The sequence below is a fragment of the Streptomyces capitiformicae genome, from assembly GCF_002214185.1.
Classification (GTDB): Bacteria; Actinomycetota; Actinomycetes; order Streptomycetales; family Streptomycetaceae; genus Streptomyces; species Streptomyces capitiformicae.
This window is the reverse complement of record NZ_CP022161.1, coordinates 9,792,569-9,845,995: the sequence shown is the minus strand read 5'-3', so window position 1 is coordinate 9,845,995 and position 53,427 is coordinate 9,792,569. Positions and strand designations below refer to the sequence as shown.

Below are 53,427 nucleotides of genomic sequence, written 5' to 3'. Positions count from 1 at the left end.
TGCGGGGCGGACTTGTCGGTGCTCCGGAAGTAGGCGTCGGGGGCGTCCGAGGGGGTCGCCGCGCGCAGGGGCTCCTCGTCTATCAGGGGGAGGAGCTTGCTGTGGGCGCCGGAGAAGGCCAGCGTCGGCTCGTCGAACTGGCGCAGTAGTTCGAGGTCGGACTCCCGTGCGCTGCGCACCGGTCCCACGGTGTCCGGGAACTTCGTCGCGTAGACCGCCATCAGCCGGCTCAGCCCGCCCTCGACCTGCTCCGCGTAGACGATGTCCGCGGCGTCGAGGCCGGTCGGGGGGCGGGCGGCGCGCACGTTGTCGATCTTCACGGCGAGTACGGAACCGGCGGGGCTGGTCGTGACCTGGTCGTCGCGGGGTTTCGGGCTCGTACCACGGCCGTCGTCGTTCGAGCCGTTGGCGGTGCAGCCCGCCAGCAGGGTGCCCGCCGTCAGGGCGGCGAGCAGCGCCCCCGTCACCCCGCCGCGCCGCCTCCGTCGCGCGCTGAGACCTATGCCCACTGTGGCCATCCTGTTCCGCGTTTGTCTTTTATTGTGCGCTTAATCATTCATAGATAGCCATACTTGCTTGTTTATGGCTTCGGTCTGGGGGTGGGGCGGTTCGGGGATGGGGCCGCGGGTACTCGTGCCGGATCTGCTGGGCCGAGGCGAGGGACGGGAGTGTGTCGCGATGAAGGCAGTGACATGGCAGGGCAGGCGGGACGTACGCGTGGAGACCGTGCCCGACCCGGTGATCCAGGAGCCGACGGACGCGGTCATCCGTATCACCTCGACCGGGCTGTGCGGCTCCGACCTGCACCTCTATGAAGTACTCACTCCGTTCATGACGCCCGGCGACATCCTCGGCCACGAACCCATGGGGATCGTCGAGGAGGTCGGCGCCGGTGTGCCGGACCTGGCGGCGGGGGACCGGGTTGTGGTGCCGTTCCAGATCGCCTGCGGCACCTGCTGGATGTGCCTCACCGGGCTGCCGACTCAGTGCGAGACCACCCAGTGCACGGGCGAGGGCATGGGAGCGGCCCTGTTCGGCTACACCCGGCTGTACGGCGCGGTGCCGGGTGGGCAGGCCGAGTACCTCCGCGTCCCGCAGGCGCAGTTCGGGCCGATCAAGGTGCCGGAAGGGCCGCCGGACGACCGGTTCGTGTACCTCTCCGACGTGCTGCCCACCGCATGGCAGGCGGTCGAGTACGCGCACGTCCCGCCCGGCGGCAGCGTCGCCGTGCTCGGCCTCGGGCCCATCGGCGACATGGCCTGCCGGGTCGCCCAAGTGCGGGGCGCCGAGCAGGTGTTCGGGGTCGACCTGGTGTCCGAGCGACTGAGCCGGGCGAGCGAACGGGGCGTCGAGGTCTACGACCTCAGGGACTTCGACAGCCAGAAGGAACTCGTCACCGCACTCCAGGACCGCACCGCCGGGCGCGGCCCCGACGCGGTGATCGACGCCGTCGGCACCGAGGCCCACGGCAGCGCGGCCGCCCGGCTCGCCCAGACCGCCACCGGACTGCTGCCCCGGGCCATCGGCGCGCGGTTCGCGGAGCATCTGAGCGTGGACCGGCTGGCCGCCCTCCACACGGCCATCGACCTCGTACGGCGCGGCGGCACCATCTCCATCTCCGGGGTGTACGGCGGCACGGCCGACCCATTGCCGCTGCTCACCATGTTCGACAAGCAGGTCTGCCTGCGCATGGGCCAGGCCAACGTCCGCACCTGGAGCGACGACATCCTGCCCCTGCTCACGGACGAGGACCCGCTCGGCGTCGACTCCTTCGCCACCCACCGCCTGCCACTCTCCGAGGCACCGCACGCCTACGCGATGTTCCAGCGGAAGCAGGACGGTGCGGTGAAGGTGCTCATGGAGCCCTGACCGAGGGAACCCTGAGAGAGGGAGCCCTGGGAGCGGGAGTTCTACTCCTCTGGCACGATGCGCTCGACCGCTGCCGTCACCAGCAGTTCGCGCTCCGCCTCCGTGAAGACGTCCGGCAGGGTGAGCTGCTCGACGATCAGCCAGTTCAGCGTCAGGATGAGCAGCTTGACGGCCATGGCGTCACCGGGGAGGCCGGACGCCTCGTGGTAGGCGACGTTGGCGTCGACGTCTGCGCGGACCCGCGCGGTGAGGACCTTGCGCAGTTCCGGGCGGCGAGTGGCCTCGAGCCGGAGTTCGAGCAGCGCGAGGTAGCCCGTGCGGAATGAGGCGACCCGGCCGACGAGTTCACGCATCAACTCCACATAGGTCTCCCGGTCGCGGCCGGCCGCCTGCTGGCGGGCGATCGTGGCCTCGTCGGGCTGGAGCCGCTCATAGACCCGGGCCCCGGCCTGGGTGAGCAGGTCGTCGCGGTTGGCGAAGTAGTTGGACGCGGTGCCCGCCGGTACGGCCGCCTCGGTGTCCACCGCCCGGAACGTCAGGCCCCGGGCACCTTCCCTGGCCAGCACCTCGATCGCGGCGTCCACGAGCGCGGCGCGCCGCTGGTCGTTCCTTCTCACCATGGACCCATTCCTCCTTCACCGTTGACACCACTCCAACTGTAGTACTACGTTCTAACCACTTCAGTCAGAGTACTACGTGTGGAGTTACCAGAATGCGAAAGCTCGTGTACTACGTGGCCGTCTCCCTCGACGGCCGTATCGCCGGCCCCGGCGGTGAGTACGACTTCTTCCCGGGCGGCGACGAACAGCAGCACGCCGCCTACAGCGCCTGGACCAACGGGCTGTACCCCGAGACGGTCCCGACCGCCATGCGCGCCGCCGTCGGACTCACCGACGCGCCCAACCGGCACTTCGACACGGTCGTCATGGGCCTCGGCGCCTACCGCCCCGCCCTCGACGCGGGGATCACCAGTCCGTACGCGCACCTGCGTCAATACGTGGTGTCCAGCACCCTCGCCCCCGACACCGACCCGGCCGTCACCGTCGTCTCCGACGACCCGCTCGCCCTTATACGCGAGCTCAAACGACAGGAATCCACGAACATGGACATCTGGCTCTGCGGCGGCGGCAAGCTCGCCGGCGCGCTCCTGCCCGAGCTCGACGAACTGGTCATCAAGAACTACCCCGTCGTCGCCGGCGCCGGAATCCCGGCCTTCGACGGCGCCTTCGATCCCACCGTCTTCGAGGTCGCCGAACGCACCGCCTTCCCCAACGGCGTGACTCTCACCCACCTCACCCGCCGCTAGGGCGTGTTGCGAAAGTCCCGTCGTCCGCCCGGAGGGCGGACCGGGCGGCGTCATGGGGATCCCCCGCTCGAGCGAAGCCGAGAGTGGGGGAGCGTGCATGGCGTCGCGAGGCAGACGGGAATGTGACGACAGGCCCTAGGGTCCGAGGATCTCCGTCAAGTCGTAGTTCACCGGCTCCTCCAGCTGGGCGTAGGTGCAGCTCTCGGCGGTGCGGTCGGGGCGCCAGCGGCGGAAGCGGGCGGTGTGGCGAAAGCGGACGCCGTTCTCCATGTGGTCGTACGCCACCTCGGCGACCCACTCGGGCCGCAGTGGCACCCAGGAGAAGTCCTTCTTCGTCGACCAGCGGCTCGGCGCGCCCGGGAGCCGGGCAGTCTCATGGGCCGCCTCGTCGGACCAGGCCGCCCACGGGTGCTCCTCGACGTCCTCCATCCGCAGCGGCTCCAACTCCTCCACCAGCTCCGCCCGCCGCTTCATGGGGAACGCGGCGCACACTCCCACGTGCTGGAGGGTGCCCCCCTCGTCGTACAGACCGAGCAGCAGTGAGCCGACCACCGGCCCGCTCTTGTGGAGGCGGTACCCGGCGACCACCACATCCGCCGTGCGCTCATGCTTGATCTTGAACATGGCCCGCTCGTCCTGCCGGTAGAGCAGATTGAGCGGCTTGGCGATCACCCCGTCCAGTCCGGCGCCCTCGTACTGCTCGAACCATTGCTCGGCCAGCTCGCGGTCCGTGGTCGCCGGGGCGAGATGGACGGGCGCCGTGGTCTCGGAGAGGGCCAGCTCCAGCAGCGCGCGTCGGTCGGTGAGCGGGACCCTCAGCAGCGACTCGTCGTTGAGGGCGAGCAGGTCGAACGCGACAAAGGAGGCGGGGGTCGTCGCGGCCAGCATCCGGACCCGGGAGTCCGCCGGGTGGATGCGCTCCGTCAACGCGTCGAAGTCCAGCCGGCCCTCCCGGACGATCACGATCTCGCCGTCCACCACACAGCGCTCCGGCAGCCGTTCCCTGAGCGCCTCCACCAGCTCGGGAAAGTACCTGGTCAGCGTCTTGCCGGTGCGGCTGCCGAGCTCCACCTGGCCGCCGTCGCGGAACACGATCGCCCGGAACCCGTCCCATTTCGCCTCGTAGTGCATGCCGGGCGGGATCTTCGCGACGGACCTGGCGAGCATCGGTTTCACGGGCGGCATCACCGGCAGATCCATGTTCCGATTCTGCGACCCCACGGTGAGATTCGCCCGGTATGCGCCTTCTCTTCGTTCCACCTACCGTGGCCGCATGGGTGATGCGGTGGAGTTGGAGGCGGCGGGGCGGACGGTTCGGCTGTCCAGCCCGGACAAGGTGTTCTTCCCGGAGCGCGGTTTCACCAAGCTGGACCTCGCCCGGTACTACCTCGCCGTCGGCCCCGGCATCCTACGGGCCCTGCGCAACCGGCCCACCACCCTGGAGCGGTACCCGGACGGGGTCACGGGCGAGAACTTCTTCCAGAAGCGCGCCCCCAAGAGCATGCCCGGCTGGATCCCCACCGCCCACATCACCTTCCCCAGCGGCCGCAGCGCCGACGAGATGTGCCCGACCGAGGTGGGCGCCGTTCTGTGGGCAGCGCAGTTCGGCACGCTCACCTTCCACCCGTGGCCGGTCCGCCGCGACGACGTCGACCGGCCCGACGAACTCCGCATCGACCTCGACCCACAGCCCGGCACCGACTACGACGACGCCGTCCGCGCCGCCCATGAACTCCGCACCGTCCTCCACGACTACGGCGACCTGCGCGGCTGGCCGAAGACCTCCGGCGGCCGCGGCCTGCACGTCTTCGTGCCGATCGCACCGCACTGGACCTTCACCCAGGTCAGACGCGCCGCCATCGCCGCCGCCCGGGAGCTGGAACGCCGGATGCCGGACCACGTGACGACGGCCTGGTGGAAGGAGGAACGCGGCCAGAAGATCTTCGTCGACTACAACCAGACCGCCCGGGACCGCACGATCGCCTCCGCCTACTCCGTACGACCCCGCCCGCACGCCCCCGTCTCCGCGCCCCTCACCTGGGACGAGGTGGGCGTCGCCGTGCCCCGCGACTTCGACCTGGCCACCATGCCGGTGCGCTTCGCGGAACGGGGCGATGTACATGCCGACATGGACGACCATGCGTACTCCTTGGAGGCCCTGCTGGAGCTTGCCGCCCGTGATGAACACGACCATGGGCTCGGTGATCTGCCGTATCCGCCGGAGTATCCGAAGATGCCGGGTGAGCCGAAGAGGGTGCAGCCGAGTCGGGCCAGGAAGCCGTGAGTCGGTCGGCCCTTCAGGGCGCTGCCGAACTGGCCAACGTTGCCTGTATTCGGCGGCAGTCCCTCAGCAACTCCTCGTCCGCCGTGATGTCTTGGCGTGGTCTCGTCGCCAACCCGTCGTTGTGGTGGCGGCGTGGGGAGGCCAGCTCTGCCTGAACGAGGGGGAGGGCCGGGCTTGCGGTGGTGCCCATTTCGGTGAGGCAGGCGGCTATGGCCGGTCGGAACTTCGGGTCGGTGCTCCAGTGGTGGAGGAGGCGGGGCAGGGCCTCGTCGGTGTCGACGGTCACCTTCCAGAGGGTGATCGCCGCGCGGGCGCCCCCGTCCGCCGCGCGCACGATGTCGCCCAGGGGCGCTGCCGCCGGGCCCAGCGATCCGAGCAGTTGGAGGGTGAGGTCGCGGGTGGCGGCGTCCTCGGACTCCACGCCGGCGCGGAGGGCCGACAGCGCCGTCCCGGTGTCACCGGTCGCCGCCCACAGGGCGTGGGCCGCTGCCAGCCGGTTCCCGGGGGAGACGGCGGCGGAGGCCAACTTCCGCAGCAGCGGGGCCGTCGGGGCGGCCACCTCGCCGTACCGGGCCAGAGCCCGCAGTACGTACCACTGGGTCATCTGGCCTTCCCGGCCTTCCCGGAGTCGGCCGACGAGTATCCCCAGCGACTCGGCGTGGGCTAGTAGTGCTTCGTTAGGTTGTGGGCTGTCTGCGGCTGCTCCGAGGGCTGGGCAGGGGGTGTCCGCAGGTGGTGCAGGTGTGACCCTCGTCGGGCCGACCAAGGCCAGGCCGACCCGCCGGAAAACAACCTAAATCACCGGTATTGCATCTAGCCGGCCACCCCTACTCCCACTCCGCGAGCACCCGCCGTACCCGGTCGTACGTGCGCCGCCAGGGCAGGGCGGACGGTGAGGACGATGCTGCACGCGTCCGAGCTGGTGGTCTACGACGGCCAGCAGGAGGTCGCCCGCCATGAACGGCTGATCGCCAAGGGGCGGGCTGGGCTGGATCTGGACCACTACCTGGAAGCCCTGGTCCGCAAGCACGGTGCGTTTCCCGGCGCCACCGCCCTCGAACAGGCCCGTTCTGCAGGGAAGTTCACGCCGGTCCATGACGCCTGGTGGGCGGCGGCGAAGGCTGCCCATGGCGAGCGGGAGGCCACCCGGGCCCTGATCGAGGCCCTGCTGATGGGCCGCCACGTCCCCCACGAACATCTGGTCGCCGGACCTGCCTCCGCTGTGCGGGCCGGCGCTCTGACTGCAGACGCCGTCGCCCTGGAGCCTGGGAGACGGCGCTCTGACCGCAGACGCCGTCGCCCTGGAGGCCCGGAAGGCGGCCGAAGCCGACGGGGTCGCGGCTCCTGCTGTCCCCGTGGAGCCGGAACGGACGAACGTGACCTCCCTGACCGAACGGCGGCTGGCGCAGCGGCCGCCCGACACCCGGCCGCTGCCTTCGGTCGCGGCCTACGACCAGCGGCTGAGAGCCAGGCAGGTGGCCGACCGCCCCGCTGACATAGGGAGGGATGCCGTGACACTCAAACGCCACCGCGGGCTGACCGAACACGTCGCTACTGCCGCCGTCGACCAGGCATGCCGCCTGCTCAGGCTGCCCACCGTTCGGGCCCAGTTCCCCGAACTGGCCGAAGCAGCCGCCCGGGACCAGATGTCCTAGCGCGGGTTCCTCGCCGTACTGCTGATGGCCGAGTGCGACGACCGGGCCCGCCGCCGCTCCGAACGGCGCATCAAGGCGGCGTAGTTCCCCTGGGAGAAATCGCTGCGGGCCTTCGACTTCGAGGCCAACGGGAACATCGACGCTGCGGTCATCCACACCCTGGCGACCTGCGAACGGCTCAAGAAAGGCCTGCCACTCTGTCTGATCGGCGACTCGGGCACCCGTAAGTCCCACCTGCTGATCGCGCTCGGGACCGAGGCCGCCATGGCCGGCGTCCGTGTCCGCTACACGCTCGCCACCAAGCTGGTCAACGCGCTCTTCGAAGCAGCGGACGAGAAGATCCTGACCGAGACGATCGCCCGCTACGGGCGCGTTGATCTTCTCTGTATGCGAACAGCGTCGCCATCGCCTCCAACGAGTCGTTCGGTGGGTGGACCAAAACGTTCACCGATCCCCGACTCTGCGCGGCCATCGTCGACCGCCTCACCTTCGGCGGGAACATCACCGAGACCGGCACGGAATCCTACCGACTCGCCAGCGCCCGGGCCGCCCGGGCCCAGGACACAAGCGCGGGATGAAGTACTGCGAAAGAGGCAGTGAACACTTCTTGTCAGCACCGACCATCCCCACTGGGAGCAGGACAGCCCCGGGGACGCGCCGTGGACCGGCTGAGCGAAGACAGTTGCGGTACCGGCCCAGCCGGTTCGGCCGGGGGCTGGTCCGCCCGGACGTCGTATCCGTCGGGCTCATCGTCCCCGACGTGGTCAACCCCTTCTTCCCGGAGTTCGTGGCAGGAGTGATTGCGGCCGCGGACGAACGCGACTGGCAGGTGCTCGTGGCCAGCACCGAGAACGATCGGTCCCGGGAGCTGACCTTGGTCCGCTCACTCGGCCAACAGGTTGACGCTCTTGTCGGCTACATCAGCCATCCCGATGCGCAGCTCGAGCCGTACGTGGGCACCGTGCCGCTGGTTCTGGTCGATCGAGGGCTGGACTCGTCGAACCACGCGGTGGTCCACATCGACACCGCGGCCGGAATCCGGGCCGGGATGCAGCACCTCATCGACCGGGGTCACCGCCGGATCGGCATGATCGACTGCGAGTGCGTGAGCGCCCCGATGGTCCGGCGACGCACCTTCCTCGAAGTCGTCGGCGAACATGCGCTGCCCGTCGACGAGGGCTGGGTTGTCATGGGTGAGCAGTCCCCGGCCGGGGGCGCCGCCGCGTTCGAGGCGCTGTACGCCGCGCGCCCAGATCTCACCGCCGTGGTCGCCTTCAACGACCTGGTTGCGATCGGCGCGCTCCGGGCCGCCCGCCGGCTCGGCGTCCAAGTACCGGGCGACTGCGCACTGGTCGGCTACGACGGGCTGAGCGTCGTCGATCTGGTCGACCCGCCACTGACCACCCTCCACCTCGACAAGCGACGGCTGGGCGAACTGGCCATCCACCAAGTCGACCAACTCCTCGCAGGCGAACTGCCACCCCCTATCGTCCTGACACCAAGCTTGAATGTCCGCGGCACGACGTGACCCACCTTTGACCTCGATCCGTCAGCGGGGTTCGGTCGCTGAGTGGCTCGGCGGTTCGCCCGTAATGTCCCCTGACGTCTGAGGTGGGCCGTCGCGTGACGCCACGGCTGCACCGGGTTCACGGGCCCGGGGTGGTGCGGGTCTCCTCCGTTCTGGTCTTCGTCGGGACGGGTCGGACCGTCAGGTGACGGCGGGAAGTTCACAGAGTGAGGGTTTTCAGCACGGCCACCGATCGGGTGACGTTGGAGACGGTGATGGCGCCGCAGGGCCCGAAGCGCGTGCGCGTCAACGCCGAGTACGACGTGGACGACGACGAAGAGCCACTGCGCATCGTGCAGTTCGTCGACTGTCTGTTGTGGCGGAACGCGGGCCGCGGGGCCAACTGCCTGACGCCTGCCCGGATCCGGCGTGGCGGGGACGGCACGGCGAGCGCGACGCTCTGTTCGCGGGCTTGCTCGTTTACACCGGGATGCGGCTGGGCGAGGGGGCGAGTCTGCTCACGACCGAGCTGCCGCCGGTGGCGGGAAGCCAGGTGCGGGGTGATGTCCATCTGTCGTCGGCGGTGGCCCAAAGCGGCACAAGGCCCGGACGGTCTGCGCGAACCTGCGGACGCTGCGCTCGTACGTCCTGCTCATCCCCTACCACCGGCCCGGCGACCCCCGCGTGGCCGACCTGGTGACCGCCCGGATCGCCGACCGTGCAGCGAGCGGTACGCCGATCAGGGCCGTCCTGCTGGAACGGCTGGGCCCCGTCGTCTGGGGCCCCGACGCCGCCGGCGTGCTCGCCGTCCTCGAAGAACTCGAGGAGACGGCACGTCTCTGGCTCGCGACCGACCGTCGCCCCGAGCCGCTCCCCGCCCACGCCCTCGACGAACTGAGGTCCGTGTTCGGCGCCGCGTGATGATCAGCACCACACCTCTGGGGTGACAGTCGCCCCCTCCAGGGGGTGACGAATGCCCCGATCCGCCAGAGAATCACCTGAGGTGCACGAAGGATCCCCTATGTCCATCCCCGTCCTCGTCACGGCGGCCGAGAGCCACGACATCGCCCGCGAGAACGCCGTCTTCCGTAAGGTCGTGCGACGTATCGTCCCCTTCCTGATCCTCTGCTACATCTTCTCCTACCTGGACCGGGTCAACGTCGGCTTCGCGAAGCTGCAGATGTCCGCCGACCTCGGCTTCAGCGAGGCGGCGTACGGCCTCGGTGCCGGACTGTTCTTCATCGGCTACTTCCTCTTCGAGGTCCCCCTGGAACCTGTTACTGCAGCGCATCGGCGCCAGCACCTGGATCGCCCGGATCATGATCACCTGGGGCATCGTCTCCGCGGCGTTCATGTTCGTCAACAACGAGACATCGGCGCCGCCGCGGTGCTCACCACCAGGAAGCAGCTCGTCAACCGCTGAACCCGCTGACCGGATCCGGGTCCGGAGCCCCCGCTTCGGGCCCGGACCCCGCCCGAACACAGGAGCACAGCATGCCGAGGTTCGCCGCGAACCTGTCCATGATGTACACCGAGCACGACTTCCTCGACCGCTTCGCCGCGGCCTCGGCGGACGGCTTCCAGGCCGTCGAGTACCTCTTCCCCTACGACCACGACGCCACCGAACTGCGCCGCCGGCTCGAGGAGCACGGCCTGACGCAGGTGCTCTTCAACGCACCTCCCGGGTCCTGGGAGTCCGGGGAGCGCGGAACTGCCGCACTGCCCGGACGCGAGGCGGAGACGCACTCGGGGATCGACCGGGCGCTGGAGTACGCCGCGGCGCTGGGCTGCCCCCGGGTGCACGTGATGGCCGGGCTGGTGCGGCCGGAGGCGACAGCGGAGGAGCGGGCCAAGCACCGCGACACCTATCTGGCCAACCTCGCCTGGGCCGCGGAACGGGCCGCCGCGGCGGGCATCGACATCCTGATCGAGCCGATCAACGGCCGCGACATGCCCGGCTACTTCCTGCGCCGGCAGGCCGAGGCCCACGCGGTGGTGCAGGAAGTGGGCGCCGCGAACCTGAAGGTGCAGCTCGACCTGTATCACTGCCAGATCGTCGAGGGCGACCTCACCGCGACCCTGCGCCGCGACCTGCCGACCGGCCGGGTCGGCCATCTGCAGATCGCCGGCGTGCCCGACCGCCATGAGCCCGACCACGGCGAACTCAACGTTCGCCACCTGTTCGGCGTCGTCGACGACCTGGGCTTCGACGGGTGGATCGGCTGCGAGTACCGCCCCCGCGCCGGCACGAGCGAAGGCCTCGGCTGGCTGGACGACTACCGACGCTGACGACTACCGACGCTGACGACTACTGAGGCACTGGAGGGACAGCACATGAGGATCGTCATCACGGGTGGCTTCGGCTTCCTGGGACGGCAGGTCACCGAAACGCTGCTGAGGACGCGGACGTTCCGCGGTGCACCGATCGACCGGCTGGTGCTCGCCGACCGGTTCGTGCCGTCCGACTCGCCGACGGCGGCCGACCCGCTCGTGGACGTCGTCCAGGGCGACCTGGCCGACCGCCTCGACGAGCTGTTCGCGGAGCCGGTGGACGCGCTGATCCACCTCGCCGCCGCGGTCTCGGCCGAGTGCGAGGCCGACTTCGACCTCGGCATGCGCGCCAACGTGGACACCACCCGCGCCCTCCTCGAAGCCGCCCGGGCCCAGTCGGCCGGCGGTGGACCGACACCGCGGCTGGTGTTCTCCAGCAGCGTCGCGGTCTACGGTTCCGACCCGGCGCTGCCGCTGCCGCCGGTGGTCAGCGAATCGACCCTGCCCACGCCCCGCTCCAGCTACGGAACCCAGAAGCTCGTCTGCGAGCAGCTGATCGCGGACTACACCCGCCGCGGCTTCGTCGACGGACGCGTCGTCCGCCTCATGACCGTGTCGGTACGACCGGGCAAGCCGAACGCGGCCGCCTCGAGCTTCCTGTCCGGCATCATCCGCGAGCCGCTCGCGGGCCTCCCGGCTACCTGCCCGGTCAGGCCCGAGCTGAAGGTGGCCCTGGCCTCGCCGCGGCGCACGGTCGAAGGAATCCTCCGCGTCGCGGAGGCCGACCGTGGCACCAGCCGGGGCCGCCTCGACGGCGCGCTGCCGGTCAACCTTCCGGCGCTCACCGTGTCGGTCGCCGAGATGCTGGCCACGCTGCGGCGAGTGGCCGGCGACGCCGCCGCCGACCTGGTGACGCTCGCGCCGGACGTGAACGTCGAGGCCATCGTCGGCTCGTGGCCCGCTGTCTTCGACAACGCGCGCGCCGCCGCGCTCGGTCTGGAACCCGATCCGGGCTTCGAGTCGGTGGTACGGGACTACCTCGCCGACCACGCCGACGCGCTCGCGCCCGGCACACTCGTCCCAGCCGCGCGGCCGAATCCATGCCGATAGACTGAAGATCATGTTTTCCAAGGTGAGTGGTCCCGTCCGGCTCACGGACCGGGTCGCCGCACTGCTCTGGGAAGAGATCGAATCCGGGCGACTGGCCGAGGGCGACAAGCTGCCGACCGAGGTGGAGCTGGTCAAGCAGCTGGGCGTCAGCCGCACGGTGGTGCGTGAGGCCGTGTCGCGGCTGCGCAACGCGGGCCTGGTCGAACCGCGCCAGGGCCTCGGCGTGTTCGTCATGCCCCGGCGCATCCGGCCGCTCGATCTCGAGGCCGATGCCGAGACCGCGGACACCAAGTCCAAGGTGCTGCAGATCGTGGAGGTACGCCGCGCCATGGAGGGGGAGGCGGCCTACCTCGCGGCCACCCGCGCCACGCCGGGCGACTGCGCCCGGATGCGTCAGGCTCTGGCCGCGATCGACGCGGCGGTCGTGGCCGGCGGTGACGGCGTGGACGAGGACCTCGCCTTCCACCGGTCCATCGCCGAGTCGACGGGGAACGCGGTGATGGTCTCGACGGTGCGGTACCTCGGCGAGGTGCTGCGCAGCGGCATCCGTGTCACCCGCGCAAACGAGGCCCGACGGGCCGACTTCATCGAAGCGGTCCGGCAGGAGCACCACGCCATCCTGGCCGCCATCGAAGCCCGCGACGCCAAGGCGGCACGCTCCGCCGCGCGCAGCCACATGAAGCACGCCGCCTCTCGTCTCCAGGACGCGGACCCGGTGTTCTGGACCGAGACCGAGGCCGTCGACGTGGACCTCGACACCACTCCCTGACGCGCGTCGTCGGAGCCGAGTGGGCCGGCGGCCTGCTGCGCACTGACCGAAAGGACGCTGCGGCAAGGCGGGCGGGCATGGCCGGCGGCGGGTCGGACGGAACCGGCGGGGCCGGCAACGCGGCCGCGCGGTGTCAGGCGGAGCCGGACTCCTGCAGTTCCGGTGACGACTGCAAGGGGGCGAGGACATGGGCGCGCAGGTCTTCGGCGGTCTGCGCCCTATGCGCGGCCATCGCACGGCGTGCCTTCTCCGGATCCCCGGATCCCCGGATCCCCGGATCCCCGGATCCCCGGATCCCAGGGCCTCCAGGATGAGGGCGTGGTGTGCGATGGCGTGTTCCGGGATCGCGGGGACCGCCGACGTCTCGCGGCGGCCCTCGATCAGCAGCTTTCCGAAGAGCTTGAAGAGCAGCGGGATGAAGGCGTTGTTGGTGGACCGCATCACCGTGTCGTGGAACGCGATCAGCGGACAGCAGCGAACCCTGTCCATCATTTCGGCTCGCTGGCCCACCCCGGCAGCAGAGCAGGATCAGGCACGGGGGTGGCCAGCATCGGCTCCGGAAGCGTCCACGTCACGCACCATGCCTTCCCCCGGGCAAGCTCGCCCGCCTCTTGGTGCTCCGACGAAGGACTCCACCAGGAACTGGCGGCGGTACGGGAGGCGTTGACGGCGGTGCGTTGAACTGTCGGGGTTCATCCCACCGCACACGGACCGGGCCGGGCTGTCAGCTCAACAGGCGATGACGTACCACACCGGGGTCCAGAACACGTCATTCCTGTTGGGAGCGTCGATGGAGAACATCCAGGCACCGTTCGCGTCGTAGAAGTGCGCCCTGGTACCCGGCGTCTGGTTGTTGTGGAGGGAGCCCCAGCCCACGAGGTTGGGCAGGGTGTACGTCGTGTTGCACGTGGTGTAGTCGAATCTGTTGCCGTTCCCGCCCTTCCCGCACACGTAGTAGTACGCGCAGTTCAGCGAGGCGGCGACCGAGCCGGACCCGGCCGCTTCGGGTACGACGGCGTTCTTCATCTGGGCCGCCGTCAGCGACGGCTGCCGGGCCTCCTCGGAGGTGAGGATGCCGGTGCCGCCGTTGGCGCTGTCGGTGTGGGCGGCGGCTGTACCGTTGAGACCGACCGTCGAGGTCGTGATCGCCGCTGCCGCGAACAGTGTCGCGGCCAACTTGCGTAGTGCCATGAGAAATCCCCTCCCTGTGCCCGTCAACTCGCGGTCCACATACAGCGGTTGGCGGTTCTCCACCTTCGAACACTGGGGCCGAACAAACAACCCTTGAACACGTGACGCAGCTGTCGGACGTGAACTGGAGGAACAGAGAGCAACGGGGGCGGCGACCCGGCTCAGCCTCCAGGAGACCCTGCGCGGCCGCGCGTTCGAGCCCGGCCTGGACGACACCATCGCCGATCTGGCCCGGTATCTGGGTCAAGCGGCCGCTCTTCTTGCGGCGGCGCCCGGCTCGGGCGAGGGCCTGGATGAGGTCCTGTCGGCTCATCATGGAGCGGCCTGCGATGTCGTGCTCGGTGGCCCGCTCATACACCCCCCCTTGCTCAGCTGCCGCAGTTCGCTCTTGCCGGTGCCGCGCTGGCTGCGGGCGGCGGCCGAGGCGCGGGCCGTCTTCGGCGGCGCCTTCCTGGCGGCGGTCTTCTTCGCCGCTTTCCGGGTCGTCTTCCGTGCCGTCCTGCGGGCCGGGGCCGGCTTCTTCTACTGCGGCTCACTCTCTGTCCTACTTCCGTCGCGAGCCTGGTCGATGCTGCCCTGCAGAACCGTCATCAGGTCGATGACGTTGGTGGCCGCCGACGCTTCCTCGGCCGACGCGATCTCCTCACCCTCGTCCTTCGCCTGCACCAGCTCCCGCTACCTTCTCCTGGTAGGTGTCGTGATACCGGCCGGGTGCCACGGCCCGCTGAGCGCGCCGACGAGCTGGAGCGCCATGTCCAGCTCCTTGCCCTTGCCCGCCCGGCCGGAGGGCAGTTCGGGCAGCTCCTGGCGCGGGTCGCGGAACTCGTCGGCCCAGTGGAGGGTCTGGAGTACCAGCACCTTGTCCTCTGCGCGCAGCGCGGTCAGGTACTGCTTGCCGCGCATCACGAACGTGGCGATGCCGACCGTGTTCGCTTCGGCCAGGGGGCGCGCAGCAGCTCATACACCTTGGTGTACTCCCTGCCGCGCGGGGCGATGTGGTAGGTGCGGTCGAAATAGACGGGCTCGATCTCGTCGAGGTCGACGAAGTCGATGGAAGGGCGGGATGGTCGGCGCGGCCGCTGCCGGGATCGGGGCGCGCTCACCGGTGTTGCGCGCCGGGCGGGCCGCCGCGCCCGGTGCTGCGGCAGTGCGGCGGTGACGTCAGGCGGGGGACGTCGGCGGGGGAGAGGTCGGGTCGGGCACGGTGCCAGCAGACTTTTCGGAGTTCGGCGGTCTGCGGATGTCGAGAACGTGCCCCCGGCTCCGTCCCAGGAGCATCAGCGGCCATCACCGGCCGCACGAGGCAGAAGGAGAAACCAGCATGGCGATTCAGCGGATGGACAACGTCGGCATCGTCGTCGACGACATGGATGCCGCCATCGCGTTCTTCGTGGAACTCGGTATGGAACTGGAGGGCAGGGCGCAGGTCGAGGGCCTCTTCGCTGACCAATGCACCGGACTCGATGGCGTCCGCTGTGACATCGCGATGGTCCGGACCCCGGACGGTCACAGCCGGCTCGAGCTGGCGAAGTACCGCAGCCCCGCGGTGATCAGCGCCGGGCCGCGCAACCGGCCGCACAACACTCTGGGCACGCACCGCATCATGTTCGCCGTCGACGACATCGAGGACACCGTTGCCCGACTGCGCCCTCACGGCGCCGAACTCGTCGGCGAGATCGCCCGGTTCGAGGACAGCTATCTGCTCTGCTACATCCGCGGCCCAGAGGGCATCATCGTCGGACTGGCCGAGCAACTGCGCTGAGAAGGAGCAACCGAACTGCGGCAGGAGAACACCGATCTGCGCCGCACCCTTCAGTTGTACGAGGAAGCCATCCGGCAGCTCGCACTCGAAAATGCCGCCCTGCGTCAAGGCGCCACTGTCCATCCGCTGCCCGACCGCGCCCGATCGGATGCAGCGGCCCGGGGTTGAGGTGCGTCCGTTCGGTGCTGCCCGTGCTGCTGCTCGGCTTCCCCCTGTCGGAGGGCGGCGATCTTGTCGTCGACGCGTTGCAGCCGCCGGGCGTGCCAGACCCGTAGCGAGCCGGACAGTCGGAATGGCGTGCTCGCGTGGACAAAACCGCATGAGCCTCACGAAGTGGGAGGGCGGTTCTCGCTGGTGCCGGATCGGGGTGTGGGCGTTGACGGCGCAGCTTGGTGCGGCTGGTCAGCGGGCTCTGCCTGGGGCTGGGTTGCTGCCAGGCTGGCCAGGAGCTTGAGTCGGTCTTCGGAGGTGGTGCCCGGTTCGGCGGTGTAGAGGGTCAGGTCGTGCATGGCCCGATGGGACAAGGGCAGGTCCAGGGACTGGTAGGTCAGCCCCAGATCGCCGACCGAGCTGACCGCTCTGGGCTCCGGCCGAGTGGGGCTGGTGCTGGCGGCGTGCGCCACCACGACCGGCGGTGTCCTGGCGGCGTACTTCTACATCGCGCCGCTGCTGACCGACCGGTCGCAGATCGCGTCCGGGATCGTGCCGCTGGTCCTGGTCGGTTTCGGCCTTGACGCCCCGGCCGGCTCGATCGTCGGAGGCCGTCTGGGCGACCGCCGCCCGCACACGGTGACCCTCACCGCCGCCACGGTCGCCACCCTTCTGCTGCTGGCAGTCGTGCTGTTCGCCGACTCCGCCCCCGCGACCATCGTCCTGGTCGCCCTGCTGGGGCTTCTTCGGCCTGGGCGCCAACCCAGTCCTCATGGCCCTGGCCGTCTGCTACGCCGGCAAAGCACCCACCCTGACCTCGGCCCTGACCGTCTCGACGTTCAACCTCGGCACCGCGAACGGCTCCTGGCTCGCCGGCCTCACCCTCGACACCGGCCTGGGAGCCATCGGCCCCGCCGTCGTCGGGACTGCCATCGCCGCCCTGACCTTGATCCCCACCATCGCCCTCGCCCTGCGACGGGACCACCGCGCCGGTTCACCCGGCCCCCTCGCCCGCGGAGCAGCCCCCGTTCATGCCGACCAGGCTTGAGCCGGCCCAGCCCTACCCCCTGACCAGTCGCTTTCCCTCGAACCCGCACCACCGCACTGGAGAGCATTCACGCGCGCGACCCTCATGTACGGCGCCGGCGACGTCCGCGTCGAGAACGTCCCCGACTCCATCATCAAGCTGCCCACCGACGCGCTGGTCCGCATCACCAGCTCCTGCATCTGCGGCAGCGACCTGTGGCCCTACGGCTCGATGAAGCCCGAGGACGGGCCGGCCCGGATGGGCCACGAGTTCATCGGCGTCGTTGAGGACACCGGCTCGGAGGTGACCACCGTCAAGCGCGGCGACCTGGTCGTCGCCCCGTTCGCCGTCTCCGACAACACCTGCCCGTTTCTGCCGCGAGGGTCTGCACACCTCCTGCGCCCACCCGCAGGCGAACTTCTGGGGCGGCGAGCCGGAGGAGGGCGGCCAGGCCGAAGCGGTCCGCGTCCCGCTCGCCGACGGCACCCTCGTCAAGCTCCCCGTCGCCCCGGACTCCGCCTTCATCCCGTCCCTGCTGACGCTCACGGACGTCCTCGGCACCGATTACCACGCCGCCGTCGCGGGCGGCGTGAACGAGCGCACCCGCGTCACCGTGATCGGTGACGGCGCCGTCGGCCTGATGGCCGTGCTCTCGGCCAAGCGCCTGGGCGCCGAACAGATCATCCTCATGGGCCGCCACCATGCGCGTACCGACCTCGGCCGCGAGTTCGGCGCCACCGACGTCGTCTCCGCCCGAGGCGAGGAAGGCATCGAGCAGGCACGGGAACTCACCGGCGGCGACGGCACGCACGTGGTCCTCGAATGCGTCGGCAACACGCCCGCCTACGAACAGTCCCTCGGCATCGTGCGCCACGGCGGCGTCATCAGCCGCGTCGGCGTCCCCCAGTGCGAGGACGACCCCGTCGGCTTCGGCAGCCTCTTCGGCCACAACATCCGCCTCGCTGGAGGCCCCGCCCCCGTACGTGCCTACATCGAGGAACTGATGCCCGACATCCTCAACGGCACGATCGAGCCCGGGAAGGTCTTCGACGCCACCACCGCTCTCGATGGAGTCCCGGTCGGCTACCAGGACATGGCCGACCGCAACACCCTCAAGGTCCTCATCAACCCCTGAACCCTGCCCGCCGGCACAGCACCACAACGAAGAAGGACGACATGTCTCGCACCGGCAACTACATCTTCGACTGTGCGACATCCGGCGAGTTCCCCAAAGCTCCGCTGAGCGCTTGCCCCTGTGGCCAGGGGGTTCTTCCTTCGGCGGCGGCTCGACTGCCTGCTGACGTAACTTCGGGATTCGGAGAACGCGCCGTCGTGGATGCGCAGCGCCACCTGGTCGCGGTGGAGATTGGATTCGCGCCGCCGCGAACCCCCGGATTGCACGGGTTCATTGGACGCATCGCTCGCCTGTCGTCAAACGATCGTTTGACGACAGGCGAGCAGGGTTCGATCCTCGGTCGCAGGGTTGAACTCTGGTGAGGGTGTCCAGCCTGCCCGTTTCCCGCCACCCGTTCGGCCCTACGCCCTCGCGGCCGCCAGAGGCCGGCGACGGCGCCCGCTCTTCGCCGCGAGGCAGTGCTGTCCGTGAGCGTGAACAACGGCGGCCATGGCCAGGCCCCGGCTCTGCCAGTCGTTGCGGACCATGTACGGGATCTTGAGACCACGAACAGCCCATGGCAGGCTCATGCCGCATGATCGATGAATTCGCGAAGGACAACCTGCACGGGAGACTGCGGCGGGACCGCGAGGCGCTGCTCTGGAAACTCGACGGCTTGTCCGAATACGACGCCCGCCGACCTTTGACAGCGACCGGGACCAACCTCCTCGGCCTGGTCAAACACGTGGCCAGCGTCGAGGCCAGGTACTTCGGCGAGGTCTTCGACCGCCCTTCCCCGGAACCGCTGCCCCGGTGGCAGGACTCCGACGGCAGCGATCTGTGGGCGACCGAGGACGAGACCCGCGATCAGATCATCGGGTTCTACCGGCGCACGTGGGAACACTCGGACGCGACGATCAACGAGCTTCCCCTCGACGCCCCCGGCCACGTGCCGTGGTGGCCAGAGCCTTATGCCGACACGAACCTGTTCGCCGTCATGGTCCATGTCCTCGGCGAGTCCATCCGGCATGCCGGGCACGCCGATATCCTGCGCGAGGGCCTCGACGGCCGGACCGGGTTGCGCGCCGAACACGAGAAGCAGATCGACGAGGAAGCCCGTGCAGCCTACTGCGCGAAGATCGAGCTGGCCGCCAGGACGGCCGCACCAATCAAGGCTTAGTTGGACATACCAGGCAGCCTGACATCGGCTCCCCAACTGGCGCTTGCGATGTCCGAGCACCCCGGCCACCTGATGTGCCCGCGTCACCCGATGTGAGCGTTCAGTCCACGCTTTCGTCGTCCTCGTCGAGCTCGGGCGCGTCCGGGTCGCGCAGCGGGCGCAGGGCGCCGGCCGCCGGGGCCGAGGCGGTGAAGTTGTACCGGCCGAGCAGGTTCAGGTTGCGGTGCTTGAGCGGGGAGAGCCGGGTGATGTCCTCCTCGCGGATCTCGTGGCCCTCGGCCTGGAGCTGGGCGACGGCGGCGTCGATGTAACGGGTCGTCCAGAGCACGGTGGCGTTGAGGACCAGGCCGAGCGAGCCGAGCTGGTCCTCCATGCCGTCCCGGTACGCCTGGTGGATGGCGCCGCGCTTGCCGTGGCACACCTCCCGGGCCAGCTTGTGGCGGGATTCCTGGACGGTGAGCTGCCGGTTCATCTGCCTCCGGTAGGTGCCGTCGACCGGGTCGACCATGCGCAGCAGGTGCTCGGTCTTGGCGATCCGCCCGTACTCCGCGAACGCCGCACCCAGCGGAGTCGGGCGCCCCTCTCGTCCGAACATGCGCAGCAGGGTTAGGCACGGACCTGGTTGGTGACCAGGGAACCGGCGACCTTCAGCATGTCCGGCCAGTGCGTGATCACCTTGCTCAGGTTCACGCGGTTGCGCGCCAGGTCCTCCACCGCGCCGTACGTGCCTGTCTCGACGCCGGGCATCGTGGCCCGCCAGAACCGCTGGTCGTCCAGGTCGCGGAACCGCGGGCTGAAGTTGTAGCCGAGGATCTTGAACAGGCCGAACACCATGTCGGAGTACGAGGCGTTGTCGGTCGCCACCATCTCCGGCTTGACCCCGCCGTCCAGGTTCAGCAGCGCCTCCAGGATGTGCAGGGAGTCGCGCGGGGTGCCGGGGACGACCATCTGCCCGATGCCCGCGACCTGGTCGTTTACTGCGTTGAGCCAGGTGATGCCCCGCTTGAGCCCGAAGTACTTCGGCGACGGCGCCGCGCTGACGGTCCGGACGGGGACGACGAACCGCAGTCCGTCGACCGAGGCGAGCAGGCCCTCGCCCCAGAACTTCACGATGGGCACCTCGGCCTGGGCGGCCATCAGCCGCGCGTTCGCTGCGGCGACCGTGTCGGCCCGCAGGTAGGACTGGTCGACGTGCACGAGCCGGGCCCGGGTCAGCGCCTCATGGGCGGGGTTCACCACCGGGGCCAGGCCGATGTTGCACGCCTCGGACACCAGCAGCGCGACCACCGAGGTGGACAGGTCCTTCATCCACGGCGACGCGCCACCCGCACCGAGCACACCGGCACGGTGCGCCCCAACCACGCATCCGCCCGGCACGGCGGGGGCGTCTTCGAATCACCGGTGCGCCAGGCATCCCTGACCTGCCCGGCGCACCGGTTCGACCGCGGCGCCCCGCGCCCTCCCCAGCCCCGCACGCGGGGCGCCGCAGAGACCGCCGGTCCCGCACCCATATCGCCGTCGTAGCGCCCGCATCGCTCGCCCGCGCGATCTGCGCGGTCAGACAAGGGACTTGCTCACCGGAACGGGAACAGAGGGACAACGGACACCCCATCAACTGCATCCGCCCGCGGAACAGCCCCGAGCATGCCCGTTGGTCATGTCATTGCACCGGGAAACTCCAAGATCCCCGACTGTGAGGATGTGGGAGGCACCGCTCGAGGGTCTGACCCGATCCCCGATCGACGCTCAGAGTCAAGCTCAGGCACTCTGCAGCGCGTTCGTCGTCCGACAGATGCCTGCCCCTCAGCCGCAAGACGATCCGCCGGCGGCTGTGACCAGAGCATGGAAGACGCCGACCAGTTCGATGAACTCGATCGACCGCTGGATGTGGCGCAGGGTCGGGGCGACGGGCGAGTCGCGGTGGAAGGCCTCGCGTGCCTCCTCGTCCTTCTGCTGCTGGGCCTCGTTGACCAGGAACTGGGGTGGTGTCGTCGGACATGGCCCGCCGCACGACCCTCGACCGACGCGGCATGCTCATGTTGATCGCGGCGGCCACGCTGTTTCCCGGTCGGGGGACCTGGGCGAGGGGAGGACGCGCAGTCCTCCCCTCGTGAGGAGCTGCGCCCGGGCCCGCATCAGCCGTTGCCAGGAACCTGCCCCGTCACGACACGCGGCCGGGGCGGCGCGTCGACCTCGCCGGTGCGCCGCAGTTTCTGCCAGGGAAGGCGGGCGCCGGTGACCGCTGTGGCACAGGAGTGCAGCAGGACAAGATACATCAGCTGTCGGTAGACGATCTGCTGCAGGGGCAGCAGGAACAGACAGCGGTATCGCTCGCCGTCGAGCTTGAACGCGTACAGTGCGCACAGCAACTGCACGAGCAGGACCGATGCCCAGGCCGCCAGCGACCTCACGGGGTCGAAGAAGAAGATCCCGTAGAGCATGAACAGGTCGATCAGCGGGGCGAAGAGAGGCATGAGGATCTGGAAGAGGACCACCAGCGGCATGCCGACCCGGCCGAAGCGTCCTGACGATCCGCGGTCGACGACCGAGCGGCGGTGTTTCCAGAGGGCCTGCATGGTGCCGTAGGACCAGCGATAGCGCTGGCGCCACAACTGGCCTACGCTGTTTGGGACTTCCGTCCAGGCACGGGCATGTTCGGCATAGACGATTCGCCAGCCCGCGCGATGCAGGGCGATGGTGATGTCGGTGTCCTCGGCGAGGGTGTCTTCGCTCATGCCGCCCGCGTCGACCAGCGCCGTGCGACGGAAGGCCCCGATGGCGCCGGGGATGGTGGGCATGCAGCGCAACAGGTCGTACATCCGGCGGTCCAGGTTGAAGCCCATGACGTACTCGATGTGTTGCCAGGCGCAGATCACCGAATTCCGGTTGCCGACCTTGGCGTTCCCCGCCACCGCGCCCACACGGGTGTCGGCGAACGGGCGGACCAGCTCGCCGACGGTGCCGGGCTCGAAAACCGTGTCGCCATCCATCATGACGATCAGGTCGTGCCGGGCGTTCGCCACACCGCGGTTGAGGGCCGCGGGCTTGCCGGCGTTGCGCTGCCGGATCACGCGTACGGAGGGCAGCTTCATGGCCTCGGCGATGTCGGCGGTGCCGTCCGTGGAGCCGTCGTCCACGACGATGATCTCGATGGGGTGGCGGCTCGCGGCCAGCGAAGTGATCGTATGGGCGATGCACTCCTTCTCGTTGTACGCCGGGACGATCACACTCACGGGCTCCGTGACCGGCGGCCCCCAGGTCCAGGACCGCCTGTTGCGTGAGCGGTGGTGCCACGCCGCAAGGACGGGCATCGTGATGAACCGGGCGATGACCGCCGCGCCCACGGCAAGCAGCAGGACGTTCAACGCCGGCATCACCGCGCCGGTCAGCGACACCGCGGCGACCATGGCCCTGCCTTCCCACAGACGCACCGTCCCGGCCTTGTGCACAGCGCTGGGGGCTGAGAGAGCCCCGGTGACGGTGGTGAACACGTAACCCCTACGCTTCATCTCCTTGATGTACATGCCGAGGGCGCGGACAGTCTGTGCGCGGTCGCCCCCCGCGTCGTGGAAGAGTACGGACGCGCCCGCGCCGGCCTTCGGCATGGCGTTGCGCACGATTTTCGCGGCCGCGAGCTGCCGCCAGTCCTCGCTGTCCTTGTCGATGAACGTGCTGATGTACCCCTTGCGTCCGAGATACCGGGTGACCGCCCAGTCGCGGTCGTCGAGCACCGTGACGTAGGAGGTGTACGGGGCCCGGAAGAGCGAGCTGGTGACCCCGGCTGCGCCGGCCAGCACCAGCTGTGTCCGCGCGAGTTCGCGGTCGATACGCCCGGTGCTGTGGGATCCCAGGTCGGGGTGCGAGAACGTGTGCACGCCGATCTCGTTGCCGGACTCCAGAATCCGGCGGATCAGTTGGGGATGCCGGGCTGCCATCCGGCCGACCACGAAGAACGTTCCAGACACGTCGTGCTTCCGCAGGACCTCCAACACCTTCGGGGTCCACTCCGGATCCGGTCCGTCGTCGAAGGTCAGTGCGATGGTATTGCGGGGGATGCGGTGGCTGGTCACCTTGCCGTCGGCAGCGAAGGTGAGGACCGGGCCTCCGGTGAGCACTTCTTCGGGGACCGTCCGCTGGTAGGAGCCCCTCCTCGCTGTGGCGGCCCTGAGACGCGCCGCATCGAAGGCTCGGCTCCTGGGGGGCGTGCCCACGGAGACCGCTCCCCTGGGGACGGCCCTGTGAAAGACGGGGAACGTACTCCCGGGGACCGCCCCACGGGAGTCGCTGGTTCCCCGGCCGGGCGGGTCGGCCCCGATCTCCGCGCGCAGATAGCCGTTGAGCAGCATGGCGCAGGCCAGCGCGAGCAGCGCGGCCAGAGCCAGCACCGCGCGGGGGTGCGCGATGCCTTTGACGACGGGAAGGCAGCCGGCCACGGCCTTCAGCAGCCTCCGGGATGCGCCGAGCGCCCGGCGCGGCCGTCGGCTCGTCATCGCGGCTCGGGCCTCAGCATGCCTGCCCCGTCCCAGGAGGTCCGGGCGGTCCTGGCGGTCGGGGACGGGGGCTGGGCGCTGGACGTGGCACGGCTGCCCACAGCACCTGTGGTATCCGCGTCGCCGGCGGTGCCGGGGACGAGCGTCCGTGGAGCGAACGGGGTGCCGCCCGAGAGCCCTACGCAGAAAATTGCCGCGTAGCCGACCAGCGCCGTCCCGGCGACCACGGCGCAGCACCCGATCAGGCGGGCACGGCGGCCGGTGGGGTCCACGAACACAGGTCTGCCGCAGGGCTGTTCGGGCTGTGGTTGTTGCCTGCCTTGTTGGCATGGTTCCCGCTGGAGGCTCAGCGTGGGCGCGCACTCGGCCGTGCCGAGCTGGAGATCCATGACGCAGAGGCTAGACGAGAACATTACTAATCGTGACACAGTGGTGCTTATCAGCGTGTCATCAGGGTCGACACACTCGGCAGCGTGAGACTTCTCCTCGAGGACAGCCAACTGACAGGCCAGGCCGTCCCGTTCCTTCCCAACCTCCCGACCGGAACAGAGGAGCGACCTGTGAGGGGTTTCTTCCGCTGCCGCGGACACGCCGGCTCCCTTGCACCGGGACATATCTCCATCGGGCTGTTCGCTGTGCCTGCCGTGCTGGTGTTCGTGGTCCTGGCCGGGCTGTCGGCGCTCGCGCTGCCCTCGGTACTCAAGACCGAGCACCGAACAGATCAGGTCCCGCCCGCCTCCGGCGCGGGCCCCCGGTTCGCTCCGTACGTCAATGCCTGGGCGACCGCCCCCACGCCGCCAGGCGTCAAGGACCTGATCCTCTCCTTCATCGTGGCCGACGACGGCCGTTGCAAGCCGGAATGGGACGCAGACGTTCCCGTGGCCGAGCCCAGGGTGAGGGACCGTATCGCCGCCACCCGCCGGGCGGGTGGCGACGTTCGGGTCTCCTTCGGCGGTGCCGACGGAACGGAACTGGCGACGGCATGCACCCGAGTGCCCCAACTCATCGCCGCCTACGGCTCAGTGATCGACCATTACGACCTGACCGAGGTCGATTTCGACATCGAGGACGAGGCGCTCTCCGATCCCCGTGCCCGTGCCCGCCGCGCCGAGGCGATCGCCGAACTTCAGCGCACCCACGAGGGCCTTGACGTCTCCTTCACGCTGCCAGTCCTGCCGACCGGGCTCACGGACGACGGCATGGCCCTGCTGACCGAGGCCAGAGAAAGCGGCGTCCGGGTGTCGACCGTGAACATCATGACGATGAACTACGGTGAGGCGCTGCGCGGCGACATGGGCGGGTACGCGATGCAGGCGGCCACGAACGCCCAGGCTCAGGTGCGCACAGTGCTGCGCCTTACGGACGCGGCCGCATGGAGGGCTCTGGCCGTGACACCTATGGTGGGTGTCAACGACGTCGCCGGTGAGGTCTTCACCTTGGAGGACGCGGCCCAACTCGCCGATTTCGCCGCAGACAAGCGCATCGGTGGGCTGTCCATGTGGTCCGCCGAGCGCGACCGTCCGTGCCTCGGCGAATCGAAACGCGAGCCTGACCACGCCTGCAGCGGTGTCCAGCAGCGGCCCGGTGCGTACACGGCGGCGCTTCGACGTGCCACCGAGGCATCGGCCTGATCCACGTGACACGGCGCCGACCAGCGCGAGCATCCCGATCGCGACGCACGCCAGCCCCCCGACCTGCAGATTCAGGTTGTGCATCGCCCAATGGTCAGCCTCATCCGGCCCTCCCCGCGATCGCTGCCGCCATCCTGTCCCCAACCAGTCGCAGCTGTCGCCTCGTTGGGCAGGTACGCCCAGCACGTCCGCCCTCAGGACACGCCCCCGAGGGGCCGCTACGGTTACACCTCCTGATCTCGGCTGTCCTCGTGGACATCGAGGGCGTACTTGAGCTGGCTGCGGGCGTCGGGACGATGCGGTGCCGCGACCCCGTCCCAGAAGGCGTGCGTGAGTATCACCCCGGTGACGTCGCGTGCCTTCTCCCGCAGCGCGGCGACCTGCTGCTGTTCCTGCTGGGACCAGCCCGGCGAGTCAGGGTACGCGCGGGACGTTGCGAACCAGTAGCCCTCGGACGCCCCCGGGCCTCCATCGGCTCCACCGAGTAGGGCAGCCGCCCCTACAAGGCGGTGAGGTCGGCGCGGACCTGGTTGAGGTCCGCTGCGCGATGAGGAGATCGTCGGGTTCTCTGGGGTTTTGGTGGCAGTGGTGTGACATGGCATCTCTTGTCGTCGCGCTCGAGCGAAACAGACGGCTGACAGCCCGGGGCCGACAGTTGGAGAAGCGTCTCTCCGAGACCCTTGGTGAAACCGCCGGGAAAGAATCCGGCCTTGGCGCGTCCGCCGACATCGACGAGCTTCAACGTCGCATCACGTTGCTCGAACAACACCTCGCCGACATAAAGGGCCAGCTCGATGAGCGGACCGAGGAACTCGATGCCGCGCGGGCGGCCAACCGGGAACTGACCCGGGCACTGAACCGGGCCCGCTGAGAAGGCGTGGAATCCTCGGAGGACAGGGGCCAGGGCCGCGGTGGCTACCAGGCGGTCTTGGCGGTGCTGTAGGAGGTGCGGCAGGTGGCGTCGGAGGCCGTAGCGGAAAGCTTGGTCATGGCCTCGGTCCACACCTTCTTGACCACCTTTTCCAGGCCCCGGGCCGCCGCCGGGGTGTTCGGAGAGAACTTCCTGACCGTTCCCACAGTGGCGACGGTGAACTTGTTGCACACCGGCAGGGGAGCGTTGCGGTAGCGGTTGTCGAGCTCACCCGTCACGGCGGTGCTGTTGGCGGTGGCCCAACTGTTCCACGCCGCACAGGCAGGCCGGGTGAGTTCGGCCCGCTCGGTCTCGGTCAGACTGCCCAGAGCGGCGACAGCGGCGTTCCAGAACTCGTCCGGGATGGCGTAGCGGGTGGTGGCGAACTGATCCCCGGTCTTGAAGATCGCCTTCTGGCAGGCGAACGGCAGCGAAGCCGCTTGCGTAAGGGCGGCCAGGAGCGGAGGGGACTTCACACTCTGAGCGGCCGGGGTCTCCTCCTGAGGGATGACAGTCACCGCCACCGCCAGGACACCGGCGGCCCCGGCCACGGCCAGAGCGGAGCGCTTGAGTATGCGGGAGGTGTTCATGAGCGCAGGTCTCCTGTACTTGAGGGCTGAGCGGCCAGCCCGGTGCAGACCAGGAGCGGGAACTGGAAACGGAGCATCAGCCACCGCGCCAGTCCCGGCCCTACTCAGCGCTGACGGTCGGCTGCTGATGTGGCCAGTTCGGCGAGGCGCAGGGCGTCCGGCAGGCCGGTGAGTGCAACGTGTGCTTGTTCGGCGCGGGAGGATGCCATCTGGGCCGCCTTGGTGAGGGCGCCGGTGCGTGTCAGCACGGCGAGGATGTCTCGGTGTGCGGTGACGGGGTCGGTGTCGCCGTGGAATACGGTGGTCAGGCGGTCGCGGTCGGCTTTGTCGGCCACTTCGTAGGCGAGCAGGACGGGCAGGGTGGGCTGCAGGTTGGCGACGTCGCTGATGGCTGTCTTGCCGGTGATCTGGTCCTCGGCGGTGTAGGGGAGCAGGTCGTCACGGATCTGGAAGGCCATGCCGAGCTGTTCTCCGTACCTGCGTAGGGCTCGGTCCTGCTCCAGGGTTGCTCCGGCCAGGATGGCGCCGGCCTGGCAGGCGGCGCCGGTCAGAGCGGCGGTCTTGGCTTGCATGACGTTCAGGACGGCGGGTACCCCGCAGGTCAGGTCGCCGCGGATTCCGGTTTCGCGCATGATGCCCTGGCACATGTGACGCAGGGCATCGACGGTGACCCGTGCTGCGTGCAGTACGCGCTCGGCGGGGCCGCCGCTGAGCATGGCCGCAATTCCGGCCATCGACAGTCCGTCACCTGCTACCAGGGCCTCGGCGAGGCCGTACTGCTCGGCGGTGGAGGCCCGCCCGCGGCGTACCGGGTCCTGGTCGATGATGTCGTCGTGGATGAGGCTGGCGACGTGCAGGCATTCGATGCCGGCCGCGAACGCCAGCACCTGGTTCATGTCACCGCCGACGGCTTTGGCGGACTCCATACACAGGATGGGGCGAAGGAGCTTGCCCGGGGGGAACAAAGCGTCCAGGCAGGCTACCTCCAGCAGGCTGTCGCCGCTGCCCACCCAGCGCAGCAGCTCAGCCTCCAGGAGCGGAATGTGTGTGCCCCCGACTGGGGTCACGGCGATGGGCATGACACGTCCTTTCAATGGTCAGCAGGGGATGACGTCGCGCATCAGGGGGCGCCACGCATTGAGGAAGTCACCCATGGGTGGTTGGACCGGCCGGTGGAGCACGTCCTGGCCTGCGGCCAGCACGCCGGCCAGGAGCAGCCTGCAATGCTCGCCGAATGCCTGGGCGAAGGTGCCGACGGGGGTGTGTTCCAGTTCAGCGGCCAGGGCGGGCAACCGGTCCCTGACGCGCGCGGCTTCGAACGCGATGAGGTCAGCCATGGCCGGTGTCCACCGTTTGGCCTTGACGTCCGCGGGGTGCACCCCGAGCTGGTCGAGATCCTCAAGAGGGAGGTAGAGGCGGCCGTCGTCGAGGTCCTCCGACAGGTCGCACAGCACGTCGGACAACTGGCAAAGTTCGGCGAACTCACGCACCAGCGACTGCGCTTCCGTGAGTTCGGTGCCAGCCATGGCCCACATGACCCCGTAGGCCGGGCTGCCGGTCATCTGCGTGGCCCACTGGCGCAGTTCCGCGTAGGTGGCGAAGTCGCGGAAGTCGACGTCGCGCTGCATCGCGGTCGCCTGCGTTGCCGAACCAGCGTGCGAGGCAATCGCACAGCGGCACGCGAGAGTTGGACTCCGATAGCACGGACGCGACAGGCTGGGGCAAAAGGGCCTCCAGATGCCCGAAGCGGGTTCGTTCCCCCGAGTTGCCAGCAGGCCCTGTTTCCGTGCGCAGCCCCCCACGAAGATCACCCGCGCGGGTTCTGGGTTGGGACATATGTTCGCGTGCCGCCCGACAAGATCGGAATGACAACAGCCTCTACTGACCTCGGTGGCGTGATGTCATGGATGTCGGCCCGTCGTTCCCAGCGCGCCCGGAGACGTCGGAAGCAGTGCAGCCAGGCGAACGTGCGCTCTACCACCCCGCGGTAGACACCCGGTCCGCTGCCGTGGGGCGTGCCGCGGCGGGCGATGACGGGCAGGATCCGGCGGGAACGGACCTGGTCGCGGTAGATGTCGTGGTCGTAGCCGTGGTCGGCGAACAGCGAGTCGGGCGTGCAGCGGGGACGTCCGACCCGTCCGCGGACCGGCGGGATCGCGCCGAGGAGCGGCAGCAGCTGGGTGATGTCGCCCGCGGTTGCCGCCGGTGAGGATGACCGCGAGCGGCGCGCCGTTCCCGTCGATGATCAGATCGTGTTTCGAGCCGGCCCGGCCCCGGTCGACCGGCGACGGGCCTGTGTGGCTCCCCCTTTTGGCGCCTTGACGTGGGAGGAGTCGACCACGCAGCCCGACCAGTCGAGCTTCGCCGCCGCCTTCAGCTCGGCGAGCAGGACCTCGTGCAGCCGCTGCCAGACACCGGCCTCGTTCCAGTCCCGCAGCCTGCGCCAGCAGGTCATGACCGAGCCGAAGCCGAGCTCCTGGGGCAGGTACTCCCACTGGATGCCGGTGTGCAGCACGTACAGGATCCCGCACAGCACCTTCCGGTCCGGCAGCGGTTTGCGGCTCGGGTAGCGCAAGCGCCGCCCACGCCGCGGCAGCAGCGACTCAAGGCGGTCCCACAGCTCATCCGACACGATCCACGGCGCTGTCCCCACACCCGGCCGAACGGTCAACTCCCGCCCCGGACACGGTCATCGGCGCCGATCCACCTCTTTGTGTCAGCCGCTGTTAGCCACACGGAATTCGTGGCTGCTATGAACCTGTCTACGGCTGCCGCGCCCACCGCGCGGCAGCCGGATTTCCCGTCACCGTTTCCGCGACGGCTGGGAGGCTCGTGTGAGCACCCATGTTCCCCGGTCCAGCCGCCGTCCCTGCGTCCCTGCGTCCCTAGGTCCCTGCGTCCCGGCGCCCGCCGCGGCCGCGCCCTGCTATCCGGTCGAATGGGCGAAGGTCGGCCGCCGCTCGGTCCGCCGACGCGCCACCGGCATGACCGCCACCGAGGCCGCGGCCGCCCTCGACGAAGCCCGGCTGCAGCGGCACCTCGAACGCGGCCGCGAGGACCTGGCCGACGACGAACGCAGCCCCGCCGAAGTCGGCGAGTGGGAGCGCATCGCGTAGCTGCTCGCCACCACCGGCGGTGTCTACGACCCGGACGCCGACGCCGTCGTCCAGCACGGGCTCGCCACCGAAGCCAAAGCCGCGGCCGCCGAAGCCGGGGACCGGGATCTCCAGACAGAGATGGAGCGGCAGGAACAGCTGCACGCAGGCGGGCTGCCCGAGCGCGCCCACTTGGGCTGCCAGGCGGGCGCCGGCCCGTCCGGCGAGCGTGAGCCCGATGCGCTCCAGGATGTGGTTGAGCCGAGTGGTGAAGCGCGCGTACGGCGCGGTCAACTGAGCGAACGGCTCGACGAACATGCGGCGCAGGCAGTTGGCCGCGCCGCAGATGAAACGCCGGACCGTCAACCGGATCACGACGCTCTGCTCACCGAGCGGGAGATCCATCAACCTGCGAGTCGTGCACCCGGTCCGAAAAGCGACCGCAGTCCGGACACGCCGCCCCGGCCGCCCGGCCTCTCGCCACCACATCGACCGTGATGCCGTGAACGTCGAGGTCCGCGACGGGCAGGTCGCCAACCGGCCGGTCTACATCGCCCTGGCGGTCACCGCGGACGGGCAGCGCGACATCCTCGGACTGTGGATCGGCGACGGCGGCGAGGGTGCGAAGTACTGGCAGCAGGTCCTCACCGAGATTAAGAACCGCGGCACCCGTGATGTGCTGATGCTCGTCTGCGACGGCCTGTCCGGGCTGCCGGACGCGGTGAACAATGTGTGGCCCCGCACTGTGGTCCAGACCTGCGTGGTTCACCTCCTGCGGAACTCGTTCTCCTACGCGGGCCGGCAGGACTGGGCGAAGATCGCCGCCGACCTCAAGCCCGTCTACACCGCGCCGACCGAGGACGCGGCCACGACACAGTTCTTGCAGTTCAGCGAGAAATGGGGGACGAAGTACCCCGGCATCGTGCGCCTGTGGGAGAACGCCTGGGCCGAGTTCGTCCCCTTCCTCCAGTTCGACGTCGAGATCCGCAAGATCATCTGCACGACCAGCGCGATCGAGAGCGTCAACGCCCGGATCCGCAAGGCCGTCGGAGCCCGCGGGCACTTCCCCACCGACGCGGCAGCTCTCAAGTGCGTCTACCGCGCCGTCATAAGCCTGGACCCCTCCGGCAAGGGCCGCCAACGCTGGGGCCGCCGCTGGAAGCCCGCCCTGAACGCCTTCGACATCGCCTTCGACGGCCGCCTCACCGCAGCCCGCGACTGACCACCACCAAACCGAGTTCCACAGAAGCCTTTACAGACCCGCGTACGCGGTCTCACGCGAGCCCGTGTGAACGGTCGCGATATTCCCCTGGGAGACGTTCACGAGCTTTCCCACGGGGATTGCGGACGCGGCTCCATCGGGACCAGACCCCTGCCGGAGCCGCGCCGCACTTCCCGGCCGCTCGGTCAGTTGTCCGCAGTGGCTTGGGTCTCCAGCGTCTGCTTGATGACGCGTGCTCCCTGGTCGACCATCTCAGCGATAGGGCCCGCGAGGTCGTCCGGTGCCACATCGCTGATCCAGACGAACCGACTGTGGTCCTCGCCGCCCGCGAAGACCTGCATCGACGCGTGGTGGTGCTTGGGGGCCAGTGACCCGCCGATCACCGCATAAGCGACCCGACGGGTTTCGTCGTCGATGTCAACGAGAAGCTCGTGCACCACGACGCCGTTGGCGAAGGTCACGACTCTGGTATCCGCCTCGAGACGCGTGTCCGTGACGAAGCCGGGTGCCAGGCGCCGGTGTATCCCGCTGACGTCGCGGAGTGCCGCCCAGACGTTGTCGGGGGCGCTCGCGATCAGGAATTCTTTATGGATGTGAGCCAGGGTGGTCTCTCCTGTTTTCCGGGTGGTCAGTCGCCGGTGGTGAGGCAGAACGGGTGCCCCTCGGGATCGGTGAGCACCACCCACTTGCCCTCGCCGGTCTGGAACTCGGGCTTTGCTGCCCCGAGGGCGAGCAGTTCCTTGGCGGTGCTCTCCAAGTCGGTGACGGTGAAGTCGAGGTGCGCGTGCTTGCGGGCGTCAGGCCAGCCCGGCGCCTGGTAGCCCTCGATGCGCACGAAGGCGATTTGCATTCGACCGCCGTTGCCCAGGGAGGCGAAGTCCTGGTCGCTGTAGGTGATTTCCCAGCCGGTGGCCTTCCTGTAGAACTCGGCGAGCATGGCCGGATCTGCGCAGTCGATGACGACCGCGGTGAACTCCGCGAGAGCGGGCATGCCAATGACCCCTTCGTATGGGTGCTGGTGATGTGTGACGTGCCCCGCCCGTGCCGACGCCGCAGCGCGGGTGCACTGGGCCGGGCGGCCGGGCCGGGGCACGTCGACCAGCCTGCTCGTGGCAGTAGGTCCCCGTCTTGAACATCCTTGCGAGGGTGATTGTCAGACCCTCGGCGTAGCGTGCAAAGGTGCTCTCAACCACCACTCTCGCTACCCGACTCGATTTCAGCATCACGGCTGTGACATGCCAGGACGACCATGCGCGCTGGTCGGAGGCCGAAGTACGTGAGGACTACCGGTTGGTGCTCGTGTGCCGTGGCCGGTTCCGCAGGCGCGTAGCCGGAGCCGCCGCCGACATCGACTCGACAATGGCCTACGTCGGCGTGCCGGGTGAGGAAGAGCACTTCGCCCATCCCGCCGGAGGCGACGACTGCACATCCATTAGCCTGACGCCGGCGCTCTGGCACGTCATGGCCGGCGACGTCGCGCGCCTGGCCACCCAGAACGTGTACGTCGATGCCCGCCTCGACCTCACCCATCGCCGGCTCCTGGCGACCGCGCGGACCGGAGACGTCGACTACACGCTGACCGAAGAATTGCTCGGCCTGCTCGCCACCACCGTCCGCCAAGTCGTCTCAGGGCCCACACCACTCAGCGCACAAGCCCAGGGAAACCAAGCGGCTCTCGTTGCGGCGGCACGCCAGGCGATCACCGAAGGCCACCCGGCCTCGAACGGACTGCTCCCGCTCGCAGAAGTGCTGGGCGTCTCGCCCTACCGCCTGAGCCGATCCTTCAGCCGCGAACTGGGGGTGTCCGTGACCCAATATCGCAACCGCGTCCGCATCGGCCGCGCCCTCGACCGCCTGGAGGAGGGCGAGAACAGCCTCGGCGCCCTCGCCGCAGACCTCGGCTTCGCCGACCAGGCGCACATGAGCAGGACCATACGCCAGTACCTGGGCCGTACACCGACGGCACTGCGACGCCTGCTCGCCCCTCGGACACCTTGACGCTCTCCGTTGCTTCGTCTTCGCCTGGGGAATTATCGGGACTCTTGCAGAAAGCCCCGGTGTTCACGCCGGGGATGAATGCATCTCAAGACTGCTCTGACGTGCACGTTGGAGCGGACGTTTTTGCTGCTCGATGTAGTGGCGGACGATCGCCAACGGTGCTCCGCCGCACGATGCGCACGACCGACGGCACGCAGCTCCATCTGTGGGACTGCCACGGCGGCTCCAACCAGAAGTGGACCACTCTGACCGCCGGATGACCCTCGCTCCCGGGACCTGAGCCTTTCCGGGCTCCGGTTCCGGGAGCAAATCGGTGCCGGGCGTCGCTGGACATCCACCGCTCGCGCGGCTGCTCCTCAGTCACTCACGCCGCTTTCGGCGGAGCCGTGCTCTCCCGGACGGTCAGAGTGGTGGCGATCTCCAACCCCACCTGCGGCACCTGCTCACCCCGGCCGAGCGCCAGGGTCAGCTCGGTGGCAGCTGCCGCCATCTCGGCCAACGGCTGATGGACCGTGGTCAGGGGCCGGGTCCATCCAGGCCACGGCCGGTACGTCGTCGAAGCCCTCCACGCTGAGATCGTGCGGGATGCGCAATCCGAGCTCGCGCGCGGCCTGGTAGACACCGAGCGCCTGCATGTCGTTCGCGGTGAACACCGCGGTGGGACGATCGGAGCGGGACAGCAGCTCCCGCGCGGCGGTGTATCCGTGCTCGCGGGTGAGCTGGGTCTTTACCACCGGGCCGGGTTCCAACGGCAGGCCGGCTTCCGCGAGAGCCGACGAGTGACCGAACAGCCGGGCGAGGCAGAAGGGGTGATCCGGGCCGCTGATCATGGCAATGCGCCGGTGCCCCAGGCCGAGCAGCCCCGAGCGGGTCGACTTCCGGCTGGTACGCGGCCCCGTCCCGGCCGTCACCGAGTCCTTCGAGCTCGGCGAGCAGGGGTCGAGGACCCGGCTGGAATACACCGGTGAACTCTCTACGGACCTGTGGCGCCTCGGCCAGTGGTGGGGTGGCCTGGTAGCCCCCCGCTGGGAGGCAACGGTCGCCGGATCGCTCGCCGCGGTGAAGGAAGAGGCGGAACGCAGGGCCCGGCGATGACCGGTGCGATGGCCGGTACGAGTCATCAGGGCGTCGCCCGGGCGCCGAGCGAGGCGAGGGCGGTGGTCACCGTCCTGTTCAGGTCGCGTGCGTCCGCTCCGGCGCGGGAGCGGAGGTTGACGCCGTACGCGAGCAGCGCCAGCAGGTCGGCGCAGGCGCCCGGATCGCAGCCAGGGGCAAGCTGTCCCTGAGCATCGGCGGTGACGAGAGCCGCGTGCAGCGCGTCCCGCAGCTCCCGGTGATGCTGGTCCAGGACGGCGCGCACCTCGGGATCGCTGTTCTCGGCCCCGGCGTGCGCGTCGGAGACCATGCAGCCCCAGCGGGCGTACTCGCCCGAGCAGCGCGCCTCGATCAGGCCCGCGAAGAACTCGGAGACGGCCGGCAGTCCCCGCTCGTCCTGCGCGAGGCGCCGGAACATCGGCTGAGACCGTTGCTCCATGTAGCGGCGCAGCGCGGCGAGGTAGAGCTCCTGCTTGCCGCCGAACGTGGCATACAGGCTGGAGCGGTTGAGCCCGGTCGCGGTCACCACGTCCTGGATCCCGGTCGAGGCAACACCCTGTCGCCAGAACAGGCGGCACACCGTCTCCAGGGCCGCGTCCGGGTCGAAGTGCTTGATGTCCGGCATGCATGCCTCACTTCGCCAACTTGAAACGAGGGTTCCGGGTTACTTCCTCGCCCGCTATCTTGGAACGGCCGTTCCGAGTTGAGTCGTGGCCTGACCCAGGAGGACCATCGGCGGGCTGCCACCGGTCGCCGGTGCGCAGGTCCGCGAACTGTTCCTCGCCAAGCAGGGCAACACGTTGCGGGCCGATGACCTCGTTCCCTTCGACCAGGTCAACGACACCATCTGGGACACCGGCGCGGAGGTCTTCTTCCCCTGCGCGGCGTCACGTCTGTCACACGCGAACACGTCGACCGTCTGACGGCGAACGGCCTCGAAGTCATCGCCAGCGGCGCCAACGTGCCGTTCGCCGACCCCGAGATCTTCTACGGCCCCGTCTACGAACACGCGGACCACAGCGTCGCCGTCGTTCCGGACTTCATCGCCAACTGCGGCATGGCACGCACCTTCGCCCTCCTGATGCAGGGCAACCTGGAAATCTCCGATGAGTCGATCTTCGAGGACATCTCGTCCACCATCGAATCCGCGCTGAAGCACTGTCATGCACGGTCACAAGCCCCCACGCGCGTGGCGAGCACCGCTTTCGCCATCGCCCTCGACCAGCTCCTGTGAACTCCGGCCCGGGCACCCGCCTCGGCCCCCGGCACACGGCTCGCAGACGCCGGCCTTGCCCCTGGCGGCGCTCCGGCAGGGTGTGGAGCATGTCGTCGGTGACGACCTGCGGCCGACCACCGTGCTTGCCCTTGGGGGTCGCGGTGTCGCGCCTCTCCAGGGCCGACACCCGGATGTTCTCCTGCTCGGTCTCCGCCGTCGCCGCGAAGAACGCGAACAGCAGCTTCTCGGGCCCGGCGAGCATCTCCAGGACCAGGCCGTGGGCGGTGAGGTGGTCGGCGAGCGCGGTGAGTTCGGCGGCGTTACGGCCGAGCCGCTTCATCTGCGCAGATCTTCCGTGCACGATCCCCTGCCCAGGCTCGTCGGCATCGCGTGGTCGGCGGATGTCTCGGCGTCCACGCCGGATCCTGTTCTCGGTGCCGTGAGCGAAAGACCGGCGGACATTCCGCTTGAAGTGCGTTCCTTGCTGTCGGATCCCGGTCTGCTGCTCACCACCGAACCGACTCGTGTCATCGAGTTGTTGGGCCGGATGGCCGACCCGTGGAGTCGGGCCGTGGCGGCGGTGTACCGGACTTCGGCGGAAGTGACCAGACGGTGGCACCGGTTCAGCGACGGCAGATACTGGCGCTGGATGCGGCACGGCTGGGTGATGCGGAGCTGGCCTCATGGTTCGGGAGCGCAGATGTGCCGGGACAGCCCGATCCGGAGCCGGGTCTGGAGTGTGATCCGGCCTGGGCGAGCGGCTCTGCTGCCGACCCTCGGTTCCTGCGTGCTTTCGCCGGCCACGGTGGTCCTGTGACGGCGGTGACGACGGCGGTTGTCGGCGGGCGAACGGTCGCCGTTGCAGGAAGCAGGGACGGGGAAATGCGGGTATGGGACTTGACGACCGGGAGCCCGCGGCATGAGCTGATCGCGGGCCGTACCGACCCCGTGTCGTCAATGGCGGCCGAGTTGCCCATGACTCGATCCTCTCAGGGAATCGAGCCTCCATCAGACCCGGAACGGTTCATCTTCAGGGCGTCCTCTCGCGCTGGACGACGCTGGAATGTGAAACGGGGAAGGCGAACGACGTTGCCGCGACACCGTCGTGGCCCCCGTCTTCCGCAGTACACGATCCGGATCTTGGCCGTGTGCAGCACCTCATGCCGGATCTGCTCTACTCGCTCAGCCACCCCGCAAGACGGGCGGCGGTCTTCTCGCCCGCTCGCTGCTTGATCAAGCCTTCCTTGGCAGCTGCACGAAGCCTGACCTTCGAGCTGCCCATCCCGCCCTTTGTCACCAGCGCAGTAACCACTACGGGATTCATGCCGCCCGCGCCACCGCTGGTGACGACACGGATCGTCTCCTGGTCCACGCCAGGCTCGACATGCATGGACCCCACCGCTCGTCCGGCGTGACCAAGCACTTTGGCGACACGTCTGACGGCATCATCGAACGGCAGGGGCATCTCGAGGTCGATCTCATGGACATTCTTCCTCATCAGTTTGGCCACAAGCCGGGTCAAGCGACGGCTGCCCCCGACCACGGCCCCCAGAGCAGCAAGCTCTTCAGCCAGGATCTCGTCCTCACCGTGGTCCACGCGTACCCACCCTTCACTGTCTGGTTCTGGCACGGACGCCCCGCCTTCTGACAGGCGGGAGTGACGATTCGTCAGGTCTGCGCCTGAAGTCATCGCCGAACGACTCCCGCGGAAACCGACACAGCCAACCATTCCAAGGAGTATTCAGAGAAACGTCGCCCTGCCAGGGCCTTCCTCGACGAAGCTGCGCATCCCCCGCTCGCGGTCCTCTGTCGCGAACAGGCCCGCGAACCAGTTGCGCTCGATGGTGAGACCGGTGTCGAGGTCGGTCTCCAGGCCCTGGTCGATCGACTCCTTGGCGGCCCGCAGGGCGAGTGCGGGGCCCTTGGCCAGCCGGGAGGCCCAGGCCCGCGCCTGCTCGTACACCTCGGCGGCCGGAACCACGAGGTCGACCAGGCCGATCCGGAGAGCCTCATCGGCCTTGACCATCCGGCCGGTGAAGACGAGGTCCTTGGCCTTGGAGGGGCCCACGAGCCGGGACAGGCGCTGGGTGCCGCCCGCGCCGGGGATCAGGCCGAGGAGAATCTCGGGCTGGCCGAGCTTGGCGTTGTCGGCGGCGATCCGGTAGTCGGTGCACAGGGCCAGCTCGCAGCCGCCTCCGAGTGCGTAACCGGTGATCGCGGCGACGACCGGCTTGGGGATGCGGGCGACGGCCGTGAAGGCGTCCTGAAGCGGGCGCGAGCGCCTGACCATGCCCGCGTGGTCGACGAGCTCCATCTCCTTGATGTCCGCGCCGGCCGCGAACACTTTCTCGCCGCCGTACAGGATGACCGCCCGGACGTCGTCGCGCTCGGTCACCTCCGCGGCAAGCTCGCCGAGCCGGTCCTGGGTGGCGATGTCGAGGGCGTTCATCGGCGGGCGGTCGAGGCGGATCGTGCCGACGCCTTCGGCGACTTCCAGGTGGACGGACATGGGCTTCCTCAGCTGTCGAAGTCGACGGTCAGCGTCTCGGAGACGGGGAAGGTCTGGCAGGTCAGCACATAGCCGGCCTCGACCTCGGCGGCTTCGAGGGCGAAGTTGCGGCGCATGTCGGCTTCCCCTTCGGTGACCAGGGCGCGGCAGGTGCCGCACACGCCGCCCTTGCAGGCGAAGGGCAGGTCGGGGCGCATCTTCTGGGCGCCGTCCAGCACCGTGGCCGCGCGCGGCAGCGCGGCAGTGGTGGACCGGCCGTCGAGCGTGACGGTGACCTTGCTGACCGGACCCTCGGCAGCGGCTTCCTCGCGCCGCGTCTGCCGTACCGGCGCGTCGTCCGCGTAGAACAGCTCCTGGTGGACACGGGTGTCGGGCACCCCCAGGCCGGCCAGGACCCGCTGGGCGTCGCGGACCATGCCGTGGGGTCCGCACAGCCACCAGTGGTCCGCGGTGGTGACGTCGACCAGCCCGCCGACGAGGGCGGAGAGGCGGTCGGCGTCCAGGCGGCCGGAGAGCACCTCGGCCTCGCGGGGCTCGCGGGAGAGGACGTGGGCGAGCTGGAAACGCACCGGGTGGAGGTCCTTCAGGTCGGCGAGTTCGTCGGCGAACATGACCGAGCCGGTGCGGCGGTTGCCGTAGAACAGCGTGACCCGCGAGCGGTCGTCGGCGGCGAGGACCGACTCGGTGATGGAGAGCATGGGGGTGATGCCGGACCCCGCTGCGATGAGGACGTGGTGGCCGGGTGCGGTGAGATCGGGGGTGAAGGCACCGGTCGGGGCCATCACCTCCAGGGTGTCACCGGGCCGTACGTCGTGGACCAGCCAGGAGGAGAACAGCCCGCCGGGCACTTCGCGCACCCCGATGCGCGGCCGGGCGCCCACCGGGGAACAGATCGAGTAGGAGCGCCGCTCGTCCCGCCCGTCGACCTCGCGGCGCAGGGTGAGCGACTGGCCCGGGGTGAAGGCGAACTCCTCGGCCAGGTCGTCCGGGATGTCGAAGCCGACCGCGACCGCGTCCTCGCACAGCCGCTGCACGGTGGCCACGCGCAGGTGGTGGAAGGCCGGGCGGCGGCGCCGCACGGGCGTGGGGGCGGAGGTGCCGGGTGGCAGCAGGTCCTCCATCAGATCTCCTTGACGTACTCGAAGGGTTCGCGGCAGGCGCGGCAGCGCCACAGCGCCTTGCAGGAGGTGGCGCCGAAGCGGGAGGTCTCCTCCGTGTCCGCCGAGCCGCACCGGGGGCACGGAATCGCGGGGCGGGTGGGGGACAGTGTCAGCGGCACCGGGCCGGGGGCGGGGCGCGGCGCCGGTCCGGGGGGCGCGATGCCGTGCTCGGCGAGGGTGCGGCGGCCGCTCGGTGTGATCCAGTCCGTGGTCCAGGGCGGATCGAGCACTGTGCGCACCCGGACATGCGCGTATCCGGCGGCTGTGAGGCGCGCGGCCACTTCGGCGCGCATCTCGGCCATGGCCGGGCAGCCGGAGTAGGTCGGGGTGAGGCTGACGACGACCGTCCCGTCCTCACCGACCTCGACGCCCCGCAGCACACCGAGGTCGGCCAGGGTGAGCATGGGCAACTCGGGGTCCGGCACGCACTCGGCGATGTGCCGAGCGCGGCGCACGTCCGTCAGTACGGTCACCATGTCGCGTCCGGGTGGGCGCGGGCCACGCTCTGCAGCTCGGCCAGCAGTGGGGCGAGGTGCTCGGTGTGCTCGCCGTCGCGGCCGGCGCCGGGCAGCGGCCGGCACACCGGCAGGGGCACTCCGGCCGCCTCCGTGACCTGTTTCAGCACCGCCCCGACCTCGTCCTCGACGTCGTACACGGTGAACAGCTCGTCCAGGTACGGCGCGACCTGCTCCAGCGCGTCCTGCATCCGGTGATGCGACTCGGCGGTGCCGTCGCCGAGGCGGACGACCCACTCGGCGGCGTACTGCCGGTGATAGCTCAGCTCCTTGAGGCCCTTGGCGGCGATCGCGGCGAGCACCGGATCGTCGGAGGCGGTGAGCCGCTCGAAGTGAGCGAGCCTCCAGGAGGAGAGCACCAGCAGGCGTGCGACGCAGAACGCGAAGTCACCACCCGGGAGTTCGGCGAGGCGTACGTTGCGGAAGTCGCCGGCGTCGCGGAAGTAGGCGTAGGCGTCCTCGTCGCGGTCGGTGCCGTCGACCTGGCCGGCGCGGGAGTACAGCAGGCGGGCCTGGCCGAGCAGGTCGAGTCCGATGTTGGCCAGCGCCACCTCCTCCTCCAGCTCGGGGGCGCGGGTGGTCCATTGGGCCAGCCGTTGCGCCAGGACGAGGGCGTCGTCGGCCAGCGCGACACAGACGGCGGCCAGTTCGCCGGTGTCGATGCCGTCGGGTATCGCGCTGTCCACGCCGTGCAGGGGGTCCTCGAAGCCGGTGCCGTAGGCCCAGCGGGTGTCGTCCTCGTGTCCCTCGGCGAGGGTCAGGTGGACGTGGTCGTCGCTCATGCCCTGCTCCTCAGATGTGGGGGACGTCGTCGGGGATGTCGTAGAAGGTCGGGTGGCGGTACACCTTGTCGGCGCTGGGTTCGAAGAAGGGGTCCTTCTCGTCGCGGGTGGAGGCGGCGATGTGCTCCGAGCGCACGACCCAGATGGACACGCCCTCGTTGCGCCGGGTGTACAGGTCGCGGGCGTGGGTGAGGGCCATCTGGTCGTCGGCCGCGTGCAGCGAGCCCACATGGACGTGGTTGAGGCCGCGCTTGCCGCGCACGAACACCTCGTACAGCTGCCAGTTGTCCTTCTCGGTGGTCATGCCACCGCTCCCTTCTGCGTACGGGCCGCCTGCTTGGCGGCGTGGGCGGTGGCCGCCTCCCTGACCCAGGCGCCCTCCTCGTGGGCGGCCCGGCGCCGGGCGACCCGCTCGGCGTTGCAGGGCCCGTCACCGGAGATCACCCTGGTCAACTCGGCCCAGTCGGGGGTGCCGAAGTCGTGGTGGCCACGCTCGGCGTTCCAGCGCAGCTCGGGGTCGGGCAGGGCGACGCCGAGCTTCTCGGCCTGCGGGACGGTCATGTCCACGAAGCGCTGGCGCAGCTCGTCGTTGCTGTGCCGCTTGATCTTCCAGGCCATCGACTGCGCGGAGTTGGGCGAGTTGTCGTCGGGCGGGCCGAACATCATCAGCGACGGCCACCACCAGCGGTTCACCGCGTCCTGCACCATCGCGCGCTGCGCGTCGGTGCCGCGCATCATCGTCAGCAGCAGCTCATAGCCCTGCCGCTGATGGAACGATTCCTCCTTGCAGATCCGCACCATCGCGCGCGCGTACGGCCCGTATGACGACCGGCACAGCGGCACCTGGTTGCAGATCGCCGCACCGTCCACGAACCAGCCGATCACACCGACGTCGGCGAAGCTCAGCGTCGGGTAGTTGAAGATCGACGAGTACTTCTGGCGGCCCTCGATCAGCCGGTTCGTCAGGTCCGCGCGATCGGCACCCAGCGTCTCCGCCGCCGAGTACAGGTACAGCCCGTGCCCGGCCTCGTCCTGCACCTTGGCGAACAGGATCGCCTTGCGGCGCAGCGAGGGCGCCCGGGTGATCCACTCGCCCTCGGGCTGCATGCCGATGATCTCCGAGTGGGCGTGCTGTGCGATCTGGCGGATCAGCGTCTTGCGGTAGCCGTCCGGCATCCAGTCGCGCGGCTCGATCCGCCGGTCGCGGGCAATCGTCGCCTCGAAGTGCTCCTGCAGCTCCGACCCTGCGCAGCCCACCGCCGACACGTCGACGTGTGACGCGGTCATCTGTCCCCACCTTCCCGACCGACCGTTCGTTCGGTCGACATCATGGTTGAGCGTTCGTGTTCCGGCAAGTGCGGCAGCCGGGTCAGTGTCCGGTGAAGGACGGCTGCCGGCCTTCGAGAAAGGCCCGCACAGCAGCCCGGTGGTCCTCGGTCGTGCCCAGCCGCTCCTGGGCCGCCGCCTCGCGCTCCAGCACCACCGGCAAAGGCGCCCCGTGGGCCCGGAGCAGCGCCTTGACCTCGGCATACGCGGCCGTGGGGCCGGTAGCGAGACGCTGGGCGAGGGCCAGGCCCTCCGCAGCGGCAACGCCGTCCGGCACGACGCTGTGGACAAGGCCCCACTGGCACGCCGCCTCGGCGTCGAAGCGGTCACCGAGCAGCATCAGGGCGGCGGCCCACGACGGACCGACCGCCTGCGCCAGAGCCCCGCTCAGACCGCTGTCGGCGGCCAGGCCGATCCCGGTGAACGCGGTCGAGAAGCGGGCACCGGCTCCCACGACCCGCAAGTCGGCACAGAGCGCGAGCCCCAGCCCCGCGCCGACGCAGGCGCCCTCGACGGCAGCAACCACAGGCTGCGGCAGCGCGTGCAGTTCCTCGACGAGCGGGTTGTACTCGTCCCGCACGATGGCGAAGGCGGAGGCGGGTGCGCTCTCCAGGGCTCGCGCGTGCTCCTTGAGGTCCTGTCCGACGCAGAAGTGCCGGCCCTCGGCGGTGAGCAGCACCGCCCGGACGAGGTCGCCGTCGCCGCGCACCCGGCGTACGGCGGCGATCAGTCCGGCGCGCAACGACACGTCCAGAGCGTTTCCCGCGGAGGGCCTTCGGAGTTCGATGACGGCAACGCCGCCGTCCAGGGTGTAGCCGACGCCGTGCCGCGTCTCGTCGGCCGGAGGCCGGCTCGTAGCGCTCATTCCCACGTGTAGAACCCCTTTCCGGTCTTGCGGCCGAGCTCGCCACGGGCGACCTTCTCCCTCAACAGCCGGGGAGGGGCGAAGCGCTCGCCGAGCGTGGCGTGCAGGTGCTCGGCGATGGCGAGGCGTACGTCGAGTCCGACCAGGTCGGTCAGGCGCAGCGGCCCCATGGGGTGCTTGTAGCCGAGCCGCATGGCGTCGTCGATCGCGTCCGGTTCCGCTACGCCCTCCTCGACCATGCGGATCGCCTCCAGGCCCAGGGCCAGGCCGAGGCGGCTGCTGGCGAAGCCGGGCGAGTCCTGGACGACGACGTCCTTCTTGTCGAGGCAACGGGTCCAGCCGAGGGCCGCGTCGAGGGTGTCGGCTCCCGTGTCGGGTGCGACGACGATCTCGACCAGTTCGGAGGCGGGCACGGGGTTGAAGAAGTGCATGCCCAGGAAGCGGGCCGGGCGGGTGAGGGCGGCGGCGAGATCGGTGACCGACAGGGAACTGGTGTTGCTGGCCAGTACCGTGCCGGGGCTCACCGCCTGCTCGGCGGCGGCGAGGAGCCGGGCCTTGAGCGCGGCGTCCTCGGGGACGGCCTCGACGACCAGGTCGGCGTGCGAGGGCAGGGCGTCGACGGACGGAACCGTCGTCACCCGGGCCAGCACCTCCTCCGCGGGCTCAGCGAGTGCGCCGCGTTCGGCTGCTCTCTTCAGTCCGGCGGCGACGCGGTCCAGTGCCGCGGCCGCGGCCTGCTCGCCGCTCTCCACGACGGTCACGGCCGAACCGGCCGTCGCGAAGGACTGTGCGATACCGGCGCCCATGCGGCCGCCGCCGATCACCCCGACGACTGCGGGTGCTGAGGTCATGCCCGGCTCCTCTTCTCCAGGAAGCGTGTCATGCGGTCCTTCTTGTCCTGTCCCTCGAACAGCACGGCCTGGGCCAGGTCGTCGGCGACCGGGTGGGCGCCGGGTGCGTCGACGACGAGTTTCGTCAGCCGCAGGGCGGTGGCGGAGGAGCGTGCCATGCGGTCGAGCAGGGCGTGTGCCTCGTCCAGCAGCTTCTCGGCCGGTACGACGTCGATGACCAGCCCGGCCGCCAGTGCCGCGGCCGCGTCGAGGTTCCGCCCGGCGAGCAGCACCTGCTTGGCGATCGACTCGCCGACCAGCTCGGGCAGCCGCCAGCAGGCCCCGGCCGCGGCGAGGATGCCGAGCCCCGGCTCGGGGTTGCCGAAGACGGCGTCCGGACCGGCGATGCGCAGGTCGCAGGCGTACGGCAGTTCGGCGCCGCCGCCCAGCGCCCAGCCGTCGACGGCGGCCAGCGTGGGCATGGGGAGTCTGCGCACCCGCTCGAACAGACGGCTGTTGATGCCCTGCAGAGCTTCGTCGCGGCCGCGCCGCAGCAGTTCGGCGATGTCGGCGCCGCCCGCGAAGACACCGCCGTGCCCGGTGAGCAGCAGCAGCTTCGGATCGGCTTCCAGCAGCCCGCACACCTCGTGCAGTTCGGCGATCATGCGGCCGCTGATGGCGTTGCGGGCCTCGGGCCGGTGCAGGGTGACGACGACCCGGTCTTCTCGCTCCTCGACGAGCAGCGTCTCGTAGGCGGTGCTCACACCCGCTCCACGAGCATGGCGACGCCCTGGCCGACTCCCACGCACAGCGTCGCCAGGCCCCGGCGGGCGTCCTCGCGCTCCAGCCGGCCGAGCAGTGTCAGCAGGATGCGGGCACCGGAGCAGCCGAGGGGATGGCCGAGCGCGATGGCGCCGCCGTCGGCGTTGACCCTCTCCTCGTCGAGCTTGAGACGGCGTATGACAGCCAGCGCCTGGGCGGCGAACGCCTCGTTCAGCTCAACCGCGTCCACATCCCCGGCCTGCCATCCGGCGCGGGCCAGGGCCTTCTGTGTGGCGGGCACCGGGCCGAGGCCCATGATGTTGGGCTGGACGCCGGCCGACGCGGACGTGACGATCCGTGCCCGCGGGGTGAGCCCGTACCGCTCCACCGCCTCGGCGCTCGCGACCACCAGCGCGGCGGCACCGTCCGACAGCGGCGAGGAGGAACCGGCGGTGACGATGCCGTCCTTGCGGAAGATGGTCCGCAGAGCACCGAGCTTCTCCAGCGTCGTGCCGGGACGCGGCCCCTCGTCGCGGGTGACCTCTCCGTCCTTCACCGGGACCGGCACGATCTCGCGGTCGAAGCGCCCCGCCTCCCGCGCCGCCACGGCCCGCTGGTGACTGCGCAACGCGAACGCGTCGGACTCGGCACGGGTGATGCCGTCCAGGGCCGCGACCTCCTCGGCCGTCTCCCCCATCGCGAGGGTCACCTTGACCGTCTCGGGACCGGCCCCCGCGGGCACGGCCCGGTCGGCGGCGGCGAAGCGCGGATTGGTGAAGCGCCAGCCCAGTGAGGTGTCGTGCACCTCCCCCGGCTTGGCCCAGGGGGTGCCTGGCTTGGCCATCACCCAGGGGGCGCGGGTCATGGACTCCACCCCGCCCGCGACCACCAGGTCCGCTTCCCCGGACCGGATCGCCTGGGCGGCACTCGCGACCGCGGTCAGCCCGGAGGCGCAGAGCCGGTTGACCGTGTAGCCGGGGACGGTGTGCGGCAGCCCCGCCAGCAGCACGGCCATGCGCGCCACGTCCCGGTTGTCCTCACCGGCCTGGTTGGCGGCCCCGAGGACCACCTCGTCCACAGCCTCGGGCGGGATCCCCGCGCGGCGCACGGCCTCACCCACCACCAGGGCGGCCAGGTCGTCGGGACGCACGGAGGCCAGTACGCCGCCGTAGCGGCCCTGCGGGGTGCGCGCGCCGTCGATCAGGAAGACGTCGTCAGACACGGGCGGACTCCTCGGCGGGGGCGTGGCGGCGGGACTGGACCACCGAGAAACGGCCGGTGACAAAGGCCGGGTCGGTGAGGGCCGCGTTGGCGGCGGGGTTGGCCGCAGTGCCGTGGAAGTCGCTGAAGGCGGCGGACTGGTTGACGAAGACGGCGCCGGTCAGGTTCTCCGACAGGTGCACGCCCGCGTCCAGAGCGGTGTCGCGGGCCGCGTCCAGCACATCGTCGTCGGTGGTGTACACGGAGGCGGTCAGCGCGCCGTACCGCCGGACGGTTTCGTGCAGGAGCCGCAGGCCGTGCGCGGTGGAGTCGGTGCCGATGACGAACGAGACCGGTCCGAACCACTCGCTGGTGTACGTCTTCTCGTCGGTCCCGGCGTCGAGCCGGGCGACCAGCGGGGTGCGGACGACCGCGTCGGGGTGCTCGGGGTGCGCCAGCTCCCGGGAGGGGTGCGCGATACGGCCGCTGAGGACCGTCGCCGCCTCCTCCAGCCGGTTCAGGACGCCCTCGTTCACGATCGCGCCCAGGGTGCCGGCGGCACGCGCGGGGTCGCCGAGCAGCTTGTCCAGCGCCGTACCCAGGTCGGTGGCGAACTCGTCGGCCGTGCGCGGCCCCTGGTCGGTGGGGAAGCCCTCGCGCGGGACCAGGATGTTCTGCGGGGTGGTGCACATCTGGCCGCTGTAGAGGGCGAGCGAGAAGGCCAGGTTGCGCAGCAGTCCCGCGTAGTCGTCGGTGGAGTCGACGAGGACGGTGTTCAGTCCGGCCTTCTCGGTGTGCACGGTGGCCTGGCGGGCGTTGGTCTCCAGCCAGTCGCCGAACTCGCTGGACCCGGTGAAGTCCACGATGCGCACATCGGGGTGCGTGGCCAGGGCGGTGGCGGTGCGCTCGTCGGGGCGCTGGGCGGCGAGCAGTACCACGTCCGGGTCGAATCCGGCCTCCCCCAGGACCTCACGGGCGATGCGCATCGTGATGGCCAGCGGCAGCACGGCCCGCCGATGCGGCTTGACGATCACCGGGTTTCCGGTGACCAGGCTCGCGAACAAGCCCGGGTAGCCGTTCCAGGTGGGGAAGGTGTTGCAGGCGATCAGCACGGCGACGCCGCGTCCGACCGGGGTGAAGGTCTTGTCCATGGCGAGCGGGCCGCCCCTGCGCTGCGGCTTGCTCCAGCGGGCGGTGGCCGGGTGGCGCTTCTGCTCGTACCAGGCGTACGCCACCGCTTCGAGCCCGCGGTCCTGGGCGTGCGGGCCGCCGGCCTGGAAGGCCATCACGAACGGCTGGCCGGTGGTGTGCTGGACGGCGTGCGCGATCTCGAAGCTCGCCGCGTTCAGCCGGGCCAGGATCTCGGCCGCGACTCCGGCCCGGGTGTCGGGGCTCGCGGCGCGCCATGCCGTGGCGGCGGCCTTGGCCGTGGCGACGGCCGTGTCGGGTGCGAGGTAGGGGTAGCTGACGCCGAGTGGGAAGCCGTAGGGCGAGAACTCGGTGGCGGGGACGGTGCCGGCGGTGGGGTGTCCTTCGAGAGGGAAGGGGTTGCCGAGGAGGGCGCGGAAGGCGGCCTCGCCCTGCTGGGGCGCGTCGGTTCCGTAGACGGAGGTGCTGGGTGTCTCCGGGTACGGCGTCCAGTAGCCGCGGCCGGCGGCGTGCTCCACGGCCTGCTGGAGCAGGTCCGCGTGGCGGGCGTAGAAGTCGGTGGACATCGGGAACTCCTGGCCGAACATTCGGTAGGTCGGTGGGTGCGGTCCGCCCGGGGGCGGATACGCGGGAGGCATGGGGGTCAGGGACTGACCGGTGACGGGCTGAGCTGGGGATCGATGGGCTGAGCCGAGGTCCGACGGGTGAGGTCGGCGGATCACACGTCCGCGAGCAGGATCGCCGGGCGCTCCACGCAGTCGGCCACGAAGCGCAGGAAGCCACCGGCCACTCCGCCGTCGCAGACCCTGTGGTCGAAGCTGAAGGAGAGCTGTGTGACCTTGCGGACCGTCAACTGGCCGTCCACCACCCAGGGTTTGTCGACGAGGCGGCCCACGCCGAGGAGGGCGGCCTCCGGGTGGTTGATGATCGGTGTGGATCCGTCGACGCCGAACACCCCGTAGTTGTTGAGGGTGAAGGTGCCTCCGGTCAGCGCGTGCGGCGGCAGGTTCCCGCCGCGGGCGAGATCGGTCAACCTGGCGAGTTCGGCGGCCAGTTGGACGGTCGTCATGAGGTGGGCGTCGCGGACGACCGGGACGACCAGCCCGCGTTCGGTCTGGGCGGCGAAGCCCAGGTGCACCTCGTCGTAGCGGAGGATCTCCCGGCGCTCGGTGTCGACCGTGGAGTTCAGCTCGGGGAAGCGACGCAGTCCGGCGACACAGATGCGGGCGAACAGCGCCAGCAGGCCGATGCGGGTGCCGGTTCCGGCGGACTCCAGCGCCTTCTTGGCCTCGAGCAGCCCGGTCGCGTCCACGTCGACCCAGGTGGTGGCGTCGGGGATCTCGGTCCGGCTGCGGGAGAGCTTGTCGGCGACGGCGCGGCGGACTCCGCGCAGGGGGATGCGCTCGGGGCCGGCCGCCGTGGTCGGCTCCTGCGGTGCGGGGGCGGGGGCCGCTGCCTTGTCGGCCGGGCTCGGGCTCGCGGTCTGCCCGGCCCGGGCGATGGCCTGCTCGACGTCCCTTCTGAGGACGACTCCCGCCGGGCCGGACGGTGACACACCGGCGAGGTCGACGCCGTGGTCCCGGGCCATCCTCCGTACGAGGGGCGAGATCACCCGGGGGGCGTGCGATGCGGTGGCGGTGGCGGCCGAGGTGTCGGGTGCGGCATGCGACGCGGATACGGCGCCGCCCGCCCGTGCGGCACTGTCGACGGCGCCGGATCGCGGCACGGCACTGGCACTCCCGGCGGCCCCGGCAGACGCGGCGCTCGCGGACGGGCCCGCTGCCGCGGCGGCGCGCCGACGGCGGCGGCGCGAGGTCGTCGGGCCGTGGCCGGTGCCGTAGCCGATCAGCACATTGCCGGATCCGGCCTGTTCCTCCTCCCGGTAACGCTCCGCCGCCGCGTCGGCCGGCACCACCGGCTCCGGTGCGCCACCCGCGTCCTCGGGCCGGGGCCCGCCGGCGGACCCGTCGGCCCCGGCGGGGGCGCCCGCCCCCACGGTGATCAGCGGCTCCCCCACCGGCAGCGCCGTGCCCGCCTCCGCGTGCAGCCGGAGCACGGTGCCCGCGTACGGGACCGGCACCTCGACCGCGGCCTTGGCGGTCTCGACCTCGACCACGACCTGGTCGACGGTCACGGTGTCACCGACGGCGACCTTCCACTCGACGATCTCCGCCTCGGTCAGCCCTTCGCCGAGGTCGGGCAGCCGGAACAGCTGCTCCAGGCGCGTTGCGGTGGTCATGCGACCGCTCCCTTCAGCAGATGCCGGGTGTCCGGCTCGTCGTCGAGCTGAAGGCGGTCGACGGCGTCGAGGATCCGGTCGACACCGGGCAGATGGGCGTGCTCCAGCTTCGGTGGCGGATAAGGGATGTCGAAGCCGGCCACTCGCAGGACGGGTGCGGCCAGCGAGTGGAAGCAGCGTTCCTGGACGCGCGCGGCGATCTCCGCCCCGACCCCGGCGAAACCCTGGGCCTCCTGCACGACCAGACAGCGCCCGGTCCGCCGGACGGAAGCCGTCACCGTCTCGTCGTCGAAGGGGACGATCGTGCGCAGGTCGACGACCTCCAGCTCGATGCCCTCGGCCGCCGCGGCCTCGGCCGCGGCCAGCGCCACCGGAACCGACGGCCCGTACGCGACGACCGTGGCGTCACGGCCCTCCCGCCGTACGGCGGCCCGCCCGAACGGCGGCGCCGAGCGCCGCTCCAGGTCGGTGTCCTCCCTCGACCAGTAGAGCTTCTTCGGCTCCAGGAAGACCACCGGGTCGGGGTCGGCGATCGCGTCGCGCAGCAGCCAGTACGCGTCCTCGGCCGTCGCCGGGGTGACGACCTTCAGGCCGGGGGTGTGCGCGTAGTACGCCTCGCTGGAGTCGCAGTGGTGCTCGACTCCGCCGATCCCGCCCGCGTACGGCACGCGGATCACCATCGGCAGCGAGAGCCGTCCCCGGGTCCGGTTGCGCAGCTTGGCGACGTGGGAGGCGATCTGCTCGAACGCCGGGTAGGCGAAGGCGTCGAACTGCATCTCCACCACGGGCCGGAAGCCGCCCATCGCCATGCCGACGGCGAGTCCGACGATGCCGGCCTCGGCGAGCGGGGTGTCGAAACACCTCTCCTCGCCGAAGTCGCGGGTCAGTCCGTCGGTGATGCGGAAGACGCCGCCGAGCGGGCCGACGTCCTCGCCGAAGACGAGCACGCGGTCGTCCTCGCGCAGTGCGTCGCGCAGCGCGGTGTTCAGCGCCTGCGCCATCGTGACCTTGGTGGCCTGGGTGGTCTCGGCCATGGGTCAGTCCTCCTGAGTCGGGGCGGTCTCGGCGAGCTCGGCCGCCAACTGGGCGCGCTGCTCCAGCAGTTGCGGGGTGGGCTCGGCGTAGACGTGGTCGAACAGCTCCATCGGGTCGGCGGTGGTGTCCGCGTTCATGCGGGTGCGCAGGTCCGCGGCCAGGGCTTCCGCCTCCTCCCGTGCCGCCGCCGCGTCGGCGTCGGTCAGGGCGCCACGGGCCCGCAGGTGTGCCTCCAGCCGGCTGAGGGGGTCCGCGGCGCCCCAGCGCTCGACCTCCTCGGCGTCGCGGTAGCGGGTCGCGTCGTCGGCGTTGGTGTGCGCGTCCATGCGGTAGGTGTGCGCCTCGACCAGCACCGGACCGTGCCCGGCGCGGGCGTGCGCGACGGCGTCGGTGAGCACCGCGAGCACGGCGACCAGGTCGTTGCCGTCGACCTGCTCGGAGCGCACCCCGTAGCCGATGCCCTTGTAGGCGAGGGCGGGCGCCGCGGTCTGCCGGGCCAGGGGGACGGAGATCGCGTACTTGTTGTTCTGGACGAAGAAGACGACCGGCGCGCGGAGGACGGCCGCGAAGTTCAGCGCCTCGTGGAAGTCGCCCTCGCTGGTGGCACCGTCGCCGATCAAAGCCATCGCCACGCCGTCCTCGCCCTTGCGGCGCTGCGCCTCCGCCATGCCGGTGGCGTGCAGCACCTGGGTGGCCAGCGGGGTGCACTGGGGGGCGACGCGGGTGGCGGCCGGGTCGTAGCCGCAGTGCCAGTCGCCGCGCAGCAGGGTGAGCACCTCGACCGGGTCGACACCTCGGGTGACCAGGGCGACGGAGTCCCGGTAGGTCGGGAACAGCCAGTCGTCCGGGCGCAGCGCGAGCACAGCGCCGACCTGGCAGGCCTCCTGGCCCCGGCTGGACGGGTAGACGGCGAGCCGCCCCTGCTTGGTGAGCGCGGTGGCCTGGGTGTCGAAGCGGCGCCCCAGGACCATCCGCCGGTAGGCCTCACGCAGGGCCTCCACCGAAGGCTCGCGGTAGCCGGCCGGAGGCTTGGCCACGCGGGTGCCGTCCTCGGCCACGAACCGCACCGGCGTGAGGGACGGCAGGAGGCCCTGGACCGTCTGTCGGAGGCTCTTCACGGACATGGAGGGCGCTCGCTTTCTCTGGACGCTTGACAGGAGAATGGTGACGACGAGGGAATATGTGTTCAAGACTTCGCGTGAACCGCAGATGAAGTGCCGAATTTCAATGTCCTGGAGAGCAATGTGTCCGAGATGGACTCGCCGACGGGGCCCGTGCCCGGACGAACTGCCGTCCCGCTCGACGACACCGACCGCCAGATCCTGGCCCGGCTACTGAAGGACGCCCGCCAGTCGGTCCGCGCGCTGGCCGAGCAGGTGCACATCTCGCGCGCCAACGCCTACACACGCATCAGCAGGCTGCTGGCCGAGGGGGTGATCACCGGCTTCACCGCGCAGCTGAACCCCAAGCGTGCCGGCCTCGGCACGAGCGCCTACGTCACCCTGAGCACCGAGCAGGCCGCCTGGCGGGACATCTCGCGCGAGCTGCGCGACATCCCGTACGTGGAGCATGTCTCCCTGGTGACGGGCGACTTCGACGTCCTGGTGCTGGTGCGCGCGCCGGACAACGAGGCATTGCGCTCGGTCGTGCTGGAGCGCATCCACTGCGTTGCCGGGGTGCGCTCGACACGGACCTGGCTGGTGTTCGACGAGGTGCGGGGGCGCGGGGCGGACTGGACGGGCTGACCGAACTGCCGGCCGGCCTTGTCCGCGCCGGTGGGGTACCGGGCTGACCGGGGGTACCGGTCAGCCCGGACGGGCTCACCCGGCAGGGCCGGCCGGCTCGTCAGGCGCCGACGAGTTCCTCGGGGTCGCGCACGGGCGGGCGTACGGCGGTGGCGAGGCGGCCGCGCGAGCGCACCACCCGGAACCGTCCGGTGACGAAGTGCGCCCCGCCGCCCGGCGGTTCGGGCGCGGCCGAAGAGGGGTCGGCAGGCAGGTCGTCGGCGAGGTTCTTCACCAGGTGGACCCCGGCGTCCAGCGCCGCCGCCTCGGTGGCCGCCAGCACCAGCGGGTCGGTCGAGTGCACCGCGGCGAACAGCGCACCGTGGCGGCCGACCGTGCGGCGGAAGATCTCCAGGCTGTGCGGGGTCGAGTCGGTGCCCACGAGGAAGGAGACCTGACCGGGCCACTCCCGGGCGTAGACCCGCTCGTCCCGCGCCCCCAGCCGGACCACGAGCGGGCTGCGCAGGTCGGCGCCGGGATGGTCCGGATGGGGCAGCGCCCCGGAGGCGTGCACGACCGCGCCGTATCGCGCGGCCTGCGTCAGTCCCGTACGCACCTCGTCGTCGACGATCGCGCCCAGCAGCCTTGCCACGCGTGCCGGGTGCCCGAGCAGCCGGTCGACGGCCTCGCCGAGGTCGGCGCCGAGGTCCCGGAGGGTCTTGCGCCCCTCGTCGGTCGCGACGCCCGTCGCGGGCACCAGGATGTTCTGCGGTGTCGTACGGACCGTTCCGTTGCACAGGCACAGGGAGAGCGCGAGGCCGTGCAGCAGGCCTCGGTAGTCATCGGTGGAGTCGAGGACCACGGTGTTCAGTCCGGTCCGGTGGGCGAACACGGCGGCCTGCCGGGCGTGTTGCTCCAGCCAGTCGGCGAACCGGGCCGGGCCGGTGAAGTCGACGATGCGCACCGCCGGATCCGTGGCCAGCCGCTGCCGCAGGGGTTCCCCGGGTGCCGCCACCGCCAGGGTGACGAGGTCGGGGTCGTGTCCGGCCTCCGCCAGCACCTGCCGCGCGACGCGCACGGTGATCGCCAGCGGCAGCACGGACCTGGGATGCGGGGCCACGATCACCGGGTTGCCGGTCACCAGGCTGGCGAACAGACCCGGCCAGCCGTTCCAGGTCGGATGCTCGGGGCAGCCGACGAGCAGCGACACACCGCGCGGCGCCAGGGAGCAGGTGCCCGCCATCGCCAGCGGTTCCTTGCGGCGGCGCGGACTCTCCCAGTGCAGGTCCGCGGGAACGCGCTCCGACTCGGCGAAGGCGCGGGCCACCACCTCCAGTGCGCGGTCCTGGGCGGGCGGCCCGGCGGCCCGGAACGCGGCCGCGAGGGACCGGCCCGTGGTGTGGTGCACGGCGAGCGCCAGCTCATGGCTGCGGGTGTTCAGCCGGCGCAGTATCTCCACCGCCACCCCGGCCCGCTGGTACGGCCCGGCGGCCCGCCAGCCGGCCATCGCCCGGCCGGCCGCCGCGACCAGCGCCGCGGGGTCGCAACGCGGATAGCCGATGTCCATGGCGACGCCGTACGGCGAGGACTCGGTGCGCACCCGGCCGAGTTCACCGGGCTGGCCGAGCTCGAAGGCGCGGCCCAGCAACGAGCCGAACACCTTCTCCGCGGTCCGTGTCGACCTCATGCCCGCATCGGTGCCGCCCCGCCCCGCGCGGGCGAACGGCGTGCAGCACTCACCGGCCGCCACGGCCCGTACCGCCTGCTGGAGCAGCTCGCGATGCCGCTCGTACGGCCCCACGCGCATGGCCGTCAGCCCCGCCAGCTCGCGGCGAGCGCGAGCAGGGCGTCGTTCTCCGCCCGCAGCCCGATCGTCACCCGGACGCCCT

At 70.3% G+C, this 53,427-nt stretch carries 60 protein-coding genes and 5 pseudogenes (2 of these 65 only partly in view); 26 read left to right on the top strand and 39 right to left on the bottom strand.

The window, feature by feature from the left end; genetic code table 11:
- On the bottom strand, positions 1–518 hold the 5' portion of the coding sequence (locus CES90_RS44285; protein WP_189788229.1) for a DUF3048 domain-containing protein. The gene continues 475 nt to the left of window position 1, outside the view; the window shows 518 of its 993 coding nt (coding positions 1–518); it begins with the start codon at positions 516–518; the stop codon falls past the left edge of the window.
- A 160-nt stretch (positions 519–678) separates the two neighbouring features.
- On the opposite strand from CES90_RS44285, the gene CES90_RS44280 reads away from it, so the two are divergent.
- Positions 679–1,869, top strand: a complete 1,191-nt coding sequence (locus CES90_RS44280; protein ID WP_189788230.1) for a zinc-dependent alcohol dehydrogenase — start codon at positions 679–681, stop codon at positions 1,867–1,869.
- A gap of 41 nt (positions 1,870–1,910) precedes the next feature.
- On the opposite strand, the gene CES90_RS44275 is transcribed toward CES90_RS44280, so the two are convergent.
- The gene (locus tag CES90_RS44275; RefSeq protein ID WP_189788231.1) at positions 1,911–2,489 is read right to left on the bottom strand and encodes a TetR/AcrR family transcriptional regulator; all 579 of its coding nucleotides are present in this window, start codon (positions 2,487–2,489) and stop codon (positions 1,911–1,913) included.
- Between the two features lie 92 nt (positions 2,490–2,581).
- On the opposite strand from CES90_RS44275, the gene CES90_RS44270 reads away from it, so the two are divergent.
- Positions 2,582–3,175: a dihydrofolate reductase family protein gene (locus CES90_RS44270; RefSeq protein WP_189788232.1), complete on the top strand. Its 594-nt coding sequence runs from the start codon at positions 2,582–2,584 to the stop codon at positions 3,173–3,175.
- Between the two features lie 135 nt (positions 3,176–3,310).
- Here the strand turns inward: CES90_RS44270 and CES90_RS44265 are convergent, their stop codons facing one another.
- Positions 3,311–4,375 (bottom strand): ATP-dependent DNA ligase, encoded by a 1,065-nt coding sequence (locus CES90_RS44265; RefSeq protein WP_189788233.1) that lies wholly within the window; start codon positions 4,373–4,375, stop codon positions 3,311–3,313.
- A 73-nt stretch (positions 4,376–4,448) separates the two neighbouring features.
- Between CES90_RS44265 and ligD the strand changes: the two genes are divergently transcribed.
- Positions 4,449–5,459, top strand: coding sequence for a non-homologous end-joining DNA ligase (gene ligD, locus CES90_RS44260; protein WP_189788234.1), 1,011 nt, complete (start codon positions 4,449–4,451; stop codon positions 5,457–5,459).
- A gap of 13 nt (positions 5,460–5,472) precedes the next feature.
- On the opposite strand, the gene CES90_RS44255 is transcribed toward ligD, so the two are convergent.
- A complete protein-coding gene (locus tag CES90_RS44255; protein WP_189788235.1) occupies positions 5,473–6,063 on the bottom strand; it encodes a hypothetical protein in 591 nt (196 codons plus the stop codon).
- A gap of 297 nt (positions 6,064–6,360) precedes the next feature.
- Between CES90_RS44255 and CES90_RS50765 the strand changes: the two genes are divergently transcribed.
- The 9 genes and pseudogenes from CES90_RS50765 to CES90_RS44215 all read left to right on the top strand — a co-directional run bounded on the left by CES90_RS50765 (position 6,361) and on the right by CES90_RS44215 (position 12,771).
- Positions 6,361–6,954 (top strand): DUF5395 domain-containing protein, encoded by a 594-nt coding sequence (locus tag CES90_RS50765; protein WP_229914505.1) that lies wholly within the window; start codon positions 6,361–6,363, stop codon positions 6,952–6,954.
- A gap of 16 nt (positions 6,955–6,970) precedes the next feature.
- Positions 6,971–7,501, top strand: a pseudogene (locus tag CES90_RS44245) (ATP-binding protein); the annotation flags it as partial.
- Positions 7,502–7,506: 5 nt separating this feature from the next.
- A pseudogene (locus tag CES90_RS52275) lies at positions 7,507–7,692 on the top strand (ATP-binding protein); the annotation flags it as partial.
- A gap of 104 nt (positions 7,693–7,796) precedes the next feature.
- A complete protein-coding gene (locus CES90_RS44240; RefSeq protein ID WP_229914506.1) occupies positions 7,797–8,642 on the top strand; it encodes a LacI family DNA-binding transcriptional regulator in 846 nt (281 codons plus the stop codon).
- A 603-nt stretch (positions 8,643–9,245) separates the two neighbouring features.
- Positions 9,246–9,542: a class II aldolase/adducin family protein gene (locus CES90_RS44235; protein WP_332836441.1), complete on the top strand. Its 297-nt coding sequence runs from the start codon at positions 9,246–9,248 to the stop codon at positions 9,540–9,542.
- A 100-nt stretch (positions 9,543–9,642) separates the two neighbouring features.
- The gene (locus CES90_RS44230) at positions 9,643–10,044 is read left to right on the top strand and encodes a hypothetical protein (RefSeq protein WP_229914508.1); all 402 of its coding nucleotides are present in this window, start codon (positions 9,643–9,645) and stop codon (positions 10,042–10,044) included.
- A 71-nt stretch (positions 10,045–10,115) separates the two neighbouring features.
- Positions 10,116–10,910: a 2-oxo-tetronate isomerase gene (otnI, locus tag CES90_RS44225; protein WP_189788455.1), complete on the top strand. Its 795-nt coding sequence runs from the start codon at positions 10,116–10,118 to the stop codon at positions 10,908–10,910.
- A 45-nt stretch (positions 10,911–10,955) separates the two neighbouring features.
- Positions 10,956–12,002 (top strand): D-erythronate dehydrogenase, encoded by a 1,047-nt coding sequence (gene denD, locus CES90_RS44220; RefSeq protein ID WP_189788456.1) that lies wholly within the window; start codon positions 10,956–10,958, stop codon positions 12,000–12,002.
- A 10-nt stretch (positions 12,003–12,012) separates the two neighbouring features.
- A complete protein-coding gene (locus CES90_RS44215; RefSeq protein WP_189788457.1) occupies positions 12,013–12,771 on the top strand; it encodes a FadR/GntR family transcriptional regulator in 759 nt (252 codons plus the stop codon).
- 729 nt (positions 12,772–13,500) lie between these two features.
- On the opposite strand, the gene CES90_RS44210 is transcribed toward CES90_RS44215, so the two are convergent.
- The 4 genes from CES90_RS44210 to CES90_RS50750 all read right to left on the bottom strand — a co-directional run bounded on the left by CES90_RS44210 (position 13,501) and on the right by CES90_RS50750 (position 15,065).
- Positions 13,501–13,962 (bottom strand): hypothetical protein, encoded by a 462-nt coding sequence (locus tag CES90_RS44210; RefSeq protein ID WP_189788458.1) that lies wholly within the window; start codon positions 13,960–13,962, stop codon positions 13,501–13,503.
- Positions 13,963–14,484: 522 nt separating this feature from the next.
- Positions 14,485–14,628 carry a hypothetical protein gene (locus tag CES90_RS50760; RefSeq protein WP_229914509.1) on the bottom strand — a complete coding sequence of 48 codons (144 nt, stop codon included), beginning with the start codon at positions 14,626–14,628 and terminating at the stop codon, positions 14,485–14,487.
- Between the two features lie 9 nt (positions 14,629–14,637).
- A complete protein-coding gene (locus CES90_RS50755) occupies positions 14,638–14,865 on the bottom strand; it encodes a Ku family protein (RefSeq protein ID WP_229914510.1) in 228 nt (75 codons plus the stop codon).
- Positions 14,865–15,065: a hypothetical protein gene (locus CES90_RS50750; protein WP_229914511.1), complete on the bottom strand. Its 201-nt coding sequence runs from the start codon at positions 15,063–15,065 to the stop codon at positions 14,865–14,867. Before CES90_RS50750 ends, CES90_RS50755 begins: the two co-directional genes overlap by 1 nt.
- A gap of 218 nt (positions 15,066–15,283) precedes the next feature.
- Between CES90_RS50750 and CES90_RS44200 the strand changes: the two genes are divergently transcribed.
- From CES90_RS44200 to CES90_RS44185, 5 genes are all read left to right on the top strand, one after another.
- On the top strand, positions 15,284–15,724 hold the full coding sequence (locus tag CES90_RS44200; protein WP_189788459.1) for a VOC family protein: 441 nt from the start codon (positions 15,284–15,286) through the stop codon (positions 15,722–15,724).
- Between the two features lie 922 nt (positions 15,725–16,646).
- A complete protein-coding gene (locus tag CES90_RS44195; protein WP_189788460.1) occupies positions 16,647–16,922 on the top strand; it encodes a hypothetical protein in 276 nt (91 codons plus the stop codon).
- An 84-nt stretch (positions 16,923–17,006) separates the two neighbouring features.
- Entirely contained in the window at positions 17,007–17,525 is a 519-nt protein-coding gene (locus CES90_RS52270) for an alcohol dehydrogenase catalytic domain-containing protein (protein WP_373313633.1), read from the top strand.
- Positions 17,491–18,036: a zinc-binding dehydrogenase gene (locus CES90_RS52265; protein ID WP_373313634.1), complete on the top strand. Its 546-nt coding sequence runs from the start codon at positions 17,491–17,493 to the stop codon at positions 18,034–18,036. The genes CES90_RS52270 and CES90_RS52265 overlap by 35 nt, the downstream gene beginning before the upstream one ends.
- Positions 18,037–18,610: 574 nt before the next feature.
- A complete protein-coding gene (locus CES90_RS44185) occupies positions 18,611–19,195 on the top strand; it encodes a DinB family protein (protein ID WP_189788461.1) in 585 nt (194 codons plus the stop codon).
- Positions 19,196–19,295: 100 nt separating this feature from the next.
- On the opposite strand, the pseudogene CES90_RS44180 reads toward CES90_RS44185, so the two are convergent.
- The 4 genes and pseudogenes from CES90_RS44180 to CES90_RS44170 all read right to left on the bottom strand — a co-directional run.
- Positions 19,296–20,503: pseudogene (locus tag CES90_RS44180) on the bottom strand (transposase); the annotation flags it as partial.
- A 495-nt stretch (positions 20,504–20,998) separates the two neighbouring features.
- Positions 20,999–21,169 carry a DUF6192 family protein gene (locus CES90_RS52260; RefSeq protein WP_373313635.1) on the bottom strand — a complete coding sequence of 57 codons (171 nt, stop codon included), beginning with the start codon at positions 21,167–21,169 and terminating at the stop codon, positions 20,999–21,001.
- A 161-nt stretch (positions 21,170–21,330) separates the two neighbouring features.
- Entirely contained in the window at positions 21,331–23,541 is a 2,211-nt protein-coding gene (locus CES90_RS44175; RefSeq protein ID WP_189788472.1) for a bifunctional polysaccharide deacetylase/glycosyltransferase family 2 protein, read from the bottom strand.
- A gap of 140 nt (positions 23,542–23,681) precedes the next feature.
- Positions 23,682–24,074 (bottom strand): hypothetical protein, encoded by a 393-nt coding sequence (locus CES90_RS44170; RefSeq protein WP_189788462.1) that lies wholly within the window; start codon positions 24,072–24,074, stop codon positions 23,682–23,684.
- A gap of 171 nt (positions 24,075–24,245) precedes the next feature.
- On the opposite strand from CES90_RS44170, the gene CES90_RS44165 reads away from it, so the two are divergent.
- A complete protein-coding gene (locus CES90_RS44165) occupies positions 24,246–25,316 on the top strand; it encodes a chitinase (protein WP_232791377.1) in 1,071 nt (356 codons plus the stop codon).
- Positions 25,317–25,911: 595 nt separating this feature from the next.
- Positions 25,912–26,187 carry a hypothetical protein gene (locus CES90_RS44160; RefSeq protein WP_189788463.1) on the top strand — a complete coding sequence of 92 codons (276 nt, stop codon included), beginning with the start codon at positions 25,912–25,914 and terminating at the stop codon, positions 26,185–26,187.
- Between the two features lie 44 nt (positions 26,188–26,231).
- Here CES90_RS44160 and CES90_RS44155 read toward each other — a convergent pair whose 3' ends face one another.
- From CES90_RS44155 to CES90_RS50745, 5 genes and pseudogenes are all read right to left on the bottom strand, one after another.
- Entirely contained in the window at positions 26,232–26,816 is a 585-nt protein-coding gene (locus CES90_RS44155; RefSeq protein ID WP_189788464.1) for a hypothetical protein, read from the bottom strand.
- A 104-nt stretch (positions 26,817–26,920) separates the two neighbouring features.
- Positions 26,921–27,895 (bottom strand): polyprenyl synthetase family protein, encoded by a 975-nt coding sequence (locus tag CES90_RS44150; protein WP_189788465.1) that lies wholly within the window; start codon positions 27,893–27,895, stop codon positions 26,921–26,923.
- 18 nt (positions 27,896–27,913) lie between these two features.
- The gene (locus CES90_RS44145) at positions 27,914–28,444 is read right to left on the bottom strand and encodes a squalene/phytoene synthase family protein (protein WP_189788466.1); all 531 of its coding nucleotides are present in this window, start codon (positions 28,442–28,444) and stop codon (positions 27,914–27,916) included.
- Positions 28,445–28,623: 179 nt separating this feature from the next.
- A pseudogene (locus tag CES90_RS44140) lies at positions 28,624–29,469 on the bottom strand (IS5 family transposase).
- A 232-nt stretch (positions 29,470–29,701) separates the two neighbouring features.
- On the bottom strand, positions 29,702–30,316 hold the full coding sequence (locus CES90_RS50745; RefSeq protein WP_229914514.1) for a hypothetical protein: 615 nt from the start codon (positions 30,314–30,316) through the stop codon (positions 29,702–29,704).
- 91 nt (positions 30,317–30,407) lie between these two features.
- On the opposite strand from CES90_RS50745, the pseudogene CES90_RS44125 reads away from it, so the two are divergent.
- Positions 30,408–31,133, top strand: a pseudogene (locus tag CES90_RS44125) (IS256 family transposase); the annotation flags it as partial.
- Positions 31,134–31,318: 185 nt separating this feature from the next.
- On the opposite strand, the gene CES90_RS44120 reads toward CES90_RS44125, so the two are convergent.
- Together CES90_RS44120 and CES90_RS44115 are read right to left on the bottom strand one after the other, a co-directional pair.
- Positions 31,319–31,819: an SRPBCC family protein gene (locus CES90_RS44120; protein WP_229914515.1), complete on the bottom strand. Its 501-nt coding sequence runs from the start codon at positions 31,817–31,819 to the stop codon at positions 31,319–31,321.
- Positions 31,762–32,124 (bottom strand): VOC family protein, encoded by a 363-nt coding sequence (locus CES90_RS44115; protein ID WP_189788468.1) that lies wholly within the window; start codon positions 32,122–32,124, stop codon positions 31,762–31,764. Before CES90_RS44115 ends, CES90_RS44120 begins: the two co-directional genes overlap by 58 nt.
- Before the next feature lie 239 nt (positions 32,125–32,363).
- On the opposite strand from CES90_RS44115, the gene CES90_RS44110 reads away from it, so the two are divergent.
- Positions 32,364–33,131 carry a helix-turn-helix transcriptional regulator gene (locus CES90_RS44110; protein WP_229914516.1) on the top strand — a complete coding sequence of 256 codons (768 nt, stop codon included), beginning with the start codon at positions 32,364–32,366 and terminating at the stop codon, positions 33,129–33,131.
- Positions 33,132–33,495: 364 nt separating this feature from the next.
- Here CES90_RS44110 and CES90_RS51495 read toward each other — a convergent pair whose 3' ends face one another.
- The gene (locus CES90_RS51495; protein ID WP_268257083.1) at positions 33,496–33,621 is read right to left on the bottom strand and encodes a hypothetical protein; all 126 of its coding nucleotides are present in this window, start codon (positions 33,619–33,621) and stop codon (positions 33,496–33,498) included.
- Positions 33,575–33,961, bottom strand: coding sequence for a substrate-binding domain-containing protein (locus CES90_RS44105; protein WP_268257082.1), 387 nt, complete (start codon positions 33,959–33,961; stop codon positions 33,575–33,577). The genes CES90_RS51495 and CES90_RS44105 overlap by 47 nt, the downstream gene beginning before the upstream one ends.
- A 4-nt stretch (positions 33,962–33,965) precedes the next feature.
- On the opposite strand from CES90_RS44105, the gene CES90_RS44100 reads away from it, so the two are divergent.
- Complete coding sequence (locus CES90_RS44100; RefSeq protein WP_229914482.1) at positions 33,966–34,226, top strand: hypothetical protein; 261 nt, start codon at positions 33,966–33,968, stop codon at positions 34,224–34,226.
- Between the two features lie 25 nt (positions 34,227–34,251).
- Here CES90_RS44100 and CES90_RS44095 read toward each other — a convergent pair whose 3' ends face one another.
- Positions 34,252–34,851 (bottom strand): TetR/AcrR family transcriptional regulator, encoded by a 600-nt coding sequence (locus tag CES90_RS44095; protein ID WP_189788292.1) that lies wholly within the window; start codon positions 34,849–34,851, stop codon positions 34,252–34,254.
- Between the two features lie 175 nt (positions 34,852–35,026).
- Between CES90_RS44095 and CES90_RS51490 the strand changes: the two genes are divergently transcribed.
- The 3 genes from CES90_RS51490 to CES90_RS44085 are packed head-to-tail and all read left to right on the top strand — an operon-like array spanning position 35,027 to position 36,259.
- Positions 35,027–35,149 (top strand): hypothetical protein, encoded by a 123-nt coding sequence (locus CES90_RS51490; RefSeq protein WP_268257081.1) that lies wholly within the window; start codon positions 35,027–35,029, stop codon positions 35,147–35,149.
- Positions 35,104–35,460: an NAD-glutamate dehydrogenase gene (locus CES90_RS44090; RefSeq protein ID WP_308437942.1), complete on the top strand. Its 357-nt coding sequence runs from the start codon at positions 35,104–35,106 to the stop codon at positions 35,458–35,460. Before CES90_RS51490 ends, CES90_RS44090 begins: the two co-directional genes overlap by 46 nt.
- 55 nt (positions 35,461–35,515) lie before the next feature.
- A complete protein-coding gene (locus CES90_RS44085; RefSeq protein ID WP_189788291.1) occupies positions 35,516–36,259 on the top strand; it encodes a hypothetical protein in 744 nt (247 codons plus the stop codon).
- Positions 36,260–36,616: 357 nt separating this feature from the next.
- Here CES90_RS44085 and CES90_RS44080 read toward each other — a convergent pair whose 3' ends face one another.
- The 15 genes from CES90_RS44080 to pdhA form a co-directional block, all read right to left on the bottom strand.
- A complete protein-coding gene (locus CES90_RS44080) occupies positions 36,617–37,039 on the bottom strand; it encodes a hypothetical protein (RefSeq protein WP_189788290.1) in 423 nt (140 codons plus the stop codon).
- Positions 37,040–37,183: 144 nt separating this feature from the next.
- A complete protein-coding gene (locus CES90_RS44075; protein WP_189788289.1) occupies positions 37,184–37,951 on the bottom strand; it encodes an enoyl-CoA hydratase/isomerase family protein in 768 nt (255 codons plus the stop codon).
- An 8-nt stretch (positions 37,952–37,959) separates the two neighbouring features.
- On the bottom strand, positions 37,960–39,072 hold the full coding sequence (paaE, locus tag CES90_RS44070) for a 1,2-phenylacetyl-CoA epoxidase subunit PaaE (RefSeq protein ID WP_189788288.1): 1,113 nt from the start codon (positions 39,070–39,072) through the stop codon (positions 37,960–37,962).
- Positions 39,072–39,587, bottom strand: a complete 516-nt coding sequence (paaD, locus tag CES90_RS44065; RefSeq protein WP_189788287.1) for a 1,2-phenylacetyl-CoA epoxidase subunit PaaD — start codon at positions 39,585–39,587, stop codon at positions 39,072–39,074. Before paaD ends, paaE begins: the two co-directional genes overlap by 1 nt.
- Positions 39,581–40,408 (bottom strand): 1,2-phenylacetyl-CoA epoxidase subunit PaaC, encoded by an 828-nt coding sequence (gene paaC / locus CES90_RS44060; RefSeq protein WP_189788286.1) that lies wholly within the window; start codon positions 40,406–40,408, stop codon positions 39,581–39,583. Before paaC ends, paaD begins: the two co-directional genes overlap by 7 nt.
- A gap of 10 nt (positions 40,409–40,418) precedes the next feature.
- Entirely contained in the window at positions 40,419–40,712 is a 294-nt protein-coding gene (paaB, locus tag CES90_RS44055; protein WP_189788285.1) for a 1,2-phenylacetyl-CoA epoxidase subunit PaaB, read from the bottom strand.
- The gene (gene paaA, locus CES90_RS44050) at positions 40,709–41,695 is read right to left on the bottom strand and encodes a 1,2-phenylacetyl-CoA epoxidase subunit PaaA (protein ID WP_189788284.1); all 987 of its coding nucleotides are present in this window, start codon (positions 41,693–41,695) and stop codon (positions 40,709–40,711) included. The genes paaB and paaA overlap by 4 nt, the downstream gene beginning before the upstream one ends.
- Before the next feature lie 82 nt (positions 41,696–41,777).
- Positions 41,778–42,599, bottom strand: a complete 822-nt coding sequence (locus CES90_RS44045; protein ID WP_189788283.1) for an enoyl-CoA hydratase/isomerase family protein — start codon at positions 42,597–42,599, stop codon at positions 41,778–41,780.
- A complete protein-coding gene (locus CES90_RS44040) occupies positions 42,596–43,450 on the bottom strand; it encodes a 3-hydroxyacyl-CoA dehydrogenase family protein (protein WP_189788282.1) in 855 nt (284 codons plus the stop codon). Before CES90_RS44040 ends, CES90_RS44045 begins: the two co-directional genes overlap by 4 nt.
- Positions 43,447–44,193 carry an enoyl-CoA hydratase/isomerase family protein gene (locus CES90_RS44035; RefSeq protein ID WP_189788281.1) on the bottom strand — a complete coding sequence of 249 codons (747 nt, stop codon included), beginning with the start codon at positions 44,191–44,193 and terminating at the stop codon, positions 43,447–43,449. The genes CES90_RS44040 and CES90_RS44035 overlap by 4 nt, the downstream gene beginning before the upstream one ends.
- Complete coding sequence (locus CES90_RS44030) at positions 44,190–45,413, bottom strand: thiolase family protein (RefSeq protein WP_189788280.1); 1,224 nt, start codon at positions 45,411–45,413, stop codon at positions 44,190–44,192. The genes CES90_RS44035 and CES90_RS44030 overlap by 4 nt, the downstream gene beginning before the upstream one ends.
- The gene (paaN, locus tag CES90_RS44025) at positions 45,406–47,106 is read right to left on the bottom strand and encodes a phenylacetic acid degradation protein PaaN (protein WP_189788279.1); all 1,701 of its coding nucleotides are present in this window, start codon (positions 47,104–47,106) and stop codon (positions 45,406–45,408) included. Before paaN ends, CES90_RS44030 begins: the two co-directional genes overlap by 8 nt.
- Before the next feature lie 152 nt (positions 47,107–47,258).
- Complete coding sequence (locus CES90_RS44020; RefSeq protein WP_189788278.1) at positions 47,259–48,779, bottom strand: dihydrolipoamide acetyltransferase family protein; 1,521 nt, start codon at positions 48,777–48,779, stop codon at positions 47,259–47,261.
- Positions 48,776–49,813: an alpha-ketoacid dehydrogenase subunit beta gene (locus CES90_RS44015; protein WP_189788277.1), complete on the bottom strand. Its 1,038-nt coding sequence runs from the start codon at positions 49,811–49,813 to the stop codon at positions 48,776–48,778. Before CES90_RS44015 ends, CES90_RS44020 begins: the two co-directional genes overlap by 4 nt.
- 3 nt (positions 49,814–49,816) lie before the next feature.
- Positions 49,817–50,938, bottom strand: coding sequence for a pyruvate dehydrogenase (acetyl-transferring) E1 component subunit alpha (pdhA, locus tag CES90_RS44010; RefSeq protein ID WP_189788276.1), 1,122 nt, complete (start codon positions 50,936–50,938; stop codon positions 49,817–49,819).
- Positions 50,939–51,067: 129 nt separating this feature from the next.
- On the opposite strand from pdhA, the gene CES90_RS44005 reads away from it, so the two are divergent.
- Complete coding sequence (locus tag CES90_RS44005) at positions 51,068–51,559, top strand: Lrp/AsnC family transcriptional regulator (RefSeq protein ID WP_189788303.1); 492 nt, start codon at positions 51,068–51,070, stop codon at positions 51,557–51,559.
- A gap of 100 nt (positions 51,560–51,659) precedes the next feature.
- Here the strand turns inward: CES90_RS44005 and CES90_RS44000 are convergent, their stop codons facing one another.
- Together CES90_RS44000 and hisC are read right to left on the bottom strand one after the other, a co-directional pair.
- Positions 51,660–53,345 (bottom strand): aldehyde dehydrogenase family protein, encoded by a 1,686-nt coding sequence (locus CES90_RS44000; RefSeq protein WP_229914481.1) that lies wholly within the window; start codon positions 53,343–53,345, stop codon positions 51,660–51,662.
- A 5-nt stretch (positions 53,346–53,350) separates the two neighbouring features.
- Positions 53,351–53,427 carry the 3' portion of a histidinol-phosphate transaminase gene (gene hisC / locus CES90_RS43995; RefSeq protein ID WP_189788275.1) on the bottom strand. 970 nt of this gene lie beyond the right edge of the window, so only the last 77 of its 1,047 coding nucleotides appear in the window; the start codon falls outside the window, past its right edge; the stop codon is at positions 53,351–53,353.

Excerpts from the sequence above, each read along its gene's own strand:
- CES90_RS44280 (WP_189788230.1), top strand. The coding sequence starts at position 679 with ATGAAGGCAGTGACATGGCAGGGCAGGCGGGACGTACGCGTGGAGACC.
- CES90_RS44275 (WP_189788231.1), bottom strand. The coding sequence starts at position 2,489 with ATGGTGAGAAGGAACGACCAGCGGCGCGCCGCGCTCGTGGACGCCGCG.
- CES90_RS44270 (WP_189788232.1), top strand. The coding sequence starts at position 2,582 with ATGCGAAAGCTCGTGTACTACGTGGCCGTCTCCCTCGACGGCCGTATC.
- CES90_RS44265 (WP_189788233.1), bottom strand. The coding sequence starts at position 4,375 with ATGGATCTGCCGGTGATGCCGCCCGTGAAACCGATGCTCGCCAGGTCC.
- ligD (WP_189788234.1), top strand. The coding sequence starts at position 4,449 with ATGGGTGATGCGGTGGAGTTGGAGGCGGCGGGGCGGACGGTTCGGCTG.
- CES90_RS44255 (WP_189788235.1), bottom strand. The coding sequence starts at position 6,063 with ATGACCCAGTGGTACGTACTGCGGGCTCTGGCCCGGTACGGCGAGGTG.
- CES90_RS50765 (WP_229914505.1), top strand. The coding sequence starts at position 6,361 with ATGCTGCACGCGTCCGAGCTGGTGGTCTACGACGGCCAGCAGGAGGTC.
- CES90_RS44230 (WP_229914508.1), top strand. The coding sequence starts at position 9,643 with ATGTCCATCCCCGTCCTCGTCACGGCGGCCGAGAGCCACGACATCGCC.
- otnI (WP_189788455.1), top strand. The coding sequence starts at position 10,116 with ATGCCGAGGTTCGCCGCGAACCTGTCCATGATGTACACCGAGCACGAC.
- denD (WP_189788456.1), top strand. The coding sequence starts at position 10,956 with ATGAGGATCGTCATCACGGGTGGCTTCGGCTTCCTGGGACGGCAGGTC.
- CES90_RS44215 (WP_189788457.1), top strand. The coding sequence starts at position 12,013 with ATGTTTTCCAAGGTGAGTGGTCCCGTCCGGCTCACGGACCGGGTCGCC.
- CES90_RS44210 (WP_189788458.1), bottom strand. The coding sequence starts at position 13,962 with ATGGCACTACGCAAGTTGGCCGCGACACTGTTCGCGGCAGCGGCGATC.
- CES90_RS50755 (WP_229914510.1), bottom strand. The coding sequence starts at position 14,865 with ATGCGCGGCAAGCAGTACCTGACCGCGCTGCGCGCAGAGGACAAGGTG.
- CES90_RS44200 (WP_189788459.1), top strand. The coding sequence starts at position 15,284 with ATGGCGATTCAGCGGATGGACAACGTCGGCATCGTCGTCGACGACATG.
- CES90_RS44195 (WP_189788460.1), top strand. The coding sequence starts at position 16,647 with ATGGCCCTGGCCGTCTGCTACGCCGGCAAAGCACCCACCCTGACCTCG.
- CES90_RS52270 (WP_373313633.1), top strand. The coding sequence starts at position 17,007 with ATGTACGGCGCCGGCGACGTCCGCGTCGAGAACGTCCCCGACTCCATC.
- CES90_RS44185 (WP_189788461.1), top strand. The coding sequence starts at position 18,611 with ATGATCGATGAATTCGCGAAGGACAACCTGCACGGGAGACTGCGGCGG.
- CES90_RS44175 (WP_189788472.1), bottom strand. The coding sequence starts at position 23,541 with ATGCTGCTCAACGGCTATCTGCGCGCGGAGATCGGGGCCGACCCGCCC.
- CES90_RS44170 (WP_189788462.1), bottom strand. The coding sequence starts at position 24,074 with ATGGATCTCCAGCTCGGCACGGCCGAGTGCGCGCCCACGCTGAGCCTC.
- CES90_RS44160 (WP_189788463.1), top strand. The coding sequence starts at position 25,912 with ATGGCATCTCTTGTCGTCGCGCTCGAGCGAAACAGACGGCTGACAGCC.
- CES90_RS44155 (WP_189788464.1), bottom strand. The coding sequence starts at position 26,816 with ATGAACACCTCCCGCATACTCAAGCGCTCCGCTCTGGCCGTGGCCGGG.
- CES90_RS44150 (WP_189788465.1), bottom strand. The coding sequence starts at position 27,895 with ATGCCCATCGCCGTGACCCCAGTCGGGGGCACACACATTCCGCTCCTG.
- CES90_RS44145 (WP_189788466.1), bottom strand. The coding sequence starts at position 28,444 with ATGCAGCGCGACGTCGACTTCCGCGACTTCGCCACCTACGCGGAACTG.
- CES90_RS50745 (WP_229914514.1), bottom strand. The coding sequence starts at position 30,316 with ATGGATCTCCCGCTCGGTGAGCAGAGCGTCGTGATCCGGTTGACGGTC.
- CES90_RS44115 (WP_189788468.1), bottom strand. The coding sequence starts at position 32,124 with ATGCCCGCTCTCGCGGAGTTCACCGCGGTCGTCATCGACTGCGCAGAT.
- CES90_RS51495 (WP_268257083.1), bottom strand. The coding sequence starts at position 33,621 with ATGGCGGCAGCTGCCACCGAGCTGACCCTGGCGCTCGGCCGGGGTGAG.
- CES90_RS44105 (WP_268257082.1), bottom strand. The coding sequence starts at position 33,961 with ATGATCAGCGGCCCGGATCACCCCTTCTGCCTCGCCCGGCTGTTCGGT.
- CES90_RS44100 (WP_229914482.1), top strand. The coding sequence starts at position 33,966 with ATGCGCCGGTGCCCCAGGCCGAGCAGCCCCGAGCGGGTCGACTTCCGG.
- CES90_RS44095 (WP_189788292.1), bottom strand. The coding sequence starts at position 34,851 with ATGCCGGACATCAAGCACTTCGACCCGGACGCGGCCCTGGAGACGGTG.
- CES90_RS44075 (WP_189788289.1), bottom strand. The coding sequence starts at position 37,951 with ATGTCCGTCCACCTGGAAGTCGCCGAAGGCGTCGGCACGATCCGCCTC.
- paaE (WP_189788288.1), bottom strand. The coding sequence starts at position 39,072 with ATGGAGGACCTGCTGCCACCCGGCACCTCCGCCCCCACGCCCGTGCGG.
- paaD (WP_189788287.1), bottom strand. The coding sequence starts at position 39,587 with ATGGTGACCGTACTGACGGACGTGCGCCGCGCTCGGCACATCGCCGAG.
- paaC (WP_189788286.1), bottom strand. The coding sequence starts at position 40,408 with ATGAGCGACGACCACGTCCACCTGACCCTCGCCGAGGGACACGAGGAC.
- paaB (WP_189788285.1), bottom strand. The coding sequence starts at position 40,712 with ATGACCACCGAGAAGGACAACTGGCAGCTGTACGAGGTGTTCGTGCGC.
- paaA (WP_189788284.1), bottom strand. The coding sequence starts at position 41,695 with ATGACCGCGTCACACGTCGACGTGTCGGCGGTGGGCTGCGCAGGGTCG.
- CES90_RS44045 (WP_189788283.1), bottom strand. The coding sequence starts at position 42,599 with ATGAGCGCTACGAGCCGGCCTCCGGCCGACGAGACGCGGCACGGCGTC.
- CES90_RS44040 (WP_189788282.1), bottom strand. The coding sequence starts at position 43,450 with ATGACCTCAGCACCCGCAGTCGTCGGGGTGATCGGCGGCGGCCGCATG.
- paaN (WP_189788279.1), bottom strand. The coding sequence starts at position 47,106 with ATGTCCACCGACTTCTACGCCCGCCACGCGGACCTGCTCCAGCAGGCC.
- CES90_RS44020 (WP_189788278.1), bottom strand. The coding sequence starts at position 48,779 with ATGACCACCGCAACGCGCCTGGAGCAGCTGTTCCGGCTGCCCGACCTC.
- CES90_RS44015 (WP_189788277.1), bottom strand. The coding sequence starts at position 49,813 with ATGGCCGAGACCACCCAGGCCACCAAGGTCACGATGGCGCAGGCGCTG.
- pdhA (WP_189788276.1), bottom strand. The coding sequence starts at position 50,938 with ATGTCCGTGAAGAGCCTCCGACAGACGGTCCAGGGCCTCCTGCCGTCC.
- CES90_RS44005 (WP_189788303.1), top strand. The coding sequence starts at position 51,068 with ATGGACTCGCCGACGGGGCCCGTGCCCGGACGAACTGCCGTCCCGCTC.
- CES90_RS44000 (WP_229914481.1), bottom strand. The coding sequence starts at position 53,345 with ATGCGCGTGGGGCCGTACGAGCGGCATCGCGAGCTGCTCCAGCAGGCG.